Below are 54,879 nucleotides of genomic sequence, written 5' to 3'. Positions count from 1 at the left end.
CGCTGGTCAATGCCGGGCTGCTGCTGGTCGGCGCGCTGCTTGCCTCGGTCATCGGCACGACCGGCGCCTCGATGATCCTGATCCGACCGATCATCCGCGCCAACGACAACAGGCCGTTCAACGCCCATGTCGTCGTCTTCTTCATCTTCCTGGTTTCCAACATCGGCGGCTCGCTGACCCCGCTCGGTGACCCGCCGCTGTTCGTCGGCTTCCTGCGCGGCGTCGATTTCTTCTGGACGACCGCCAACCTCTATCGCGAGACGCTGTTCGTTGGCGGCCTGGTGCTGGCGGTGTTCCTGGCGATCGACATCATCCTGCACCGGCGCGAAAACGGCGCGCCGAAGATCAAGGACCCGACACCGGATTCGAAGATACGCATCCGCGGTCTGCCCAACATTCCGCTGCTGGCCGGCGTCATCGGCGCCATCCTGCTGTCGGCGACATGGAAGCCGGAGGTCAGCGTCTCTATCCAAGGCGTGACGCTGGAACTGGAGAACCTGGTGCGCGACGCCATCATCCTGGCGCTGGCCTTCGTTTCGCTGGCGGTTTCGCGCCGGGAATACCGTGAGGCGAACGGCTTCAACTGGGGACCGATCGCCGAAGTGGCAAAATTGTTTGCCGGCATCTTCATCTGCATCGTGCCGGTCATCGCCATCCTGAGGGCCGGTCATGAGGGCGCGCTGGCGCCGCTGGTCGCGCTCGTCACCTCGGCGCAAGGCACGCCCAACGACCTCGCCTATTTCTGGCTGACCGGGGCACTGTCGTCCTTCCTCGACAACGCGCCGACCTATCTGGTGTTCTTCGAGCTTGCCGGCGGCGATCCACACCACCTGATGACGGAGTTTGCCTCGACGCTTGCCGCGATTTCGGCCGGCGCCGTGTTCATGGGCGCCAACACCTATATCGGCAACGCGCCCAACTTCATGGTCTATGCCATCGCCAGGCAGCGCGGCGTCGAGATGCCCGGCTTCTTCGGCTACATGCTGTGGTCAGGGCTGGTGCTGATCCCGACCTTCTTGATCGCCGGTTTTTTGTTTTTCGGCTGATCAGCCGACGCCGACATAGCGGCGAACCGCCGACGGATCGGCGCGCAATTCCTCGACATCCACAGTCTCGCGGTTGCGGCCGTTCTCGATGAACGAGACGCGGTCGGCTACCGACAGCACCGCATCGACGCGTTGCTCTACCAAAATGGTCGAGACGCCCATGTCGCGCAGCTTCGCCACTGTCTCGCGGATTTTTGCGATCATCGACGGCATCAGCCCTTCGGTCGGCTCATCGAGCAAGAGCACCTGCGGCTCGAGGCAGAGCGCGCGCGCCATGGCCAGCATCTGCTGCTCGCCGCCCGACAATGTGCCCGAGCGCTGCCGCAGCCGTTGGCGCAGCAATGGAAAAAGGTCGAGGACGTTTTCCCGCACGGCCTTGCCCTTGCCGCGCGCCATCAGCCCGATCTCGATGTTTTCCGCCACCGTCATCTCGGCGAACAGCCGCCTTCCCTGCGGCACATAGGCGACGCCGGCCTTCGGCACTTCGTGCGCCGGCAGCCCGGTCAATTCCTGGCCGGCGAGTTTGATCGAGCCGGCACTTGAGGGAACCAGTCCCATGATCGCCTTCAGCGTCGTCGTCTTGCCGGCGCCGTTGCGGCCGAACAGGCACAGCACCTCGCCCTTGTTCAGCACGAGGTCGAGGCCGTAGAGCACCTGGACCTCGCCATAGAAGCAGTCCAGCCCCGAGATGGTGAGTGCTTGAGCCTTCGCCTCTGTCGTCTTTGTTTCAATCATGGGGCGGTCCCCAGATAGGCTTCCTGAACCGCCGCGTTCTCGCGGATGGCCTCGGGCGTGCCTTCCGCCAGGATCCTGCCGGCGTTGAAGACGGTGATGCGGTCGGCAAGCTGCATGACGACGGGCATGTTGTGTTCGATCAGGAGCACGGTGGCGTTTTTCGCGATCTCGCGCACCAGGGTGATGAAATTGTCGATCTCAGAGTCGGCCAGCCCTTGCGTCGGCTCGTCGAGGATCAAAAGGCGTGGCTTCAGCGCCAGGCCCATCGCCACTTCCAGCAGGCGCTGGTGGCCATAGGACAGTTGCCCGGCCGGCATATGGGCGCGGTCGGCCAGGCCTGTGCGTTCGAGCGCCGACATGACACCCGCGCGCACCGCACCTTTCGAGCGGCCATCGCTCAGCGTCCGCTGCACCGGCAGTGCCACATTGTCGTAGGCGCTGAGATTGGCGAAGACGCTGGTGATCTGGAAGGTGTAGGCGATGCCCTGGCGCACCCGGATATAGGCCGGCAGGCCGGTGATGTCGGCGCCATCGAAGACGATGGCGCCCGAAGAGGGCTGGATGCGGCCGCTGACCAGGCTGACGAAGGTGGTTTTCCCCGCCCCGTTGGGGCCGATCACGGCGCGGATCTCGCCCGGCATCAAGGTGAAGTCGACGCCGTCGACGGCGCGCAGGCCACCGAAATTGCGCGACAGGCCCTTGGTGGTCAAAAGCGGCGTCATGGCAGCCACCCGAACCAGCGCTGGCGGATGCTGCCCAGAATGCCTTTCGGGAAAAACAGCACCAGAAGGATGAGCGCCACGCCGACGATCAGCAGATAGGCCGATGTGTAGCCGCTGGTGACGTCGATGACATAGTACATGAACACCGTGCCGATCAGCGGCCCGAGCGTCGTGGCAGCACCGCCGAGCAAGACCCAGAGCAGCGGCAGGATCGAATATTGCACCGAGGCGAAGCTCGAGCCGACATAGCCGAACAGCAGCGCATAGGCCGCACCCGACGCCGCACAGATCGTGCCGGAGACGACGACGGCGATGAGCTTGTTGGAAAAGGTGTCGTAGCCCAGCATCTTCGTGCGCTCCTCGTTCTCACGGATGGCGACCAGCACGCGGCCATAGCGGGAGCGAACGATGGCCAGTGTGATCAGCAACACGAGCGAAAACAGCGCCAGCGCGCTCATGTAGCGCACGGTCGGATTGGTGAGGTCGAGCGAGGTCACGCCGAACGTGAGGACGCGCGTCGGCTGCGGCACGACCATGCCCTGATCGCCTCCGGTCCAGGTCGCGAAGTAGAGGATCAGGAGATAGAACACTTGCGCGAACATCATGGTGACGATCATGAAGGCGACACCCGTGGTGCGCAGCGCCAGGAGGCCAATGATTAGGGAAAGAACGGCGCCGCAGGCAATTCCAGCGGCGAATGCCGCCGGCACGTTCCAGCCGAGTTGGATGATGGCAAGGCCGGCGCCATAGAGCCCGGCGCCGAAGAACATGGCATGGCCGAGGCTGAGCAGGCCGACATAGCCGAACAGCATGTTGTAGCCCATGGCGAACACCGCCAGCACCATGATGCGGGCAAGCAGGCCGTGATAATACTCCGGCAGCAGGAAGCTCAGCATGAAAAGCAGGGCGATGACGCCGAGATGCAGCGCATAGGCCTTTGCCGGCGAAGCTTCGCTCATCGCGATGCCGTCCCGAACAGGCCTTGCGGCCGGAACACCAGCACCATGGCGACCAGCAGCGTGGCGATGATCTTGGCCAAGGTAGGTGAGAAGAACATCGAGATGATGCCGTCCGACATGCCGATCAGCACGGCGGCGACGACCGTGCCGCGCAGCGAGCCGAGACCGCCGATGATGACGACGATGAAGGAGAGCAGCAGCGGATCCTGCCCCATCAGATAATGCGCCTGGCTGATCGGCACGATCAGCACCGCGGCGATGGCCGCCAGCATGGCGCCAAGCGCGAAGACGCCGCCATAGACGCGGCCGACGGGGATGCCGAAGGCCTGCGCGGTCTCGCTGTCATATTGCGTGGCGCGCATGACGAGGCCGATCTTGGTGCGCGTCAGCACCAGCCATGTCGCGATCAAGAGAAGTGCGGAAGCCGCAATGATCGACAGCTTGTAGCCGGAATAGCCGAACCACGGCAAAAGGATGCGGTAGTTGAACGGCGGCTCGACGGGCCGCGCCTCGGGACCATAGAAGGTCAACGCCAATTGCTGGATGATGTAGAGCATGCCGATTGTGGCAACGATGGTGGCTTCCGGATTGTAGTTGAGCCGGCGCAGCACCAGCCGCTCGGCGACCAGCGCAATGGCGCCGACGATCAGCGGCGCAATCACCAGCGCCGCCAGGAAGCCAAGCGCCGGATGGCCGCCTATAGCTGATGTGATCGCCCAGGCGAATACGGCGCCCAGCATGAAGAACTCGCCATGCGCGACATTGACGACCCGCATGACGCCGAACACCAGCGAGAGGCCGAGCGCGGTGAGCGCCAGCACGGCTGATGTGACGAGGCCTTCAAGGGCGGCGAGGAGGAGGTGGGGTCCAAAGTGCATGGGCTAGACACCGAGGGATGCGCGAGGCACCCCCCTCTGCCCTGCCGGGCCCGGCCCTTTGCTGTCGTTACGTGCGTTCGTTGTTCGGAAAGCCAAGCAATTGGCTTTCCGTCCGCTTCGCGGACCACGCCTCACCCCCCGCAAGGCAGGGCAATCGCATGAGCTGTTGATCTCCCCCCTTGCGGGGGAGATGTCCGGCAGGACAGAGGGGGGTGCCTTGGCGCTCACGCTGCTGGAGCTAAGCTCACAGCGCCTGCGTCGTATAATCCCCCTCGGCCTCGTAAAGCCCATCCTCGATCTTGGTCTTGTGCACCACCTTCAGCTTGCCGCCTTCGACCTTGGAGATGTTTTGGATGCCAAAGCACTGGTGGATCTTGCCGTTGAAGGTTTTTGCGCCTTGCGGATGCTCCGGGCCCTCGGCGAAGGCGGTCAGCGCCTCGGTCGCCTCGACCAGCTTGGCGCGGTCTTCCGGTCCCTTGTAGCCGGCATCTTCCATCGCCTTCTTGACGACGTAGAGCGTCTCCCAGCAGCCGAACATGTGCGCGGCGGTGGAGACGTCCTTGGGGTCGCCGACGGCGGCGCCATTGTCGTCGATGCCGACGGCGGCGCGATAGGCCTTCTGCGCCTCGCTGTCGTCGGCCTGGGCATAGCGTGGCGAGCCTTCCCAGAAATGGCTGCCGTCCAAAAATTCCAGGCCGGGGCTGTTGATGTCGGTGGCTTCGAGCGAATCGATGAAGCCGAACAGCTGTGGCCGGTTGGAGCCGTAGAATTCACCGAGCTCCTTGACGAAGGTGAGCACCGCCGGGCCGACCATGACATGGTAGATAACTTCGGTCTCGGGCGGGATCTGCGGGAAATATTTGGTGAAGGACGATTCCGTCGGCGGGATGGCGATCTGCGCGATGACCTCGGCGCCTTGCGCCTTCAGCGCCGGCGGCAGGTAGTCGCGGTGGTCGTAGCCGAAGGCGAAATCGGGGAAGATCTGCGTCACCTTCTTGCCGGCATTGGCCGCGATCCACGGTGCCATCGACTGGATCTGGCTCTTCACGTCGGTGATGCCGGGCTGGAAGACGTAGCGGTTGAGCTTGGTCGAGGCGACATGGTGGCCTTCGCTGACGACGAAATAGGGCATCTTGTTTTCGCCGGCGGCGGGCGCCGAGCCGATGACGACATGCGAGAACAGCGTGCCGAAGACGATGTCGGTCTTGTGCTGGGTGGCGAATTTGCCGACCACTTCGGCGCCACGGCCGGGATCGGTGCCGTCATCCTCGATGATCACTTCGACCTGCCGGCCATTGATGCCGCCGGCGGCATTGATCGCCTTGACAGCGGCAGCGGTGGTCTTCTCGTACCAGCGGCCATAGGCAGCGCCGATGCCGGTGCGGTGCGACTGGAAGCCGATCTTGATCGGCGCCGAACTCTGCGCCTGGGAATAGCGGACGAAACCGGGCGCAACAGCGAGGCCGGCGCCTGCGGCCAGGCCTTTCAGTGCGGTGCGGCGGGTGAGGCCAGTCTTGGAGAGGTCGAAAAATCCGTTCTTGTCAGCCATGTTCGTTCCCCTGTTTTTCGGTTTTGACCAACGATAAGGCGGCTTCGGCATCCTCGCTCAGAGGAGGCAAAAAATTGCATGTGTACAAACTAAATCACCAAAGCCTTGATGTGGCAAGCGAGCTTTCCCCAACGACATCGGGGCCGCCCTTTTCTCATCCGGCGGTCGGCGTGGCAAGCAACCAGAGGCCGAACACCGTATAGGCGATCATCAGCAGCGTGAGTGGAAACTGGCTGAGCGCGGCGCGGGCAGGCTGCGGATGCAGGCGCCATGCAAAGCCGTGGGCAACGAGGACGGCAAGCACATGGCCCAGGATGATGGCGCCGGCCTGGATGTTCCACAGCCACCAGGCCGACTCCGCCCCGGCGACGATGCCGGCCTCGACCTGGATGTCGGCGGTACCGAACAGGTTCCAGCCCAGCGCGAACGGGTCGGACAGGGAGGCAAGCGCATATTGGCCGTCGACCAGCAGCGCCGTCAGATAGTGCGCGACATGATAGGCGAGCGCGATCGGCACGATCGACCAGACCAGCAGTCCGGCCGCTTGGCCGAATGGCTGAGTGCTGCCGGCAAGACGCTGGCCGAGCCAGACCGCAAGCATGAACACCGCCGCCAGCAGAAGGAACGTCAGCACGAGCCCGAAAGTGCCGCTGCCGATCACGGCGGTGCGGCCGGGAATTCGAGCGGATTGACGCCGAACAGGCCGAGCCAGAAGAAGGTTTTCGACAGGCCGTCGAAGGAGACCGAGGACAGGGCCAGCAGCAGGAACGCGATGCCGCTGCCCGAAAGGGGCTCAGCCGTCAACAGTTTGGCGCCTGGCCAGCACAATGCAAGTTGGCCATTTTCGTTTCGTTCGAAGATAGCGAAACGTGACACCATGGAAAAGAAGATCGTCAGGAACTCACCGCTGCGGCTCCACTGGGGATAACCGAACATCAGCATGGCGAGGAAGGTGAACAGCCAGTAGAGGCCGGCGGCCCATGCAAGGCGGCCCGGATCGTCAGGCGCCGGATCGATGAGCTCGAACCAGGCAAAGGCGAAAAACAGGATGACGGAAGGCCAGCAGCCGAGCCATCGGGGGAGCTGCCATGATCCCTCATCGCTTGCGCTAAACAGGCGAGAGACGAGGCGCCACGGCCCATACCACGGGTTCAGCCATGACCAGAGGTCGCCGAAGACGCCTTGCAGCAGTGTGAGGCCGGCCCACAACAAGGTCCAGATCACCAGCGGCAGCGGGTTGGAGAGCGGGTCGCGGCTACCGAAAAAGCCGGCGGCGATGAGAATTGCAAAGCCGGCAAAGGATGCCAGGCTGATGGCGGTGCGGGCGCTGTCGCCGAGGGCGAACAGCGGCATGCGGTGGCGCCAGAACCGATCAAGCCAATCCGCCGGCAGCAGCGCCAGCACGAGGAAGCTGACGGCCACGGCGAAAGCGCCGCCGATGAGATAGTAGCCGGTCGGGAGAAGGAGCACATGGCCACGGTCGGAGGCATGGGCGAAGGCGGGGGTGGGGAGAAGCGCCAACGAAGTGGCGATGCTTACAGGCAGAAATCCCGAAGGAAGCCGCTCTACGAGGCCCCCCTCTGTCCTGCCGGACATCTCCCCCTCACGGGGGGAGATCACGCTGTCATCTTTGCCTTCGCCAATCTCCAGTGCTGCAAGAGAAGCGCCGGCAGAGAAACGGCCAATCTCCCCCCTTGAGGGGGAGATGTCCGGCAGGACAGAGGGGGGCGACAAGGAACTCGACCTATCCAAGAACCCCGCCGATCCCGTCACACCTTGACCAATTGCTCCACGCGGTCTTTCTGGCCAAAAATCCTGATGTAGCGCTCGATTTCTTTCTCGTCCCCCGTCGCCTTGGCGGGATTGTCGGAAAGCTTCACCGCCGGCCGGCCATTGGCCTCGGTGACCTTGCAGACCAGCGATATGGCGTCCAGGCTGTTGGTCTCCGTCGGCGCGCAGCCTTCGAAATCATTGGTGAGGTTGGTGCCCCAGCCGAAGGACATGCGCACCTTGCCCTTGAAGTGGCGGTAGGTCTCCTCGATCGTTTCCACCTCGAGCCCGTCGGAGAAGATCAGCAGCTTCTGCTTGGGATCCTTGCCCTTCTCGCGCCACCAGGACAGGATTTTTTCGCCGCCCTCGATGGGCGGCGCGCTATCGGGGCGGAAGCCGGTCCAGTCGGCCACCCAGTCCGGCGCGTCGCGCAGGAAGGAAGCGGTGCCGAAAGCGTCGGGCAGCACGATCAGCAAATTGCCGCCATAGTAGCGCTGCCAGTCCTGCAGCACCTTGTAGGGCGACTGTTTCAGTTCCTTCTCCGAGTTGGCCAGTGCCGCGAACACCATCGGCAGTTCATGCGCGTTGGTGCCGAGCGCTTCGAGGTCGTTGTCCATGGCCAGCAGCACGTTGGAGGTGCCGGTGAAGGCTTCGCCAATGCCTTCCTTGAGCGCCTCGACGCACCAGCGCTGCCACAGGAACGAGTGGCGACGGCGCGTGCCGAAATCCGAGATGCGGATGCCGGGCAATGCCTTCAGCCGTTCGGTCTTGGCCCACATCTTGGCCTTGGCGCGGGCATAGAGCACATCGAGCGCGAACGGCCCGAAGGCTCGCATGGCCGCGCGCGAGCGGAGCTCGTTGATGATGGCGAGCGCCGGGATCTCCCACAGCGTGGTGTACATCCACGGGCCGCTAAAGGTCAGTTCATACTGGCCGTCGCGCTTCGACAGCTCGTAGTCGGGCAACCGGAAGCCTTCCAGCCAGGCGAGGAACTCCGGTTCGAAGATCTGTTTGCGGCCATAGAAATTGTTACCGCCGAGCCAGATCATCTCCTTCTTGGAGAAGCGCAAGGTGCGGGCATGGTCGAGCTGTTCGCGCAGCTCGCCCTCGTCGATCTCGTCGGCCAGGTGCACCGAGGTTGTGCGGTTGATCAGCGAGAAGGTGGTCTCGACTTTGGGGTACATGCCCCAGATCATCTGCAGCATCAGAAGCTTGTAGAAGTCCGTGTCGAGCAGGCTGCGCACGATCGGGTCGAGCTTCCAGGTGTGGTTATAGACGCGCCGCGCAATATCGGTCTTTGCCATGTCTGGTTACCGCCTTCGCTGCCTGCCACCCACAATCGCGACAGGCCTCATAGCATCGAATTGGCCAGAACGCTGCCCGCTTTCAAGCTGGCCCGACAAAAAGAACGGCCTGCATATGACCATGAGCATGCCGGTTTCAGCCCGCAGTCTTGGCGCCGATGACCTTGAGTTGCGGACGCTTGCGGCGGCTAAGGATACGGCCCGCCACGGGAGCGTCGGCGCGGCCGTCATCCCCGGCCTTCTCGGCGAACAGCCAGTCGATGAACACCTGCACGATCGGCGTGGTCCGCATTTCGTTGCGGCAGACGATGTAGAATTCATCGACCGCCGGCACCGACAGGCTGAACGGCGCGACCAGCATGCCCCTGGCCAGCAGCGCGCTTGCCGTCACGGAATCGCCCAGCGCCACGCCATGGCCGTGCACCGCGGCCTCGGTCGCCATGCGTGCGTCACCCAGATAATGGCGGCGGCCGCGCTCGAGATCCAGTGCATCGGCGGTTGCCAGCCAAGTGTGCCATTCGCGGCCGTCATCGCCATGCAGGAAGACGTGGTCGGCAAGGTCCCTGACGCTGCGAATCGGCCGGTTGTTGATCAAGGTCGGGCTGACCACGGGAAACAGTTCGAGGCCCGACCATTTGCGCATCCAGCAATCGGCCCAGCTGCCATTGCCATAGTGGACGCAGACATCGATATGCGGCGCGCGGATATCCCTGGGATCGTTGGAGGGGATGAGCGTCAGCTGGATGTCGGGATATTGCGCGGTGAAGCTGCCCAGCCTCGGCGTCATCCACAAAAGCAGCAATGCCGGCACGCAGGACACCGACAGCGCGCCGCTGCTCGCCGGCCGCGTCAGCCGCTGCGTGGCGGCGGCGATGCCGTCGAAGGCTGTCGAGACCGCCGGCAAGAGTTCGGCGCCATGCGGCGTCAGTTTGACCCGCTGGCCGACACGCTCGAACAGCTTGACACCGAGCGACTGCTCCAGCGCCTTGATCTGGTGGCTGATGGCGCCATGCGTGACATTCAGCTCACCCGCCGCCTTGGTCAGCGAGCCATGGCGCGCCGTTGCCTCGAAGGCGCGCAGCGGGTTCAGGGGTGGCAGGCGCTTGGCCATGATGCTCCACATCTTTGTGAGATTTTCTCACAGAAAACACCCTAACAATATCAATTGATTTTTCAATGCGGCTGCCGGACACTTCATCTCGGAACAAGCATCAAGACGTGAAATCTGCAGGCAGCCAGCGGGACAGCGACCCGGCCGGATGACGGTCGGTTCGCTCGAGGTCGCCGACGGTCGTACTGCATCAGCCAGGAGGGACGGATATGGGTTACGATCGCGGCAAGCTCGACGCGTTGCGTCGCAAGTATGGCGAGAGCCATGGCGGCGAGATGTTCGACCCGAAATTCCGCAAGGTCGCCGACAAGATCTTCTCCAAGAGCGGCACGCGGTTGGCGCCCTATTCCGGCATCCCGACCTTCCTCGCCGCGCCTTACCACGAAATCGCCGCGGAGAATCCGGATTTCGGCGATTTGCAGGTGGCCATCATCGGCGTGCCGATGGACCTTGGCGTCACCAACCGGCCGGGTTCGCGCTTCGGGCCGAGGGCGCTGCGCGCCATCGAGCGCATCGGCCCTTACAATCACGTGCTGGAATGCGCCCCGACGCACGAACTCAGGGTTGCCGACATCGGCGATACGCCGTTCCGCAGCCGCTACCGGCTGGAGATCAGCCATGAGGACATCGAGCGCCGCACCAACCAGATCGTCGATGCCGGCGTCATTCCATTATCAGTCGGGGGCGATCATTCGATCAGCCATCCGATCTTGAAGGCCGTCGGCAAGAAGGCGCCGGTCGGCCTCATCCATATCGACGCCCATTGCGACACCAGCGGCCTGTTCGACATGACCAAGTTCCACCACGGCGGACCGTTCCGCAACGCGGTGCTCGATGGCGTGCTCGACCCGACGCGCACCATCCAGATCGGCATCCGCGGCTCGGCCGAATATCTGTGGGAGTTCACCTACGAGTCCGGCATGACCGTAGTCCATGCCGAAGAGGTGACCGGTCTCGGCATACCCGCCATCATCGAGAAGGCGCGCAAGATCGTCGGCGACGGCCCGACCTACGTCTCCTTCGACATCGACAGCGTCGACCCGGCTTTCGCGCCGGGCACCGGCACGCCGGAAGTCGGCGGCCTGACGACGCGCGAAGTGCTTGAACTGCTGCGCGGCCTCAAAGGCCTCAACATCGTCGGCGGCGACGTCGTCGAGGTGGCGCCGCAATATGACGCCACCACCAACACCGCTCACGCCGGCGCCCAGGTGCTGTTCGAAATCCTGAGCCTGATGGTGTTCAGCCCGGCAATTGCGGGCAAAGGAGCCTAAGGATCAAAGTAAAAGCGGCCACCGCGCTGGAGCCGGCGGCCGCTTCAAGCAATCAAAAGCTTCCAGAAGGGGAATAACAATGACAATCCAAAAAACACTCAAATCATCCATCGCCGCCATCCTGGTGCTGGGCGCCGCCGGCCTCGGTATCGCCACCCAGGCCGCCAATGCCGACGCGCTGGCTGATATCACCAAGGCCGGCACCATCAATGTCGGCGTCTTTGCCGACTTCCCGCCCTTCTCCTCGGCCAGCGCCGATATGAGCCTCAAGGGCTACGACATGGACGTCGCGCAGTACATCGCCGACACGCTCAAGGTGAAGCTCAACCCGATCGCCGTCACCGGCCAGAACCGCATTCCCTATCTGAACGACCATCGCGTCGACATTCTGATGAGCGTTGGCTACTCGAAGGAGCGCGAGCAGGTCATCGACTTCGCCGCCGCTTACGCGCCCTACTACATCGCGGTGATCGGGCCGGCTGCAATGACGGTCAAAGGCAAGGAAGACCTTGCCGACAAGTCGATCGCCGTCAACCGCGGCACGCTCGAAGACACCTCGCTGACCGAGGCCGCACCCGCCTCGGCCGACATCAAGCGCTTCGACAACTACAATTCGGTCATCCAGGCCTTCATCTCCGGCCAGACCCAGCTGATGGTCGTCGGCAACGATGTCGGCGCCCAGGTGCTGGCCAAGCAGGACGCGCTGAAGCCGGAGCAGAAATTCCAGCTGCTGACTTCGCCCTCGCATATCGGCCTCAACAAGAATGAGGACGGACTGAAGAAGGCGGTCAATGATGCCATCGCCAAGATGCTGGCCGACGGCAAGCTGGACGAAAGCTCGAAAGCATGGCTGAAGACGCCGCTCAACCCCGACAACCTCAAGGATTGAGTTTCCGTGGCCTTTGCCTGGCTCCCGGGTGCTGTGGGCGATATCGCGCACGGCGCGGTGACGACGATCCTGCTGATCGCCGTCACCACGCTGGCCGGGACGCTGCTCAGCATCCTCGGCGCCGCGGGACGGCGAAACGGCCCCGCGCTGCTCAAGCGGGCCATCGCCTGGTATGTCGAGGTGATGCGCAACACGCCGTTCCTGGTGCAGTTGTTCTTCATCTTCTTCGGCCTGCCGAGCCTCGGCATCAGGCTCGACCCGATCCTGGCCGCCATGCTGGCGATGACGCTCAACATGGCGGCCTATACGATCGAGATCGTCGGCGCCGGCCTTGATGCCGTGCCGGGCGGGCAGACGGAAGCCGCCCTGGCGCTGGGCTTGAGGCCCCGCCAGGTGTTCATCAAGATCGTGCTGCCGCAGGCGCTCAAGATCATCTATCCGGCGCTGACCAGCCAGATCGTCATCATGATGCTGGAGTCGGCCGTGGTCTCGCAGATCGCGGTGCGCGAGCTGACCTATGAGGCCGACATGCTGCAGGCGCGCACCTTCCGTTCCTTCGAGACCTATTTCGTCGTGACGCTGGTCTACCTCGCTCTGTCGATGGCCTTGCGCCGGCTTCTGGTCACCGGCGGACGCCGCGCGCTCGGAGCTGGCGTGTCATGATCGAGTTCACCTTCTGGGACATCGTGCGCAACCTTCTGCTCGCCGCCCGCTGGACGGTGCTTTTGTCCCTGGCGGCCTTCGTTGGCGGCGGTATCGTTGGTATGGTCGTGCTGTTCTTCAGGATCTCCAAGAATAAATGGAGCCGGCGCATCGCCTCCGGCTACATCGCCCTGTTCCAGGGAACGCCGCTGCTGATGCAGCTCTTCCTGATGTTCTTCGGCCTGCCGATGCTCGGCCTGCGCATCGAACCGTGGACGGCGGCGGTGCTCGGCCTGACTTTCTTTGCCAGCGCCTATCTCGCCGAGATCTGGCGTTCCGGCGTCGCTGCGCTGCCATTGGGCCAATGGGACGCCGGCGCCAGCCTCGGCCTGCACTATCTCCAGGAGCTGCGGCTGATCATCCTGCCGCAGGCCTTCTCGATCACCCGTGCGCCGACCGTCGGCTTCCTAGTGCAGTTGATCAAGTCCACGGCGCTGACCTCGATCATCGGTTTCGAGGAGCTGGTGCGGACCTCCAACGCCATCAACAACGCGACCTTCGAACCGTTCAAGGTCTACGGGCTGGTGGCGCTGATCTTCTTCGTCATGTGCTTCCCGCTGACGCAATACGCCCGCTCGCTCGAACGGCGGGCGGCGGCTCGCTGAGCCGAGCATGGTGTGCTGACCGACATCGACGGCGGCTACAGACCAGCAAGCCATCCCTGCGATCAGCGCTCGAATGCCGCTTTTTTGTCATTTGATGACGGTAGGCCTCATCGGCTTTTGACCCCAAACGGACTCTGACAGCTAAAGGCGCGCATGACTGCTTTGCGCCTGATGCCGGACGTTGAAGTAAGGTTTCACACCACCCAAAAGCGGACGTTCTGGAACATCGATGTGATGCCCACTTATGATCCAGGCCGGTCGAAAGATAGGCGACGACCTGGATGGCTGCCTCTGGCGTGTTCACTCGTCCTGTACATCAGGCGGCGACATTGATGCGCAGCGAACTCTTTGGGCAGCCACGGAAGAAGCCTTGCGGAGATATTGCGAGCCTCGTTCATGACACGAGCCGCGGCCGCGAACGATGAAAGCAGGCGCCTGAGGCATTCAATTGAGATCAGACTCTCCGTCGATCAATCTTGTCATCGCGCTAAGAAGATCCTCGCGCAAATCAGCGGTGCCGAGTGTAACGGCTTGGCCGTAGGCGCCGTCCATCAGCAGCGCGAGTTGATCGCCCAGACGCACAGTGTTGCGAGCCCCCATCGCTGCGCTCAAATCCCGAAGCCGTTGGCGTACCATCTGTTTGTTGGCGCATGCCACCGTGGTGCCGGGATGCGTACGATCGGGAAATTCGATCGCCACGTTGATAAATGGACATCCCCGGAAAGTCGGACGCGAAACGAGCTCGATAATACCAATGAACAGCGCTTCGACGACCTTGCGGGGCGGACGCGCTTTCTCCTGCTCAATCTGGTCCCACCATTGCCAAAACCGCCGGTCCTGCTCGGCTGCGACGGCCGCGATCAATTCGTCCTTCGAGCTAAAGTTTCGATAGAGCGTAGACTTTGCCACCCCTGACTTGGCGAGCACGGCATCGATGCCGATCGCCCGTATGCCGTCGCGGTAGAACAGTTCGGTTGCGGTCGCGATCAAACGTTCGCGTGCAGAGGGCTCATCGCGTCGCGGTGCGCCCCGCCTTGCAGTCACAGTCATTCTTCCATCGCCGAGCATTGACATAGAGACAGAACTGTTCCTATAAAGGGACAGGTCTGTCCGATTATAGCATAACGGACCGATTGTGCAAATCGACGTCATTTTAAGGGGCAATTCCATGGCAACATCCGCCAGTGTTGAGGCGAACAAGGCTCTGGTGCTGCGTGCCATTACCGGCGTTTTCGTTGATCGGAATCCGGCCGTGATCGACGAACTGTTCAGCGCGGACTATCGGCAACACAATCCTCAGATTCCGAACGGAACCGACGCCATCAAGGGGCTCCTGAAGCAGCTGCCTGAGAATTTTGAATACATCCCCGGTCTAGCATTCGCCGAAGGCGACTATGTCGCGGTACATGGCCGGTATGTTGGATGGGGACCAAAGCCCATGGTGGCATTCGATGTCTTCCGTGTTGCGAACGGCAAGGTCGCCGAGCATTGGGACGTCATGCAGGAGGAAGTGCCGGCGAGCGAAGCCGTCAACGGCAATCCGATGTTTCCGATAGGTCGGCCGTAGAGATTGCGTGAACGCCTTCGCGCTGTCCGAGTTAGGTGATTTGTGAGGAGATCAGATGCCTGACCAACTTCCTGACGTGGGATCTTTGGAGTTCGCGACGATCAAGGGTCTTCGCGTCCGATATGCCCGATCCGGGCCGAAGCAGGGCGTCCCGGTCTTGCTCACCAGCCCTTGGCCCGAAAGCCTCTATGCGTTCCGCGACCTTCTCTCAACCGTCAACCATGAACATCCAACCATCGCGCTCGATCTTCCCGGCTTTGGTCACTCCGAATCCAGCGGCGACGTGTTGTCCCCGGAAAAGATGGCAGACTTTCTCCTCGGTCTGGCTGCACACTTTGGCATCACGCGCATGCATGCGGTGGGCCCCGATGTTGGAACATCAGCGCTGCTCTTCGCCGCGGCAAAGCAGCCAAACCTGTTTGAAAGCCTTGTCGTGGGCGCAGGCGCGGCGAGCGCAGATCTTGCCGCCGGCCAGCTGAAAGACATCATAGCCACGCCGGCTGGCGCTTTCGCTGACATCGATGGCGGCGCCGTTGGGCTTGGTTTCGTCACGCAAGCCTCGTTGCGACCTGTTTCCGCCGCCGTGTTGGAGGACTACAGGCTGGCATCGGCAGGGCGGCGTTTCGAGGAGGCCGCGAATTACGTCCGCTCTTATCCGCGAGATTTGTCGCGCCTCGAGCCATTGCTGGCCCAAATAGAGACCCCCGTCCTGATCATTGTTGGCAGGAATGACCCTATAGTCCCTCTCGAAAACGGGAAATTCATTGCTGCCCGCCTTCCCCGCAACCGCTATATCGAACTCGATGGCGGGCACCTGATCTGGGAGGACGCATCGGAGGACTACGCTGACGAGATCGTGCGATGGTTTGATGGGGAGTACCGTTCCGTCTGACCGGCACGCTGGCGAGACCACCGTCGCGCTCGACTTCAGCGTAACTTCGGCATTAGCCCGACACGGCCCAGTTCATTGTGAAGTGCCCGGATGGCCTCAACACCCTAGTCATTTGGGTGGCCCTCCGACAGTCGACTATGGATAACGTCATGGCCAATATGGAGTGATGAGAAACGGCACGCGAGAGATGATGATGGTGCGGTCCGCGTCGGTGTCCGTGAGCAAGAGCGAGCCGAGTGCCACTCTAACAGACGTGCCTACAACGGCGGACCGGTCGGGCAAAGCGATGCTGCCGCTCGGCATTGTTCTTTCGCCGGGTTTTCAGGTGATGTACTTTGCGGCGATCTCAGTTTTCGAGGTCGCCAATGTTGCCGCCGGGAGGCCCCTCTACGACATCACGCTCCTGTCGGAGGGCGGCGGGCCGACCCGCAGCTCTCTTGGGGTCGCTGTCGACTCCCAGCCGTTCGACGATCCGAGGGGGTTCGACACCATAATCGTTGGCGGATTGCCGGCGCCTCGCCCGTCATCCGCAGCGTTGATTCGCTTCATCCAGCAGGCGAAGCGCCATTGCCGCAGGGTCGCCTCGATCTGCACCGGGGCCTTCATGCTGGCGGAGGCGGGGTTGCTCGACGGTCGCCGAGCGACGACCCATTGGCTCTTCGCACGGGAGTTGCAGGCAAGTTATCCCAATTTGAAGATGGAGGAGGATCGTATTTTCATCATCGATGGACCCATCTGGACGTCGGCCGGAATGAGCTCGGGCGTCGATCTCGCCTTGGGCATGATTGAAAGGGATTTTGGACCCGAACTGGCGCGGCTCGTGGCGCAGAACCTGGTCGTCTACCATCGTCGCGCCGGCGGACAATCCCAGCACTCTAACCTGCTTATGCTTAGTCCCAAGTCCGATCGCATCCAGAATGCCCTGACCTTCGCCCAGCAGAACCTGAAGGCATCGCTCGGCGTTGAGGAACTGGCCGGCGTCGCCAATCTCAGTCCTCGCCAATTCACCCGGGCCTTCCGGGCCGAGACCGGCCAGACACCAGCCCGCGCTGTCGAGAACCTTCGCATCGAAGCCGCCCGCCTGATGCTCGAGCAAACGCGTCATTCACTTGACGTTATCGCCACCGAAACCGGCTTCGTTGACCGTGAGCGTATGCGCCGTGCTTTCATTCGATCCGGCGGTCAGCCACCACAGGTGGTCAGGCGCTCGGCGCGCGAGAGCAGCCTGAGCATCGTGGAATCGGCATCTCGATCCGCTGAAGAAATGCCGCCGCCAGTCCACCCCGAGCAAACTCCGGTACTCCCCTTATCTGATCTGCTCTAGCGCGCCGACCCAGTTCTCTATGTGGTAGGCCCGCGAAAGCTTGCCGTCCTTGATCGTGAACAGGTCGATCGACATTGTCTTGAAGCTCTTGCCGGTCGGCTGCACACCGTAGAGCTCGCCCTTCGGGGTGCCGCTGGCCTCGCCGCGGACGACAACCTGGTTTCCCGACACGACGACCTCTTCGATCGTCCATTTGAGGTCCGGAATGACCCCGCCCAGCCAGGTGAAGACCTTGGCCAGTTGGTCGCGCGACAGGCAGTCGGTATTGGTTGAGCACGACTGGTAGTCCGGATTGGCAGCCTCTGCGAGCAGTGCCGGCACGTCCTTCTTGGCCGGCTCATTCAATGCTTCGTAGAGCGGAGTGACGATCCTGGTCGCTTCTTCGACGGTGAGCGTAGCGCTCTGGGCGCTGGCGCTTGTGACGCCCAGGCTGGCGGCAAACGCGGCCGCTGTAAGCGACCGCAAAGCCGAGCTCAGAATGGTCGATAGGTCGGTCATTGGTTCTCTCCCGGTTGATGAAATTCAGTTGCGTGCGACCATTGGAGGTCCGCGAAATCCTCGTCTGCCAAGATGACTTCACTGACCGCAACGCCTTTCGCCTCGGCCGCCAGGCACCGCCCGCCAGCAGCATGGACACGACCGCTGGCTGGGCGATGGGGCAATTCTACCCACTAGATATTCCGCTCCCAGGTCTCCTGCTGATGGCTGCGCAGGAAGTCCTCGATGAACTTCGGAACCACGTTGCGGTACTTGCCCTCCTCCGAGGGGACGATGCGGATCATCGCGTCGATCATTTCCCTGGGATCGAGGCGACCGGAGTCGTTGCCCAACAGCAATTCGAGCTGAGCTGCAAGGTCGGCCTTCTTGGTGACGTTCGTGGAGTCATCGAGCCATCGATAGGCTGTCTCCCCGACGCGTTCGTTGAAGCCGGTAAAGTAGCCGCCCGGATTGATCGTCTGAACCTTGATACCGTGGGGCGCCAGTTCCTCGCGGAGGGCTTCGGCTACACCTTCAAGGGCAAATTTGGTCGTGCAGTAGGGTGCGAGCCCTACAGGGGCGACAAGCCCTCCCATCGACGAGGTGAAGACGATCTTGCCCTTCCTGTTTTCGCGGATCAACTTCGCGGCAAATTTCTGGGACAGCGCCAGCGGCGCAAAGACGTTGGTCTCGAAATTCTTGCGCAGCAACTCAACCGGGATTTCAAACACCGGCCCGGATTCGCCATAGCCAGCGTTATTGAACAGGACGTCCACGTCCCATTCGAGGGCGCGAGCGACGTCATAGTCATCGAGGATGTCGAGTTTTTCAACCCTCAGGGTTTTCGCGATGCCGAGTGGGTCGGCCTTGTTGCGCAGTGCCGTCACTTGCGGCGATATCTGTACTCCCGCGATAACTTGGTGCCCCGCCTGGGCCAAGCCGATCGCCGTTCCTTCGCCGAAACCGGAGCCGGCGCCAGTGATGAGGATGGTCTTCTTGTCAGCCATGATTGAACCCCGAGATTCTATTCGATCGTGCAGGCAGCCGATGCCACTGCAAAGTCCTTGTCGATAGGGCCACCGGACACGCCGATGTACCCGACGATGTCGTCGCCGCTTTTGATCGGTATGCCACCGGCAAATCCCATCAGGCCGTCACTCGAACCTTCCATTCCGAAAGCGCCCACTTCGGGCCGAAGGAACTCACCAACCCTTTCGGAATTCATACGGAATAGCATGGCGGTCTTTGCTTTCTTGATTGCGATGTCGATGGACCCGAGAAAGGCATCGTCCATCCGAACAAATGCCTTCAGGTGACCCGCCGTGTCGAGGATGGCGATGTCCATCGGGATCCCGATTTCCACGGCCTTCGCCTTCGCCTGGGCCAGAAGGGATTCCGACTGCGATAGAGTGATGTCCATAGCTTCTCCCCATTTCGCCGCTTGCAACCGCAAGGTCCACGCCCGCTGCAAGACCAGGCAAATCTAGGCGGGGGAAGGACGTCCTGAAACGACATAAACACCCGCAATTTCGGACATACTGACAGTCGCTTCGAGCGATGGGCGCGCGGGCGTCTCAAGGAAGGGTTCTCCATCGAAGCCGCCGCGGGCGCGCTTTCAACGAGTTCGCGGACATTGCAACGTCGTTGCGCCGAAATCCTTGGCAAGTCGCCTTTGGCGTACTTCCAGGATATGCGCGTCGAGTATGCTCAAGCGTTGCTTCGCGGCAGCGTCGGCGACGTCGACTGCGCGGCCATGATTAGCGCTTTGGCCCCATCGCGTGATTTCCGCCTTGTGCCGTCATGCAATTCCATAAGCCCGGCATAGCTAGTAATTGCGACATCCGCTTGGGTTAGCCGCAGAGGCAGTTTATCCGCGTTTGTGCTCCGCAAGCTGCCGGTTCCGCTCTCGGCCCTTATTGAGACGATCATTGCCTCGGTGCCAAGCGTCGGCTCATGGCGCTTAGCGGGCGTTTCGCGGCAGTTCTGAAGGCGACGTTTAACGAGCCATAGGACATAACGGCCACCTGTTAGCCGGCGGCGGTTCGGTTCAATGCCCAAATGCCAATGGCGGTGCGATCTGGTCGCGCCGCAGCCAGCGCGCCAGCAGCAGCGCCGCCACCACGGCCAGCCCTGTCGACAGGCCCATCCAGATGCCGACGCCGTGGAAGCCGAAATGGAAGGCGAGCAGCACGCCGAGCGGCAGGCCGACGCCCCAATAGCCGATCGCGGCATAGATCATCGGCACCTTGGTGTCGTGCAGGCCGCGCAGCATGCCGGCGGCAACCGCTTGCGCGCCGTCGAACACCTGGAAAAGTGCTGCAAACACCAGGAACGACACGGCGAGCGCGATCACCCTGGCATTGGCCGGGTTGGCGAGATCGATGAAGGCGCTGATCAAGAGATGCGGCCAGAGGACCATCACCAGCCCCATCAGTGCCATGAAAGAGACGCCGATGACAAAGGCCGTCCAGCCGGCGCGCGACACGCCTTCCGGATTGCCGGCGCCATGCGCAAGACCGACGCGCACCGTCACCGCCTGGTTGAGGCCGAGCGGCACCATGAAGGAGATCGAGGCGATCTGGATGGCGATCGCATGCGCGGCCAGCGAATCCGCGTCGATCAGGCCCATCAGCAAGGCGGCCGCGTTGAAGATCGTCACCTCGAAAGCCAGAATGCCGGCGATCGGCAGACCAAGCCGCAGCAGGCCCTTGAAGCGCGGCCAGTCGGATCGCCAGAAGCGGCCGAAGAGACGGTAGCGCCGGAACTTCTTCTCCAGCATCACCACGACAGCCATGCCGACGAACATCAGGGTGCTGGAAAGCGAGGTGGCAAGCCCCGATCCGGAGATACCCATGGCCGGGACACCGAGATTGCCGAACATGAACACCCAGTTGAAGAAGACGTTGCAGGCGACGGCGACGAAGACAATCACCAGTGCCCAGCCCGGCCGTTCCAGTGCCGAAATGAACGAGCGCAGCACGATATAGCCGTAGAAGGGCAGCACCGCCCATTCGAGCCAGCGCAGATAGATGCCGGCCTGATGCGCCAATGCCGGCTCCTGGCCCATCGCCAGCAGAATAGCCTCACCGTGCCAAAGCACGAGCCAGATCGGGATCGAGATCAGGATCGCCAGCCACAGACCCTGGCGCACGGTGCGGCGCAAATCGCGCACGGAATAGCGGCGGCGGCCAAGCTCGGTCGCGATCATCGGCGAGGTCGCAAGCATCAGCCCAAGGCCGAAGATCAGCGGCATGAAATAGAGATTGGCGCCAAGCGCGCCGCTGGCCAGCGTATCCGCTCCAAGGCGTCCCATCATCATGACGTCGGTGGCCGTCATCGCGGTCTGGCCGAGATTGGTCAGCACCATCGGCCAGGCCAGCGCCAGCGTCGCCCTGATTTCCTGACGCCAAAGATTTTCCGGCGCGCGAGCGCCGGCTTCGATCGCAGACATTGTTCCGCTCTTTCCAGATACGGCACGTCGGCAAAGCGCCGGAAGCCGCATGTCAAACGGCAAAACCTTCGGTTTCGCGGCGTTTGCGTCAGCTTTTGGACGAAACGCGACATGAAGGCAAGGGAGGAGGAACGGGCACCGATTGAGCCAGCGCCCTTCCGGGGGGCCGTTGCCGCGTTCCCTTGCCGGCAATGGGCTGCTACGGATTGCCTTGGAGATCGGCAGCCAGCGAACCCGTCGGGAGGAATGGATGGCGTTCAGACAGCGAAAAAACCCTGCCGCGATCCCACGCACGGCGCCGGCCTTCGAACATATCGTCACCGAGGCGAGCGACAGTTTCCTGTGGCGGCTCGACGACTATCCCTGGGAACGCAATGTCTGGAACTTCCATCCGGAATACGAAATCCACCTGCTCAGGAAATCCTCCGGCGTGGTCCTGGTCGGCGATCACATCGGCGAGTTCGGGCCGGGCTACCTGACCATCGTCGGCGGCGGGCTGCCGCATGACTGGGTGACGGCGGTGCAGCCGGGCGAGTTGATCGAAGGCCGCGACATCGTCCTGCAATTCGATGCGCAGAGGCTGCGCGGCTCGGCGGCCCTGCTGCCGGAACTGCGCGAACTCGAGCCGTTCCTCGAGCGGTCGCTGCGCGGCATCGTCTTTCATGGAAGCACCGCGCTGGAAGGCGCCGAACTGATGGAGCGGATGGGAACGGTGCATGGGCTCGCCCGCCTCTGCTTGTTCCTCGAACTGGTCGATCTCCTGGCCAGGACCGACGAATACCAGCTCTTGTCGTCGCCGGATTTCTCGCCGGCTCTCGACGCCGCCTCGCTCGACATCATCCAGCGCACGCTGACCTATCTGTTCCAGCATTTCGCCGAGGATCTGAAGCTGCCCGACGTGGCCGAACGCGCGGGAATGACGGAGAGCACATTCTCGCGCTTCTTCCAGAAGAACACCGGCAACGCCTTCAGCGACCACCTCGCCAAGCTCCGGCTCTGGCAGGCCTGCAAGCTGCTGGCCGACACCGATGTTGCGATCACGGACATCTGTTTCCAGGTCGGCTACATGAACATCTCCAACTTCAACCGCGCCTTCCTGCGCAAGCACAAGATGACGCCGTCCTCCTATCGCAAACTGTCGCGGCAGCGGTTGACGATGCGGGCTTAAGCACGCCCTAAATCAACGGCTTGGACATGATCGATACTCATGTGACGGAAGCCGTGGGTGGTTGCCGTATTTTGCGCTGCACAATGCATAAAAGTACAGGTTTGCTGCAACGGGGCTTCTAGCTTGGCCCATCGCAACTCCGCATTTTGGCGATGGGTGGCAGTTACTCGGGCGATGGTGAGGATCGCGTAACCCGACGACTTGCGCTTCCTGGGACATATTCTGGAGGAGAAAAGATCAATGAAACCAGTTAGGCTCGCTGCCAGCCTTGGCGCAGCTTTTATGCTTTCCACCGCCGTTTCAACCATCGCGCTGGCGCAGGCGCCGGTCTGCTCGGCCCCGGTCAAGGTGCTGGCACAGCCACGTGACGGCCTGACGCTTCTAGAGGACTCCAAGGCCGAGTTCCAGAAGCTCTCCGGCGCCAGCTTCCAGATCGATTATCTCAACGAGAACGACCGCCGGGCCAAGTCGCGCGCCGATGCGTCCACCGTCGGTAATTACAACGTCTACTATGTCGACGAGGCCAATGTCGCTCTGTTTGCGTCGTCGAAATGGATCGTGCCGCTGACCGATTATTATCCGGCTGACTATGATTATGCCGACTTCGATCCCGGCCGCCAGAAGGTCGCCACCTATGATGGCAAGGTCTGGTTCGCGCCGCTGACCGGTGGCGGCGACCTGATGGTCTACCGCAAGGACGTGCTCGAGGCCGCCGGCATCCAGCCGCCGAAGACGCTGGACGAGCTGATCGCCGACGTGCCGAAGCTGACCAATCCGGACAAGGGCATGTACGGCATCGCGCTGCGTGGCGCACGCGGTTCGGGCGCCAATGTCTGGCGCTGGATGCCGTTCTTCAAGGCCTATGGCGGCCAATGGTTCGACGGCGACAAGCCAGCCTTCAATTCGGAAGCGGCCGTCAAGGCGACCGAGACCTATCTGAAGCTGTTCAAGGATTCGGCCCCCGGCACGCAGACCGGCAGCTGGGATGAATCGACCGGCGCCTTCCTGTCGGGCCAGGTCGCCATCCTCGTCGAATCGACGCCACTGTCGGGCATGGCCGTCGACCCGAAGACCTCGCAGGTGGTCGGCAAGATCGGCTTCCTTCCCCCACCGTCACCGCTGACCGGCGGCGGCTACGGCCACGGCCTCGCCATCGCGGCGAAAGCCAATGCCGACGACGCCTCGAAGAAATGCGCCGGCCTGTTCATCGCCTGGGCGACATCGAAGGAAAACGAGAAGCGCCGGCTCGACGCCCATCAGTTCGGCGAGCTGAACCGCACCAGCATCCTGTCCAGCAAGGAATTCGCCGATATCTACGGCGCCGATCTCGGCCAGGCACTGGCCGAAACCGGCAAGGTCACGGCGGTCAACTTCTGGCAGGATCCGCGCTGGCCCGATCTCGGCGACCGTTGGGGCATCATCCTCGAGGAACTGGTCACCGGCACCCGCACCGACGTCAAGGGCGGCCTCAACGAACTCGAGGCCTATGCCAACGAGCTGGTGAAGAAGAAATAGAGCCATCCTCCCGCCCGTGGTGCGCGGTCCGCGGCATTGCCACCAATGCCGGGATCTGCGCGCCACGGGACCGTTTGCTCCCTAGAGCAATTCCAGGAAAAGTGTGATCGGTTTTCCGTCCGGAATTGCGTCAAAACAAAGAGTTAGAGCAGTTCACCGTTTTCGTTAAACGGTGAACTGCTCTAGGAGAAATCATGCCGACACGATCGAGACGCAAGCGAGGATAGCTGCCAATGGCCCGACGCACGTCGCTCCCTGTCACCTTCGTCGTTCCGACCATCGCCATCCTTCTGGTGCTGTCGATGGTGCCGACGCTCTACGCCATTGTCATCGCCTTGCAGAATCGCGAGTTGAGCACGCCTGATTATTCCTGGGTCTGGCTTTCGAATTTTTATGACCTGTTTCTCGACCGCCGCTTCCTTAACGCGGTCTGGGTGTCGGTGAAATGGGAGATCGTCACCGTTGTCGCGACCATGGTGGTGGCGATCGGCCTCGGCGTGCTGATGTTCGAGGTCGCCAGCCCACGCCTGCGCAATGTCTACTGCCTGCTGTTCATCATCCCGGTGCTGTTGCCACGCGTCTCGGCGGCTTTCGTCTGGAAGTTCGCCTATCACCCGCTCTACGGCATCGCCACCTACCCCTACCGGCTCATCACCGGCGGGCTGATCTTCGACCCGCTGTCCAAACCGGCGACGGCATTGTTCGCCGTCGCCTCGGTCGATGTCTGGCAATGGGGACTGTTTTTCGCCGTCATTGTGCTGAAGCTGCTCGAAACCCTGCCGCCGCAGCCTATCGAGGCGGCGCGGCTCGACCACGCCAAACGCTGGCAGATCCACGCCTATGTCACCTTGCCGATGCTGAAGGCACCGCTGATCAGCCTGATGTTCGTCAAGATGATCGAATCGCTGCGCTCCTTCGACCTCATCTATGTCATGACCCGCGGCGGACCGGGCGTGGCAACTGAAACGCTCGACATGTACGCCTTCTCGCAAGGCTTCATCGAATCCGGCAAGGTCTCCTACGCCTCGGCCATGGCCGTGCTGATGATGATCGCCACCGTCGTCACCTTCACCATGCTGTGGAAGCGGGTGCAGGCATGAGGCTATATGGCATGAGAGTGGGCCGCCTGATCGGCAGGATCGTGCTGGCATTTGCCGGCTTCATGGCCGTGTTTCCGCTGCTGTGGACCGCGCTCAATGCGCTGAAGAACAATGTCGACATCATCACCCGCGTGCCGCGCCTGGTGTTCACGCCGACGCTGGCCAACATCAGCTACATCATCGGCCGCGACAGCGTGCTTACCGGGCTGTACAACTCGGTCGTCGCTTGCGGCTCGGCCGTGCTGATCGGTGTCGTGCTAGGCCTGCCGGCGGCTTACGCGGTGGCGCGGTACCCCAACCGCTGGGCCGGCGACATCCAGTTCTTCGTGCTGTCGCTGCGCTTCCTGCCGCCGGTGGCGGTGGCCATCCCGCTGATGGTGATCTGGCTGCAGATCGGCCTCTACGACACTTTGCCGGCGCTGATCATCACCTATTCGCTGCTCACCATCTCGGTGATCATGTGGCTCGCCATCCCTGCTTTCCAAAGTGTGCCCAAGGAGATCGAGGAAGCCGCCTTCGTCGACGGCTACGGCGCCTATTCGGTGTTCTGGCGCGTCGCGCTGCCCGTCGCCGCCCGCTCCCTGGCAGGGGCGGTCGCCTTCAGCTTCGTATTGGTCTGGAACGAGTTCCTGATCGCGCTGATGCTGTCGAGCTCGAATGCCAAGACCTTGCCGATCGTCGCCTCGGAACTCTCCCAGCAAGGCATGAACGTGCCCTGGGGCATTCTCAACGCCTCGGTCGTGCTGCTGTCGCTGCCGCCGCTGCTTTTTCTCGGCGTGCTCAGCGGCTTCCTGAATTCCGTTTTCCGGCAAAAAAAGACTTGATGCGAGGATTACCCGATGCGGGCACTGGTGCTTGAGAAAAAAGGCGAACTGTCGCTGCGCGAGATCGCGTTGCCGCTCGATGTCGGGCCGGACGATGTCAAGATCGCCATCCACACGGTCGGCGTTTGCGGCAGCGATGTGCACTATTACACGCATGGCGCCATCGGCAGCTATGTCGTGCGCGCGCCCATGGTGCTCGGCCACGAAGCCGCGGGAACCGTGATCGAGACCGGCGCCAATGTCGGGACGTTCAAGGTCGGTGACCGCGTCTGCATGGAACCTGGCGTGCCGAACCTGTCGTCGCGCGCGACAAAGCTCGGTATCTACAATGTCGACCCTGACGTCAGTTTCTGGGCGACGCCGCCGGTGCATGGCGTGCTCGCGCCCTACGCCGTGCATCCCGCCGCCTTCACCTACAAACTGCCGGACAATGTCTCCTTCGCCGAGGGCGCGATGGTCGAGCCCTTTGCCATCGGCATGCAGGCGGCAAGCCGTGCCCGCATCGTTCCGGGCGATATCGCCGTCGTCGTCGGTTGCGGCCCGATCGGCATCATGATCGCGCTTGCGGCGCTGGCCGGCGGCTGTTCGAAAGTGCTGATTTCGGATTTTTCGGCGCCGAAGCTCAAGATCGCCGCGCAATATGCCGGCATCGTACCGGTCAATATCGGCGAGCAGTCGCTGGTCGATGCCGTCGCTGCCGCGACCGACAATTGGGGTGCCGATATCGTCTTCGAGGCCAGCGGCAGCCCGAAGGCCTTCACTGATTTGTTCGATGTCGTGCGGCCGGGCGGTGCTGTGGTGCTGGTCGGCCTGCCGGTGGAGCCGGTGGTCCTCAACGTGCCGGCGGCGATCTCGAAGGAAGTGCGCATCGAGACGGTGTTCCGCTACGCCAACATTTTCGACCGCGCCTTGCAGCTGATCGCTTCCGGCAAGGTCGACCTCAAGCCGCTGATCACCGGCACCTACGACTTTTCCGACAGCATCAAGGCATTCGAGCGGGCTGCCGAAGGCAAGCCGGAAGACGTCAAGCTGCAGATCCTGCTGACCGACGAAAAGGGCTGACCATGTCCGCGATCGTTTGCTCCCATGTCGACAAGGCCTATGGCGCCACCACGGTCATCCGCGACCTCAACCTCTCGATCGAGGAGCACGAATTCGTCGTGTTCCTCGGCCCGTCCGGCTGCGGCAAGTCGACCTTGCTGCGCATGCTGGCGGGGCTGGAGGATATCAGCGGCGGCGAGGTCTCGATCGGTGGCAAGGTGGTCAACGATCTCGATCCGGGCGATCGCGGCATCGCCATGGTGTTTCAGAACTACGCGCTCTATCCGCACATGACGATCTTCGACAACATCGCCTTCGGGCTGCGGCGCCAGAAGGTGCCGGCGGCCGAAATCCGCAAGCGGGTCGAAGCGGTGTCGGGGACGCTCGGGTTGGAGCCCTATCTCGGCCGCAAGCCGGCGGAGCTGTCCGGCGGCCAGCAGCAGCGCGTCGCGATCGCGCGGGCGATGATCAAGACGCCCAAAGTGTTCCTGTTCGACGAGCCGTTGTCCAATCTCGACGCCAAGCTGCGCAACCATATGCGCGTCGAGATAGCGCGCCTGCACCAGTCGCTGAAGACCACCACCGTCTACGTCACCCATGACCAGTTGGAGGCGATGACGCTTGCCGACCGCATCGTGCTGCTCAAGGACGGCGTCATCGAGCAGATCGGCTCGCCGGCGGAAATCTACCGTCGGCCCGGCAACATGTTCGTGGCTGGCTTCATCGGCACGCCGAACATGAATTTTGTCGAGGTCACGGTCGGGCGTTCGGGGGATGGCTGGACACTGACCGGTGCCGGAACGGTGCTTTCGATAGGCGGCTCGACCTTCCATCTCCAGCATGGCGACCGCGCCGTGTTGGGCATCCGGCCGCCGGACCTGAAGACGGCCGGCGCCGGGGTCGCCGGCATATTGCAAGGCACGGCCGATCTCATTGAATTCCACGGCAATGATGCGCTGGTGACATTCGGCTCCGGCGGTAAGGAGGTCAGCGCGCTGGTTCCGGCACGCGAATGCCCGCTGCTGCACTCCCCTGTCCGCTACACATTCGAGGAGGAAAGCATCCATCTGTTCGACGCGACGTCGGGCGCGTCGCTGCGCAAGCAATAGCGCAAAAAGCCTAGAGCGTTTCACCGTTTCATGGAAACGGCGAACCGCTCTAACTCTTTGTTTTGACGCAATTCCTGACGGAAAACCGCTCACACTTTTCCTGGAATTGCTCTACCGGATCGCGTCGACCGCCTGCCGCTGCCGGTGCATCTCGAGGAAGATCCGGTAGTCGCGGTCGAAGCGGGCGCCGGCGGCCGGATTGGCGGCGCGCGTCTTGCCGCCTTGTTGCATGGCAAGGCAGGCGGCGTTGAGGTCGGGAAACAGGCCGGCAGCGGTGGCGGCCACCATGCCGGTGCCAAGCAGCACCGCTTCGTCGGCCAGCGGCTCGACCACCGTGCAGCCGGTGGCGTCGGCGTAGAGCTCCATCAGCAGCGGGTTCTTGGTGTGGCCGCCGGTGACATGCAGCGTATCGATCAGATAGCCATTCTCGTTCAACGCCTCCAGCACATGGCGCACGCCGAGCGCGATGCCTACGGCGGTGCGCCAGTAGAGCTTGCACAGGCTGTCGAAGGAGGAATCCAGCGTCAGCCCGCTGACGACGCCAACGGCATGCGGATCGGCGAGCGGCGAGCGGTTGCCGTGAAAGTCAGGCAGTACATGCAGGCGTGCGGCGAGGTTCTCGCCCTCGGTGGCGCGCAGTTCGGCGACACGCCTGGCGATTTTTGCATGCATGGCCGCATCCGGCTCGCCGCCGGCGCCGTGCCAGCGGATAATGTGGTCGAGCAGGGCGCCGGTGGCCGACTGGCCGCCTTCCGACAACCACAGCTTCGGCAGCGCCGCGCCGTAATATGGTCCCCAGACGCCGGCGAAAGGTTGCGGGTCGGGCGACATCGCCATGACGCAGCTCGACGTTCCGGCGATCAGTGCAAGGTGGCGGCCGATATCCTGCTCGTCGCCGGCAAAGCCGCCGAGCACGCCAAGCGCGCCGGCATAGGCGTCGATGACGCCGGCGCCGACCCGGCAGTTTTCCGTCAGGCCGAGCTCCGCCGCCGCCTGCGCCGTCAGCGGACCAATGTCGGCGCCGACCGGACTGGCGCGCTCCGGCAAATTGCCGTGTTCAAAGAGATCGTCGAGGCCGACGATTTCGAAGAAATCGCGCTGCCATGCACTTTCCTCATGCGCCAGATAGGTCCACTTCGCCGTCAGCGTGCATTGCGAGCGGGCCAGCGAGCCGGTTGCTTGCCAGGTCAGGAAGTCGGTCAGGTCAAAAAGATAGCCGGCTTCATTCCAGGTCTTGGGCAAATTACGCTTCAGCCACATCAGCTTCGGCGTCGCCATCTCCGGCGACATGACGCCGCCTATGTAGTTGAGCACCTCGTGGCTGCTCGCCGTGCATTCGTCGGCTTCGGCAATGGCACGGTGGTCGAGCCAGACGATGGTGTCCCAGCGCTTGTCGCCGGTGGTCGAGACGCTGAGCTGATCGCCCTGCCGGTCGCGCACCACCAGAGAACAGGTGGCATCAAACGAGATGCCGACAATATCTTGCGCCGCAACGCCGGCTTTTTCACGGGCGGCACGTACGGCGATGCAGACCGCCGACCAGATATCGCGCGAATCATGCTCGGCATGATCGGGCTTTGGCTGGTTCATGGCGATTGGCCGATCGGCACGGCCGAGCAAGCTACCACTGGCGTCGAGAATGCCCGCGCGAGCGCTCCCGGTGCCGACATCGACCGCGCAAACAAACTGTTTCGTCAAGATGCTCTAACTCTCGCTCCCAGGCCTGCAATCAGATCGGGCAATTGCAGCATGTCAGCGAATATAAAGTCCGGTTCGGTCGACGCAAGCCGCGCTTTCAAGGCGGGGTTGCCGGCATGCGAGCCGCCGGTGAAGGCAAAGACGCGCATGCCTGCCGCACGCGCCGCCGCGACGCCGGCTGGACTGTCCTCGATGACGAGGCATTTGCGTGGATGCGCCCGCATGGTGGCGGCGGCGTGGAGGAAAAGGTCCGGCGCCGGTTTTCCCTTGGCCACCATGGCGGCGCTGAACAGATGCGGCTCCATCAGCCCGAGCAGGCCGGTGACGTCGAGCGCATAGCGGATGCGTTCCAGTGTGCCGGACGAGGCGACGCAGAACGGCAGGCCGAGTTTCGGCAACATCTCCTTGACGCCGGGAATAGGCTTCAGCTCCTCACGGAACTTGCGCATCAGTTCGACCCGCATGGCGGTCAGATGCTGATCGGTGATCTCCAGGCCGAAGTCGCGGCCAAGGATCTCGCGCACGCTTTTCATGCTCTTGCCGAGGAAATGCTCGTAGGCGGCGTCCTCGCCGATGCTGCCGCCGGCAAGTTCGATCATGCCGAGCAGCGCCGAGACGGAAAGCGCTTCGCTGTCGACCAGCACGCCATCGCAGTCGAAGATGACCAGTTCAGGCGTCATGATGGCTGATAGCTCTCAGAGCTTGCCGGCGATGTAGCGCGTCAGCGTGGCGCGCGCGCCATTCGCCCACAACACGTTGAGCGCATGGCCGAAGGCCACGACAAAGGCCGTGGCGCGGCCGACATCGCCATAGATGTCCTCCATGGCGAGCCACGCCGCCGGAGCGTCCTTTGCCGCTTTTGCCGTCGCTTGCAGCCGGTCCCAGCTCGGGTCGTTGGGTTCGATGACGGCGCCGCTGTCTGACGTGCCGAAGCAGTAACGGCACCAGAGTGCGGATTCCAGCGCCAGGCCGGCGACACTCTTTCCCGCCTTCAAGCGGTCGGCGATGGTCGGGATGATGAATTTCGGCTGGCGGTTGGAGCCGTCGAGGCAGAGCCGGCGGATGGTGTCGCCGATCTTGGGATTGGAGAAGCGCTTCTCGATGAGCTGGTAATAGTCCTCCAATATTGTGTCCGGCACCGGCGGCACGGTCGGGATGATCTCGTCATGCTCGAGCCTATCGAGAAAGCCGCGCACCAGCGGCTCCTGCATCGCTTCATGGACGAAATGGATATCCATCAACCCGGCCGGATAGGCGATTGTTGCGTGGCCGCCATTGAGGATGCGGATCTTCATCAACTCATAGGGCGCGACGTCCTTGACGAACTGCACGCCGACCTTTTCCAGCGGCGGGCGGCCATCGGTGAAACGGTCCTCCAGCACCCATTGCCGGAACGGCTCGCAGAACACCGGCCAGGCGTCCTCGACGCCAAAATCCTTGGCCAGGATGCCGCGTTCGCGATCGGTGGTGGCAGGCGTAATGCGATCGACCATGCCGTTCGGGAAGGCGACATGCTCGCTGACCCAGTTGGCCAGATCCTCGTCGATCAGCCGTGCCAGACCAATGACGCCGTCGGAGGTGACGTGACCATTGTGGGGGATGTTGTCGCAGGACATCACGGTGAACGGCACGGTGCCCTCGTCGCGGCGGCGCACCAGCCCGGCCAGGATGAGGCCGAACACCGTTTTCGGCGTGGCGCCCGGTTGGGCGTCGGCGACGATGTCGGGATGGGCCGGATTGAAGACGCCCGACGCCGGATCGATGAAATAGCCGCCTTCGGTGATGGTCAATGAGACGATCTTGATCGCCGGATCGGCAAGCCTTTCGATGATGCCGGCCGCATCGCCAGGCATCAGGAAGTCGATCATGGCGCCGGTGACACGGGCGCTCATATGGCCATCATCCTGCTCGACAACCGTGGTCAGCCAGTCCTGCTCCTCCAGCTTGCCGCGGCCGATCTTCTCGCCGTCGAACACGCCTGCGCCGACCAGTGCCCAGTCATGGCCGATGCCCGCATTGAACAGATCGTCGAGATAGACGGCCTGGTGCGAGCGATGGAAATTGCCGACACCGAAATGCACGATGCCGGCCTTCAGCCTGGCACGGTCGTATTTCGGACCCGCGACCTTGGCGGGGAGGTTGGCGAGAGTGGCGGAAGAGAGTTTCACGGTCATCTGTTTACCCTTTGGCCGGGCTTCGGCCTCGTTACTCCGCCTCTCCCCGTCCTCGCGGGAGAGGGTAAGGGACGGCACATGCCTTATGAGGCCGATGCGGCCTCTGATGTTGGCCTCTGCTCCTCGCGGAGGGACGAGAAGCAGAGGCCGGCCCCCCTCAACTCATCCACTGGCCGCCATCGACATTGTAGGTCTGGGCGACGATGTATTCGGCGTCGCTGCTGGCGAGGAAAACCGCCATGCCGGTAAGGTCCTGAGCCGTGCCCATCCGGCCGTAAGGCACTGCCTCGCCGACAAGTTTCTTTTTTTCGCCCTTTGGCCGGTTCTCGTATTTGGCGAACAGCGAATCGACGTGATCCCAGTGCTCGCCATCGACGACGCCAGGCGCGATGGCGTTGACGTTGATGCGGTGTCTGATCAGGTCGAGCCCCGCCGACTGGGTCAGCGATATGACGGCGGCCTTGGTGGCGCAGTAGACGCCGACCAGGGCTTCGCCGCGCCGTCCGGCCTGGCTGGCCATGTTGATGATCCTGCCGCCCTTGCCCCGCGCGATCATCGAATGGGCGGCAGCCTGCAGCATAAACAGCGTGCCGGCGACATTGACGGAGAACAGTTTTTCGTAACTTGCCCGGGATATCTCGACGATAGGCGCGAGGTCGAACAAGGCGGCGTTGTTGATCAAGATGTCGAGGCCGCCGGCCTTGCTCTCCACCGCCTTCACCGCGGCGTCGATGGAGGCCTGGTCCGTGACATCGAGTTTGACGGCATAGGCGTTGGCGCCGATCTCGGCGGCCGTCTTTTGCGCGGCCTCAAGATTGATGTCGGCAATCGCCACCGTGGCGCCTTCGCCGATATAGGCTTCGGCGAAGGCCCTGCCGATGCCACGGGCCGAACCCGTGATCAGCGCCGATTTGCCGGCCAGGCGCATGCTCACATTGCCTTTCCGTCGGCACCGAAGCGATGCAGCTTGGCCTTGTCGGGTGTGAGGTAGATGGTGTCGCCGTGATGGACGGCGAGCTCGCCATCGGCACGCACCGTCAGCGGCCCGACGCCGTCAGCTTGAACGTGCAGGAACGTGTCGGATCCGAGATGCTCGGCGACGCCGACAGTTGCCTTCCATTCGCCCGCCGTGGTCGAGATTTCCATGTGTTCGGGACGGATGCCGATGGTCTTGACGCCATATTTGGCGGCCGGCGCGCCTTCGATGAGGTTCATCTTCGGCGAGCCGATAAAGCCGGCGACGAAGAGGTTCTTTGGTGTCTTGTAGAGCTCCATCGGCGAGCCGACCTGCTCGATATTGCCGGCGTTCAGCACGACGATCTTGTCGGCCATGGTCATGGCTTCGACCTGGTCGTGGGTGACGTAGATCATGGTGGTCTTGAGCTGATGATGCAGTTCGCTGATCTCCAGCCGCATGGTGCCGCGCAGTGCGGCGTCGAGGTTGGACAGCGGCTCGTCGAACAGGAAGGCGGTCGGCTGGCGCACGATGGCGCGGCCGATCGCGACGCGCTGGCGCTGGCCGCCGGAAAGCTGGCCGGGGCGGCGCTCGAGGTAGTTGGTGAGGTTGAGCACCCGCGCCGCGTCTCCCACCTTCTTGTCGATGGTGGCCTTGTCTTCGCCGGCCATCTTCAGGGGAAAGCCGATGTTCTTGGCCACCGTCATGTGCGGATAGAGCGCGTAGGACTGGAACACCATGGCCAGCTTGCGCTTGGCCGGCGCTTCGCCGGTGACGTCACGGCCATCGATGTTGATGGTGCCGCCGCTGGTGTCCTCCAGCCCGGCGATCAGCCGCAGCAGCGTTGACTTGCCGCAACCCGACGGGCCGACGAAGACGACGAACTCGCCATTCTCGATCACCAGGTCGAGGCCGGGGATGATGGACGTCGATCCGAAGGATTTGGAGACGTTCTTGAGCGTGATGTTTCCCATGGTTTCCTCCCCGAGGGGTTATGTCCTGCCGATTGCTTCAGGCAATTCCGTTACTTCACGGCACCAAATGTCAGGCCGCGCACCAGCTGCTTCTGGCTGAACCAGCCCATGATCAGGATCGGCGCGATCGCCAGCGTCGAGGCCGCCGAAAGCTTGGCCCAGAACAGGCCTTGCGGGCTGGAGAACGAACTGATGAAGGCGGTGAGCGGTGCTGCTTCAGTCGTCGTCAGGCGGATTGTCCAGAACGCTTCGTTCCAGGCCAGGATGATGTTGAGCAGCATGGTCGAGGCGATGCCCGGCACCGCCATGGGTGTGAGCACATAGATGATCTCGTTCCACAGCGAAGCCCCGTCCATGCGGGCCGCTTCCAGGATCTCGCCCGGGATTTCGCGGAAATAAGTGTAGAGCATCCACACCACGATCGGCAGGTTGATCAGCATCAGCATGACCATCAGGCCAATGCGGCTGTCGAGCAGTCCGAGATTGCGGAAGATCAGGTAGATCGGGAACAGCACGGCGACCGCGGGCATCATCTTGGTGGACAGCATCCACATCAATATGTCCTTGGTCCGCTTGGTCGGCGAGAAGGCCATCGACCATGCCGCCGGAATGGCGACCAGCAAGGCCAGGATGGTCGAGCCGACCGAGAGCAGCACCGAGTTCAGGAAGAACTTGAAGTAGCCGCTCTGCGCCTGAACCTCGGTATAGCTCTCAAACGTCCCCGACGGGATCATGCTGAAGCCCTGGATGGCTTCCTGCTCCGACTTGAACGAGGTGATGATCGTATAGAGGATCGGGAAGAAGATCAGCAAAGCGACGATCCAAGCCGCAACGGTCGCGATTGTCTTGTGCTGGGTGGTGACTGAGCGTGCCATCGTATCCTCCCTTACTTGTCCAGGTTCTTGCCGACGGCGCGCATGGCGAAGAAGGCAACGATGTTGGCGAGAATGACAGCGATGATGCCGCCGGCGGATGCCTGGCCGATTTTGAACTCCAGCAAGGCCTTCTGGTAGACGAGGAAGGGCAGGTTGGTGGAGGCGTATCCCGGACCGCCATTGGTGGTGACGAGGATCTCGGCATAGACGGAGAGCAGGAAGATCGTCTGGATCAGGATGACGACGGTGATGGCGCGCGACATGTGCGGCAGCGTCAGATAGATGAAGCGGCTGACGAAGCCGGCGCCGTCCATCTCGGCGGCTTCCTTCTGCTCACCGTCGAGCGACTGCAGGGCGGTCAGCAGGATCAGTGTCGCGAAAGGCAGCCATTGCCAGGCGACGATGATGATGATGGCCGTCATCGGATGCTGCCCGAACCAGTCGATCGGCTGTGCCCCGAAGAAGCGCGCTATATCGGCGAAAACGCCATATTGCGGGTGCATGATCATGTTCTTCCAGACCAACGCGGCCACCGGCGGCATGACGAAGAACGGCGAGATGACGAGGATGCGAACGATGCCTTGTCCCCACATCGGCTGATCGATCAAAAGCGCCAGCAGGATGCCGCCGATCACCGTGATCAACAGGACGCTGATCACCAGGGTAAGCGTGTTGAGGATTGACTGCAGGAAGGCCGGGTTGGAATAGAACAGCGCGTAGTTGGAGAGGCCGACAAAGCCATCGCGAACCGGATTGAGCGGATTGTACTGCTGGAAGGAGAACCACAGCGTGAGCGCCAGTGGAACAACCATCCACACCAGCAGCAGGACGACAGAGGGCGCCATCATGAAACGGGCAAGCGAACGGGTCTGCTGAGTAGCCATGACGGTCACCCTTCAATGGTCAGACTGAATTTTCAGAGGCGTTAAAGGCGGCCGCCCGAACTGGGATTCGGGCGGCCGTTGCCGGTCAAGGAGGCGACCGGCATTCGGCACCGGGAGGAGCCTTACTTGATATAACCGCCTTCGGTCATGGTCGCGGTGGCCGCGTCCTGCGCCTGCTTCAGGGCATCGTCGACGCTCGACTGGCCGGCAAGAGCCGCCGAGAAGAGCTGGCCGACAGTGGTGCCAAGGCCCTGGAACTCAGGGATGGCGACGAACTGCACGCCGACATAGGGCACCGGCTTGACGGTCGGATGCGTCGGGTCGGCTGCGTTGATCGAGTCCAATGTCATCTTGGCGAACGGAGCCGCCTTCTGGTAGTCGGCATTGGCGTAGAGCGAGGAGCGCGTGCCGGGAGGAGCATTGGCCCAGCCTTCCTTGGATGCGACGAGCTCGGCATAGTGCTTGCTGGTCGCCCACGAAACGAACTTCTCGGCAGCATCTGCCTTCTGCGTGCCGGCAGGAATGGCCAGCGACCATGCCCACAGCCAGTTGCCGCGCTTGCCGAGCCCATTGTCGGGTGCCAAGGCGTAGCCAACCTTGTCGGCGACGGTCGAGTTCTTCGGGTCCGAAACGAAGGACGCGGCGACGGTGGCGTCGATCCACATGCCGCACTTGCCCTGCTGGAACAGCGCCAGGTTTTCGTTGAAGCCGTTGGAGGACGCACCCTCTGGGCCGTCGGCCTTCATCAGGTCGACATAGAATTGCAGCGTCTTCTTCCATTCGGGCTGGTCGAACTGCGGCTTCCATTTCTCGTCGAACCAGCGCGCGCCGAAGGAGTTCGACATCGCGGTCAGGAAGGCCATGTTCTCGCCCCAGCCGGCCTTGCCACGCAGGCACACGCCGTTCACGCCATTGGCGCGGTCGGTCATCTTGTCGGCGGCCTGGCGGATGAAGTCCCAGGTCGGCGCGTCGGGCATCTTCAACCCGGCCTTGTCCATCAAATCCTTGCGGTACATGACGAAGGAGCTTTCGCCGTAGAAGGGCGCGGCATAGAGTTTGCCGTCGACCGAAAGACCGCCGGCGATGGCCGGGATAATGTCCTTGGCGTCATAGTCGTCGCCGAGCTTGTCGAGCGGCAGAAGCCAGCTCTGCTTGGCCCAGATCGGAACTTCATACGTCCCGATGGTCATCACATCATACTGGCCACCCTTGGTGGCGATGTCGGTGGTGACGCGCTCGCGCAGCACGTTCTCTTCAAGTGTGACCCAGTTGAGCTTGATGTCCGGGTTAGCCTTGGAGAAGTCGTCGGTCAGCTTCTGCATGCGGACCATATCGCCATTGTTGACGGTGGCGATGGTGATGGATTCGGCATGTGCGGCGAACGCGATTGCGCTGGTCGAGCACAAGCCCAGGATGAGCGTGCGAAGTTTCATCAAATTCCTCCCATGAACCAAGATGAGCATTTGCCTTGGCTCTGAGCAATTACTCACTTGCCGTAAATTATGTCAAGCCGGATTCGATGCTGCAGCGCAGCACTCGGCCTTGCCGGCGCACGACGGAGCCATGGAAATTTGGGGCGGCAGGCCGCGCCTGTGCCGGATATCAGGCGAGGGGACAGGAAGGCCTGGAGGCCTGGATCGGGTGAAAAGGGCCTGTCAGCAGGCGATCTCGGCCAGCAACCAGTCGCGAAAGGCGCGGATCTTCGGCACGTTGCGGCGCGCTTCGGGATAGACCAGCCAATAGGCATGGCCGTCGTCGCCGACCAGGTCGAAGGGTTGGATCAGGCGACCTTCGGCGAGTTCGGCCTTGAACAGCGCCCGGGTCAGGATCGCCACGCCATGGCCGGCGATGGCAGCATTGGCCTCATAGGCCTGCGCGCCCATGCTGCTGCCGGGTCGTTTGGCAAGGTCGTGCGCGTGCACGCCGGCGGCGGAAAACCACTCCGTCCACCAGATGTCGCCGGGATCGAGGATCGGCAGCCGCAACAGGTCGGCCGGCTCGTTGACGCCGCCAATGCTCGCCGCGAGCGTGGGGCTCAGCATCGGCGTGAAATCGGCATCGAGCAGTTTGTGCGCCTCCAGGCCCGGCCATTTGCCGCCGCCCGAGCGGATGGCGATATCGGTATCCTCACGCGCGAAATCCGTCAGCCGGCTCGATGTCTCCAGCCGCACGGCAAGCGCCGGATGCGCGAGCTGGAAGGAGCCCAGCCGGTGGGCCAGCCAGTTCGAGGCAAAGGTCAGCACCGTGGTGACGCACAACAGCCCGTCCGCGCCGCCGCGCGCCGCGGCATAGGCCTGGCCAAGAATGGCAAAGGCCTCGCTGACCGCCGGCGCCAGCCGTTGGCCGGCTTCGGTCAACTCGATCTGCCGCGGCCGGCGCAGGAACAGCGGTGAGCCGACACGCTCTTCCAGCACCTTGATCTGATAGCTGACGGCAGCCTGTGTCATGCCGAGTTCCACGGCGGCCTTGGTGAAGGAAAGGTGGCGCGCCACCGCGTCGAAGACCCTGATCGCCTGTAGCGGCGGGAGTTGGGAAACCTGTCGCGAGCTCAGATCGGGCATAAGGCCTCCTTATGGGTCCTTATCGACGTTCGATTGGCAAACCTGGCCGGCGAGACCGACATTCAGTGTCAACCCGTCATTCGGGTTCAGGATAGCGAAGGTTCACGATCATGACCATGGCGCAGCAAAAATGTACTCCCGCTCCGGATCACCGCTGGATTTCGTGGCTAACGGACGGATTCGGCTGGTTCGCGATCAGGAAAAGGGCGCATCTCGACATTAGGGACCTGTCGCCGCATCTGCAGCGCGACGTCGGTTTCCTCGATGGCAACGACCCCTTTGGCAGGCACAGATAGACTTGTTGGCTTTGTCGCAAAGCAGCGGTCGCGGCCGCATTCGGCAAGCGACGACGATTCCCGGTCACATGCTGGCCAGCAGGGCGGTGGCCGTCCGCTCATCGGTGATGAGGCCATTGACCAGCCGGCGATTCACGGCCGCCAGGATCCCCGGCAGCTTGCGCTCGCCCATGGCCAGCGCAATGACCAGTGACTTTTCGCGCGACGGCAGCGACGCCGACGACACCCGGTCATTGGTGATGCCCTCGATCATGCGGCCTTCCCTGTCGAACACCCAGCCGACGATCTCGGCGATGCCGCCTGCCTTCTGCAAGGCTTTCAGCTCGCTTTCCGAAATGAAGCCGTCCTCATAGAGAGGCGCCTTGGGACCGAGGTCGCCGATGCCGATGAAGGTGACGTCGGCTTCCGCCGCCAGCGCCAGCGTCGGCTGGATCATCGGCTGGTTGAGCAGCATCTCGCGCTCCTGCGGCGAGGAGGCGATGACTGGCAGTGGCATCGGGAAGGAGCGCGCCTTGACCCGGTCGGCCATGGTGAAGATGACGTTGTAGAAGGCAGCCGAACCGTCCGGCGAAATGTTGCCGGTCAACGACACCACCTTGTGCTGCGGACATTCCATCGGCGGCAATTGCTCGATCGCCGCCTTCAGCGTGCGCCCGGTGCCAATGCCCATGACGATCGGCGTCGGCGAGCGCAGCCGCCGCTCGATCTCGGCGGCCGCCGCCTCGGCGATGCCGATGGTGGTGGAGGATGAATTGGGATCGCTCGGCACCACCTCGACCAGGTCGAGCGCGAAACGCGATTTCAGCCGGGCCGCGAGATCAAGGCAGTTGGCGATCGGATGGTCGACACGAACCTTGATCAAGCCTTCCGACACAGCCAGCGACACCAGCCGCTGCGCGGTCTGCCGCGAAATGCCGAGCGTGGCGGCGATCTGGTCCTGTGTGTTGCCGGCAACGTAATAAAGCCAGCCGGCGCGCGCCGCGTCGTCCAGCCTGTTGCTGCCGCCATCCTGCCGGGTATTCACGTCCTGCCTCCCAAGGCCGCCGGTCATCAAGGCGGTCCGCTCTTAGTTTCGCAGGGAACAGCAGTCTGCGCAATTGTCAATATCAAGGGCAATTGATCGCAACTGCGAGATTGAGATTGCCGCGCCGATAATCTCTGATCGCTGAAAGCAAAGCGGCTTTGGTTCCGGTCGCAGCCATCTTCTGTGATCCCGACGGTTTATCTCCCGGCGCAAACCCTTTAAGGGGATCGCAAAAGGAGCGCTGCATGACACCGAAGGCGGTTTTCTGGGACATGGACGGAACGCTGGTCGACAGCGAGCCGCTGCACGAAGCGGCCCTGGTGGCGGCGATGCGCAATGTCGGTCTCAAGCCGCCCGCCGACCTGCATGAGCGCGTGCTCGGCGTCGCCGCCTGGCCGGTCTACGAGATGATGCGCAACGAATTCGGCCTCGATCTTCCCTTCGACGATTGGATCATGCGCAAATACGAGCATTATCTGCCGCTGGTCGAAGGCCTGAAGCCGCGCCCCGGCGCCATCGAGGTCTTCAACGAATTACGAGCGCTTGGCGTGCAGCAGGCGGTGGTCTCCAATTCGGACCGGATGATCGTCGACGCCAATCTGCGCATGGTCGGCCTCTTCTATCCCGGCATGAAGACGATCAGCCGCAACGATGTGCGCGAAGGCAAGCCGCACGCCGAGCCCTTCCTGCGCGCCGCCTATCTGGCCGATGTCGATCCCGCGCACGCGGTGGCGGTCGACGACAGCTGGCCGGGCGCCATGGCGGGGCTGGCGGCGGGCATGAAGACGATCTTCTGGCCGGAAAAGCCGATGGAAGGACCGCCCGGCGCCATCGTCATCAACAGCGCCGAGGAATTGCGGGCTCAACTCGGTCTTTAATTCCGGTAGACGGGTTCCTGCTCGTCGAGGATCGCCTTGAGCTCGGCGAGATGACGCTCGGCCTGGCCGGGGTAATCATCCATTTCGCTCGCCGCCTTCTCGGCGATCGCGTCGGACAGCGTGCGCAGCGGGCGGCCGGTCCACAGCGCCTTGATGTAGGTCTCGGCGGCGCGCTCGAAATAGAACATGCGGTTGAAGGCATCGGCGACCGTGTCGCCGATGACCATCACACCGTGATTGCCCATCACCATCACCTTGACCTTGGGATCGGTGAGAAGCTGCGAGCAGCGCTCGCCCTCTTCCTCGAAGGCCAGCCCGCCATAATGGGCGTCGACGACATGACGGTTGAAGAACATCGCCGAATTCTGGTCGATCGGCGGCAGTGTCGAGTCGGCGAGCGACGCCAGCACCGTGGCATGGATCGAATGCACATGCATGACGCAGCGCGCATGCGGCACGTTGCGGTGAATGGCGCCGTGCAGGCCCCAGGCGGTCGGATCGGGCGCGTTGGGGCCGGTCAGCGTTTCGGGACCGTTGGCGTCAATCAGCAGCAGGTCGCTCGCCTTGATGCGCGAGAAATGCACCTGGTTGGGGTTCATCAGGAACTGCGTGCCGTCCTCGTTGACCGCCAGCGAGAAATGATTGGCCACCGCCTCATGCATGTTGAGCCGTGCCGTCCAGCGGAAGGCCGCGGCGAGATCGACGCGCTCTTCATAGTAGGGCAGGTTGGTCAGCGTTTCTTTCTGCAGGCGGGCAATGCTCATCGAAAATCCTCCGGTTTTGGCCAGAATGCCGTGACCTGCGGCCGCCGGCAACGGGTTTCGGTTGGTGCAGGGAGAGCTTCTTGTCTGTCAGGCGGCCGTGCTGGCGGCAGTGACGGCCCTGAGCCCACCATGCTCGACGATGAAGTCGATGACCTCCTGCAGCCCCTTGCTACGTGAAAGATCGGTGAAGCCGAACGGCCGCCTGCCGCGCATGCGGCCGGCGTCGCTCTCCATGACGTCGAGGTTGACGTTCACATAGGGCGCCAGGTCGCTCTTGTTGATGATCAGGAAATCGGAGCGGGTGATCGCCGGACCGCCCTTGCGCGGGATTTCCTCGCCCTGGCAGACCGAGATGACATAGAGCGTCAGGTCGGCGAGATCAGGCGAGAAGGTGGCGGCAAGGTTGTCGCCGCCGGATTCGATGAAGATGATATCGAGATCGGGGAATTTCCGGTTGAGTTCGGCGATCGCCTGCAAATTGATCGAGGCGTCCTCGCGAATGGCGGTATGCGGGCAGCCGCCGGTCTCGACGCCGACGATGCGGTCCTCCGGCAGCGCCTGCAGCCGGGCCAGCATCATGGCGTCTTCCCTGGTGTAGATATCGTTGGTGACGACCGCGATCGAGAATTCGTCGCGCAGCGCCTTGCAGAGTTTTTCGGTGAGCGTCGTCTTGCCGGAACCGACAGGGCCACCAATGCCGATGCGAAGAGGGCCGTTAGCTTGAGTCATGTCGGGAACTCCATGATGGCGAGGATGGCGAAGCCGAGCCCGACCAACAGGCAGAGCGGCGAATAATAACTGGTATCGAGCCGGGCGAAAGGCTGCTCGGGCGCTAGCCGCCGCCACCACGGCGTGAAGCCGGCAATGCCGCGCCCCAGGAACACCAGCCCGATCAGCAGCGCGGTGGCGGCAAGGCCCTCCCTGGGGAAGGGCGAGGCAAAGAAGCCGATGAGCGCCAGCGGCCAGAGCGTTGCCAGGCCAAGACAGGCGGCAACGGCGAAACTGGCGAACGGCGTCGGCATTTCATCAACGCCGCGAAAGCCGACGACCGCGCGGGCGCAAGACGCGCCATCCGTACCAGGCCAGATGCCGCCAATACCCCAGATAGACATGCAGGGCGGTGATCAGCAGCATGACAATGGACAGCGCGAAGGCGAGGAGGATCATGAGCGGAACAGCCGCGAGTACTGGGTTTCGTGCTTCATCGCCATGACGTCGGAGACGAAAGCACAGCCGCCGAGATCGTCCAATGTCGAATGGGACGCGCGGGCGGCGGTCGCCAAAGCCAGCGGCTCGAAGCCGGCCAGAAGTGTGGTGGCCTCGCTCTGTCCGAGGACACTGAGCCTGATCGCCGCCTGGACGAGATTGGAGAAGAAGGCTTGCAGGAAGGCGGCCAGCGCGTCCTGCAACGCAATACCGTTGCCGCCGGCAAAGGCGCCGACGGCGACGCAATAGGCGCATTCGGCCGGCAAGCGCTCCAGCACCGGATTGGGCCAGGCGGCGGCAGCCTTGAGGAAGGCGGCGCCTTGCAGCATGGTCTCGGTGTGGCGTTCCCGCGAGCCTGCGAGCGCCTCGGCCAGTGCGGCGACGTCGTTGAGATCGCCGACGTGGCGTGCACTGCGCCAGCTCTCGGCAAACAGCACCGCATCGTTCCAGCCCGAACCCATTTCAACCAGCGTTTCCAACCAACCGGCGAGGCTGGCAGCATCGGTCACCAAGCCGTCATGCACCGCGCGTTCGAGACCATGGCTATAGGCAAAGCCGCCGACTGGGAAGGCCGGCGACAGCCACGCCATTAGCCGCAGCAGGGCGGTGTTCGAAGGCTGGTCAGTCATGATCGTGGTGGTGGCCGGCGTGCGAATGGGAATGCGATTCGCTTTGGGAGTGTGCCTCACCGTGGCTATGCGCATGCGCCTCGGCATGGCTGTGACCGTGATCGTGACCATGTCCGCCGCCATGGCCGGAATAGGCGCCGCGTACCGGCTTGAACGGTTCGGAAACCTCGCGCACCGTGGCGCCAAGCCCCTCCAGCATCGCCTTGATGACGTGGTCGCGCAGGATGACGATGCGATCCGCCTCGATGCCCGCGGCGAGATGGCGGTTGCCGATATGCCAGGCAAGTTCGGTCAGATGCACGCCGTTGCGGGCGCGGATGTCATAGACCTCTTCCGGCGCGGCAACGATCTCGACATGACGGCCATCCTCGAGCACCAGACGGTCGCCATCGTTCAAGGCAACGGGTTCGGGCAGGTCGACCAGCACCTTGCTGCCGTCGGACAATTCGATGGCGCGGCGGCGCAGATGCCGCTCGTCATGAGGGAGCACCGCTTGGCCGGAGGGCGCTGTGGATCCCACAATGCCAGCCGGCAGCACGGAGACGGCGCGCGGGAATTTGGTGAAGTCGGTGTTGAGGTTGAGTTTCATTTCAGGGAGCCTCCGTTGGCTTGCGCCCTCGCACGGGCGGGCCGCGCCAGAACGCGGTCGAAATAGGCGTTGACGCGCTCGGACTCGATCGGGAATTTTCCGGCCCGGGCCCAACTGCCCATGTCGCCGAGCAGTACGTCGACGGCGGAAAACCGCTCACCAAGCGCAAACGTTTTGTCGCCAAGCCGGCGGTCCAGCGCCTTGGCTTCCGAGGCGAAATCATAGGCCGCAGCGGGACCGACATCGACCCGCACTTCCCTGGGCAGCAGGAAACGGTGGCGCAATTTGTTCCACAGCGGCGCCTCGAACTCGCTCTGGGCAAAATGCATCCAGGAATCCATCTCGGCACGGCCGGCGACACCCGGATTGGCGCCCATGCCTTTGTCGGCGTGCTTGTCGGCGAGATAGACGCAGATCGCCGCCGAATCCGTCACCGTCAGCTCGCCGTCGATCAGGATCGGCACCTTGCCCGACGGGTTGAGCGCATAGGCTTCCGGCGAGCGCAGTTTCACTTCGACGAATTCATAGGGCTGCCCGAGTTCCTCGAGCATCCAGAGAACGCGGCTGACCCGGGATCCGCGCGATCCGATGGCCTTATACATGGTTGAAACCTGCCTTTCGCTGGACTCTAGACCATCCGCTATAGTCATACGATCGTGTCGAAGAGCCGCAGGATGAACGATATCTGATAGATCAGCGTGCCGGCGACGAAGGCGATGTGAAACCGGCGGTCGCGCACCAGGATGGCGGCAATGCACAGCGCGACGAAGACCGGGGTGCGAAACAGATATTCGTTGCCATAGCGGGCAAAGTGCTCGGGCCCCTTCAGCAGCGTGTCGACCACGTCGAGCAGATAGGTCGTCGCCAGCAGGCCGAAAAACCAGGCGCGGCGCGAATAGAAGAAATCCTCGTAGCTGGTGTAGTCGAGCATCGAATCCGGAAACAGCAGCGCACAGAGCAGGAACAGCGTGATCGCGTAGAAGATGAGGAACAAATACTTGCCGAAGGTCCACGTCTCGATGGCGTAGAGGCCGGCGACGCCAAGCCCGATCACCATGCCCATGACGATGCGGATATGCGGGAAAATGTCGTGAGGAGAGGCGATTTCGCTGGCCATGCCCTAGTCGCGAATGAGTTGATCCGGCAACCAAGGCGCGCCAGGGAAAAATTCCTGATTGAGCACGTCGGCAATTTGATAAGGACAATCGACGGGGAAATTCCTTTCGGGCATACCCGTTTCGTCAATCGCTTTCAGTCGGGCAAACTCGAATTCGCCAGAAAGCTGCGTTCCCAGATAGGTCTTGAGGCTTGGACTTTCGTCGATCAGCTTCTTGATCTGATACCGCTGCTCTCGAATGGTGAGCAACCAACCTGCCTTGCGTCGTTCCGCCTGGAACTGCCACTTCAGCAGATGCAAAAGCAGCGTGCCAAGTCTGTTCGCAATCTCCCTCTTGTCACTCCGCCCCAAACTCTCGATCTCCTCGGCAAGATTCTCGCGATCGAGGTCGGAAAGACGACCTTCGCGCAGTAGCGCGCCCTGTTCGGCGCACCACTGAGCATAGTCTGTCTCGATGGGTGTAGACTTATGCCGCCGCTGTATCTGAATCTTGTTCATGGTCGCATAATGCGCCGTTTTCGATCCCAAGCCAATCGCTACCCGCCAATCACCATTCGCATCAAAACAGAAAATACCGCTGCGCCATCGGCAATACCGTAGCCGGCTCGCAGGTGAGCAATTCACCGTCAGCACGGACTTCGTATGTTTCGGGATCGACCTCGACATGCGGCGTGGCGTCGTTGAGCACCATTGAATGCTTGCCAATGCCGCCGCGAGTGTTTTCGACGGCGACGAACTGCTTGTCGACGCCAAGCCTGCCATGCAGGCCCGCTTCCAGTGCGGCCTTGGAAACAAACGTCACCGACGAGTTGGTCCTGGCCTTGCCATAGGCGCCGAACATCGGCCGGTAATGCATGGGCTGCGGCGTCGGGATCGAGGCGTTGGGGTCGCCCATCGGGGCGGCGGCGATCATGCCGCCGATCAGCACCATGTCCGGTTTCACACCGAAAAAGGCCGGGTTCCACAACACCAGGTCTGCGCGTTTGCCGACCGCGATCGAGCCGATGTCTTTCGACAGCCCATGCGCGATGGCCGGATTGATGGTGTATTTGGCGATGTAGCGGCGGACGCGGAAATTGTCGTTGTTGCCGGTTTCCTGCGGCAGCGAGCCGCGCTGGCGCTTCATCTTGTCGGCGGTCTGCCAGGTGCGGATCGCCACCTCGCCGACACGGCCCATGGCCTGACTGTCCGACGAGATGATCGAGAAGGCGCCGATGTCGTGCAGGATGTCCTCGGCAGCGATCGTCTCCTTGCGGATGCGGCTTTCGGCAAAGGCGATGTCCTCGGGGATCGACGGCGACAGATGGTGGCAGACCATCAGCATGTCGAGATGCTCGGCCAGCGTGTTGACGGTGTAGGGTCGCGTCGGATTGGTCGACGACGGGATGACGTTGGGCAGGCCGCAGACCTTGATGATATCGGGTGCATGGCCGCCGCCGGCGCCTTCGGTGTGGAAGGCATGGATGGTGCGGCCCTTGATCGCCGCCACCGTGTTCTCGACGAAGCCGGATTCATTCAGCGTATCGGTGTGGATCATCACCTGCACATCGTACTCGTCGGCGACCGACAGGCAGCAGTCGATGGCCGCCGGCGTCGTGCCCCAATCCTCATGCAGCTTCAGCGAGCAGGCGCCACCCAGCACCATTTCCTCCAATGCGGCAGGCAGAGAAGCATTGCCCTTGCCCGACAGGCCGATGTTCATCGGGAAGGCATCGAAGGACTGGATCATCCGGGCCATGTGCCATGGCCCCGGCGTGCAGGTGGTGGCCAGCGTGCCATGCGCCGGGCCGGTGCCGCCACCGAGCATGGTGGTGATGCCGCTCATCAGCGCCTCTTCGATCTGCTGCGGGCAGATGAAGTGGATATGCGCGTCGAAGCCGCCAGCGGTGAGGATCTTGCCTTCGCCGGCGATGATTTCGGTGCCTGGGCCGATGATGATGGTGACGCCATCTTGCATGTCCGGATTGCCGGCCTTGCCAATCGCGGCGATGCGGCCATCCCTGAGGCCGATATCGGCCTTGAAGATACCGGCGCTGGCGTCGACCACCAGGGCGTTGGTGATGACGGTATCGACCGCGCCCTGGGCGCGGGACACCTGGCTTTGGCCCATGCCGTCTCTGATCACCTTGCCGCCGCCGAATTTTACCTCTTCACCGTGAATGGTGAGGTCCTTTTCAACCTCGATGAAGAGTTCGGTGTCGGCCAACCGGACCTTATCGCCGACGGTCGGGCCGTACATCTGGGCGTAGGCGGCGCGGGTGATTCTGGCCATCAGCGATTGCTCCCGAAATGCGATGTGGTTGAGCTGCACATTGCCGCCATCCAATGGTCACGCAATGACCCGCTGGGTGACACCTTCTGATCCCATTTGGCGGTTGAGGTTGACAGGTCACCCCGAAACGACCGTTTGCCAAATCGATGGAAGGAAAATCCATGCGCAAAACGATAATTCTTGCAGCCGCTGCCAGCCTGATGCTGGCCGGTGCCGCCAGTGCCCAGCAGCAACCTGCTCCGGCCACGCCTGCCCCCGCTCCAACCACGCCCGCCCCCGGCGCTCAGCAGGCCGCGCCGGCGATCCAGAGTGTCAACATTGTCGACATCACCGAGCTGCCAAAGGACACCCAGACGCAGGTCAATCAGGTCATCGCCCAGCGTGGCGATGAAGGCCTGCAGAAGCTGCGCAGTTCGATCGACGCCACCCCCAAGGTGAAGTCCGCCCTCAAGGCCAAGGGAATGACCTCGGCGCAAGTGGTCGCGGCCAGCATGGAGCCCAACGGCGCGCTGACCCTGATCACCAAGAAGGCCAGCTGACAAAACGGTGCGGCGGGCCGCTATCCGGTCCGCCGGCCGTATCGCGAAGGGAACCGTGGCAGGGCTGGAGTCGTTTCGCTTCCTGATTGTTGAAACAGGCTGTGAAAGCGAACGATGACTCTCACCACTTTGCCCGATGCCCGATGGCTGCATGCCATTGCGGCGGCTGCATTCCTGGCCGCGAGCTTGCCCCAGGCCGCGCTGAATGCGCAGGGCCTTGAAAGTCCGGAGACCGTCGACCGCATCGTCGGCTCGCAAATCAACGAGGAACAGGCCAAGACAACAGCCGAAATCGGAAAAGTCAGTTCGGCGATCGACCGTACGCGTGACAACATCAGCACGGTGCGCAAGACGTCCAAGCTCGACAAGGTCGATATCGTGTTCCTGACCGACTCGGCGCGCAGCGAAGGCGGTCCGCCGGCAATCATCCAGAACAAGGTCCGGCAGCATCGGGACGATGTCGCCGAATTGCGCAAGGAGATCGAGGCCAACGCCCTTCTCTTCAACGCCATCGATTCGCGGCGCGTGGCTGCGCAGGACATTCTCGCCGTCGAGTTCGACGACCCCGGAAAGATCATCATCTATGCGGCCGCCAAGCCGTCGAACTAGAGCAATTCCAGGAAAAGTGTGAAGCGGTTTTCCCGGGAAAAGCGCATGGCGCTTTCCCTTGGGAATTGCGTCAAAGCAAAGAGATAGAGCACCGCCTGCTTTCATGCTTGCTGTCTTTGCACGCCAGGCATGAGACGCCACCGGTCTCACAGCTTGCCCATCACCTTCTGCTGGAAGCCATAGACTTCGCGCTTGCCGCCAAGCGGCACCAGCGTGACGTCGCGTTCCTGTCCCGGTTCGAAGCGCATGGCGGTGCCGGCGGCGATGTCGAGGCGCATGCCGCGCGCCTGTTCGCGGTCGAATCTCAGCCCCTCATTGGTTTCGAAGAAATGGTAATGGCTGCCGACCTGGATCGGCCGGTCGCCACTGTTGGCGACTTTCAGGGTGACGGTCGGCAGGCCCTTGTTGAGCTCGATGTCGCCTTGAACGGGGATGATTTCACCGGGGATCATCTGAGATCACACGACGCCGAAGGCGAGGCCGACGCCGATCGCCGCGCAGGCCGCGCCCGCGACACGCGCCAGACCACGGAACCTGAGACCGAGGCTCAGGCCGGCGGCGATGCCCGTGGCATGAAGCAGCGCGGTGGTGACGGCAAAGCCGGCCATGTACTCAAGGCCGCCGGCATTTTCCGGCACTTCGGTGCCATGGGCGTGACCGTGGAACAGCGCGAACAGGCCGATAATGGCGACACCGGCCGAGACGGGCAGATCGATGGCCAGCGCCACCAGCAGGCCAAGCGCCACGACGGAGGCCAGTATGCCAGGCTCGACGAAGGGCACCGGCACATGCGCCATGCCAAGGGCCGCGCCGCCCAGCATGACGCCGACAAAAGCCGCCGGCCACGCCCAGATCGCCCTGCCGCCCTTGAGCGCCGCCCACAGGCCAACGGCGATCATCACGGTCATATGATCAAGGCCAGACAAGGGGTGCATGAAGCCGGCGGTGAAGGACGACGTCGTACCGATGCCGACATGGGCGTAGGCGGGCATGGCCGCGGCCAGAAACAGGATCGCCGAGAGAGACAGTCGTTTGGCAGGGATCATTTCTATTTGCCTTCCGTTTCCAGTGTCACGGTATTCACGCGGCTTTGCGCGGGCCGCAGCCCTCGGCCTTGAGGACGCGCTTGATCGAAGCCGGATATTTTTTCAGCATCGCGGCGGGACAGATCGGCCGTGCCGAAAAATTGCCACCGCAATTGGGGCAGACGCCATCCAGCACGTGTTCCACGCAATCGGCGCAGAAGGTGCACTCGAAGGTGCAGATCAGCGCATCCGCCGCCTCGGGCGGCAGGTCCTTGTCGCAGCATTCGCAGTTGGGGCGCAGGTCAAGCATCCCGGTCTCCTCACCTGACGGGCTCGTGCACGGTCACCAGTTTGGTGCCGTCGGGGAAGGTCGCTTCCACCTGCACGTCATGGATCATTTCGGCGATGCCCTCCATCACCTGCGCGCGGGTGACGACATGGGCGCCGGCCTCCATCAATTCGGCCACCGGGCGGCCGTCGCGGGCGCCTTCGACGACAAAGTCGGTGATCAGCGCGATCGCTTCCGGATGGTTGAGCTTGACGCCGCGCTCCAGCCGCTTGCGTGCCACGATCGCCGCCATGGCGATCAGCAGCTTGTCCTTTTCCCTCGGCGTCAGGTTCATGCGGTTTCCAAAGATGAGGCAGACAGAATCACAGTGACCATAATTTGGGCAGTCCCGCCCTTCCGTTGAGCAATCCGACGAGCGGAACCAGCCGCTGGCGCAGTTGGTAGCCGTCCCCGGCGTAAAGCCTCGCAAGAAGCTTGCCAGATGCCTTCACGCTCCAGGCGCTGGCGCCGCCCTGGTCGCCGACGATCTCCCGGACCGGGTCGAGCAAAGCCTCGGCTCGTGGCGACACCAGCAGCAACGTTGCCACCGCGATTGCACCGCCGGCGGTGGCCGCGCGTGCCAGGGCACCAGTGATGTCGGGTCCGATGCGGAAATCCTCGGCATGGATGAGGAAACCATCCTGGCGAACACGCCAGCGGTCGTGAAAAGTGCCTTGCGCGGCGCGTTCGCCCATGGCCAGGCGACCGAAGACCGTGGCCTCCAGCACCAGCGCCTCGGCCCCCGCGGCAAGCTCGACATCCAATGTGCGGGCAAAGGCCGCCCGGTCGAAGACGATGGTTTCCTGCGGCAGCCAGGCGATGCGGCCATTTTCGCCGACGCTCAGCCTGACCCGCACCTGGGCATGGTCGGATGCGGCGCGGTAGACCTTCTCGCAGGCCTGGGTCGTTATCGACGCCGAGGCTTCTATGCCGACATCCACATCCCAGCCGATGCGGTCGCCGCCGGTCAATCCACCGGCGGTGTTGATCAGCACCGCCTCCAGCGGATCGGCCGAAACCGCCGGCAGCCTTATCTTGGCGGAGCCGTCCTGGTAGAGGCGCCGCAGCCGCGTGCGGCCGTCCGCGCTGGCGCAGCCCAGTTGCGCCAGACCCGCGGCGCGCTGGGCCAAAGGGGCCGAAAACTTGGTATATTCGGTCGTATCCACGTCGTCAGGTTAAGCACTGCGGCGGTTTTGTCGATATATAGCTTGTTGCTTGATGGCGTTTCCGTTTCTATAGAGGGAGCCACCTCGGTACGGTCAGGCGATGCTTGGCGGGGGTAGAAGGCGACGATCGCGGCCTGATATCGAGGACAAGAAGGCGCTGTTCAGTTGGCGTCGGGAAACGACAAAAGTGGGGAAGAGACCGAATGGCTGACCAACTGGCAACGGATATCATCGAAAAGATCAAGGCCCATGCCGAGCCGGGCGGTGAAGAAATCACCACCACCACCGAATTGACGTCGCTTGGCATCCATTCGCTCGAGCTGACGGAGATCATCTTCGACCTCGAGGAGCAATATGGCATCGAGATCGAGATGAACACGGTTGATGCCTGGAGCAATCTGAAGAATGTCGGCGACATGGTCGAGGCCGTTCGCGCGCTGATCGCGAAAAAAGCCTGACCGAATGCTGAAACGCGTCGTCATCACCGGCCTTGGCGGGCTATGCGGGCTCGGCACCAATGTACCGGCAATCTGGGTGAGATGCGCGCTGGCCGTTCGGCCATAGGCCCGATCGAAAATCATTCCTTGCACGATCTGAAGGTCAGGACCGGCTGCGAGATCAAGGTGCTGCCCGATCACGGCATAGAGCGCAAGCAGCTGGTGTCGATGGACCGCTTCAGCCTGCTGGCGGTGATCGCGGCGCGCGAAGCCTTGCAGCAGTCCGGATTGGCCGCGCATGCAGACAACACCTATCGCATGGGAACCATTGTCGGCGTCGGCGTCTGCGGCTTCGAGACGGTCGAAGAGAATTATCGCGCCATACTGGTAGAGGGCAAGAATCGCGCCGGCATCTTCACCGTGCCCCGGGTCATGCCGGGCGCCGCCGCCGGCCAGGTCAGCATGCACCTTGGCCTGCGTGGGCCGGTGTTCGGCGTTACTTCGGCCTGCTCGTCGGCCAACCACGCCATCGCCTCGGCTGTCGACCAGATCAGGCTCGGCCGCGCCGATGTCATGGTGGCCGGCGGCACCGATGCGCCGCTGGTCTGGGGTGTGCTCAAGGGCTGGGAGGCATTGCGCGTGCTGTCGCCCGACACCTGCCGGCCTTTCTCGGCCGACCGCCAGGGCCTGGTGCTCGGCGAAGGCGCCGGCATGGCGGTTCTGGAAAGCTACGATCACGCCATGGCGCGTGGCGCCACCATCCTCGCCGAAATCGCCGGTGCCGGCCTCTCGGCCGATGCCTCCGACATCGTCGCCCCGACCATTGAGGGACCGGAAGCCGCCATGCGCTTCTGCCTCGCCGATGCCGGCCTCAATCCCGAGGACATCGACTATCTCAACGCCCACGGCACCGGCACCAAGGCCAACGACCAGATCGAGACCACCGCGATCAAGCGCGTCTTTGGCGAGCATGCGCGCGCGCTGTCGATCTCCTCGACCAAGTCGATGCATGCCCATTGCCTGGGCGCGTCGGGCGGACTGGAGATGATCGCCTGCGTCATGGCGATCCGCGAAGGCCTCGTGCCGCCGACAGCGAATTACCGCGAACCCGATCCCGATTGCGATCTCGACGTGACGCCCAATGTCGCGCGCGAGCGCAAGGTGCGCGCCGCGATCAGCAACGGTTTCGCCTTCGGCGGCACCAACGCTGTGCTGGCGTTCAAGGCCATCTAATCCCGGGCGGTCATCACTGCCCCGGGCGGTTGCCACCTGTCCGGCGAACGGTCGCACCATCCCGCCGCGTTCGAGTTGATTGACGGTCCGTGCATGGCGAAACTGGCGCCGCCATATTGATCCTGCCTGGCCGAGCGCCTAATTCTTGGCCGACCCGCCAACACCGCGCCGCTCGGCGCAAATCCCCGCTCAGGAGTTTCTCGATGGCCGACCTGTCCGCATTTCCGATCACCGCCCGTTGGCCGGCCAAACATCCCGACCAGATCCAGCTCTATTCGGCAACGACGCCGAACGGCGTGAAGGTATCGATCGCCCTGGAAGAGATCGGCCTGCCCTACGAGCCGCATCTGATCAACATCGGCAAGGATGAAAGCTGGACGCCGGAATTCCTGTCGCTCAATCCCAATGGCAAGATCCCGGCGATCATCGATCCGAACGGTCCGGACGGCAAGCCGATCGGCCTGTTCGAGTCCGGCGCCATCCTGCTCTATCTCGCCGAAAAGACCGGCCTGCTCATCCCGGCGGACGCGGCGCGGCGTTACGAGACGATCCAGTGGGTGTTCTTCCAGATGGCGTCGGTCGGGCCGATGTTCGGCCAGGTCGGCTTCTTCCACAAATTCGCCGGCCGCGAGATCGCCGATAAACGACCGCTGGAGCGCTATCGCGACGAATCGCGGCGGCTGCTCGGTGTGCTTGACCGCAGGCTCAAGGGCCGCAAATGGATCATGGACAATGACTACACCATCGCCGACATCTCGCTGCTCGGCTGGGTGCGCAATTTGATCGGCTTCTATGAAGCGCGCGACCTTGTCGGTTTCGATGATTTCGCCAATGTCGCCGCGTGGCTAGAGCGCGGCCTGACCCGGCCGGCGGTGCAGAAGGGCTTGACCATTCCTGCAAAGGGCTGAAACAGGCCCTTTGCTACTTTGCCTTGGCCTTTGAACCGCCCCTGCCGATCACGGAAGCGGCCAACGAGGCGGCACCGCGCGCGGTTGCGACTACCGCGCCGGCGGCGATATTCGCCGCCGTGCGAACAGCACCGGGCTTGGCCGGCGCCGGTTTGCGCGGGCTGGCGGTCTTGGCGGCCGGCACGACCTTTCTGGGGGCGGCCTTGCCGAAAGCGCCCTTGGCGTCTTTCGAGCGTTCGGCAATCGCCGGGCCAGCACCGGCCTTCGCCTGAGTTGCCTTCGCAGGCCTCGTCTTCGCGGGTTTTTTTGCCTTGGTTGCCATCGGAAAATCCCTTACGCCGAACAAACGGTTTCTCAGGCATAACGGCGTGAAACTCTTAAGGTTCCCGTCAAAAAATACCGAAAATTAAGCGTGTTAACCAATGACCAGGTCGGCGACCCGGCGCCGGGCCAGCACGCGTTCGATATTGGGCATGTCGTTGGAGGCGATCCAGGCGCGCGCATCCTCGTCGGAACGGCCATGGCCGTGCCAGCGCTCCATCAGCCGGCGCTCGAGCTCATTGCGCGGCACCTCGACGAAGATCGAGAAATCGAACAGCGGCGCCAGCCGCGACCACGGCTCCTCGTCGAGCAGCAGGTAATTGCCTTCGACCAGGATGAACTTGGTCTCGGTGCCGACGATGGCGGCGGCGGCGCGCGACAGTTCCATGCTGCGGTCGAAGACGGGAATGGCGATGTCGGGGTCGCCGGCCCGGATGCGTTTCATCACGGTTTCGAAACCGGCAAAGTCGAAGGTCTCCGGCGCGCCCTTGCGCGCCCGCAGGCCGCGCGCGTTGAGCACGATATCGTCATAGTGGAAGCCGTCCATCGGCACGACTTCCACCGCCCCTTCCGGCAAAAGGTCATGCAGGCCGGCCGACAATGTCGACTTTCCCGCCCCCGGCGGCCCGGCAATGGCGACGATGAAGCGCTTTGCCTTGCCGGCGCGCTTGAAGATGGTGGCGGCGAGGTGGGCGATTTCGGACATGGGAGCCTCACTTGCCCTGATGATCGGCATGATGTTCCGCCGCATCTTGGCGGCAGTCGGTGGAAATTTCAAACCCCGCGCTGGCGCATTCCCCGCTCAGGCGGCAACAGGCTGGCCAATGCGCAGGAACGCGCTGTCGAACGGCACGTCCCTGGTGGAGCCGCCGGCCGAGAGCCGCATCTGGCCGTCGGCCGTGGTGATCTCCTGCGGCGGTTGGCCGCCGGACACAGGCATGGCGCCAATGACATGGCGGAACGAAAAGCTGTGGCCTTCGCCGAGCGCAAAGGCAGTCGCCACGCCTTCGCGTTTCAGCCAGTTATCGCCGATCGAGGCGGCATGGCCGACGGCGGCGCGTCCGTCCTCGATGCCGAGCACGCCCAGATGGCGGCCGCTCCACGGCGCATAGTCGCGCCCGCCATTGCTGAACCACAGCATGGTGATCGGCAGCTCGGCCGGGTTTTTCAGCACCAGCACCAGATCGTCTTCGGCCTGGCGCGACAGCGCCGTCCAGCCCGGTCCGCCATGGTCAGCCTCGACCAGGGTGATGAAATCCTCGCGCCGGTCGTCCATGCGGTATTGCGTCAGGTCGAGCGTACCGCCGCCGGCGGCGGGAAAATCCCCGAGGTCCGTCGACCGCGCCGGATAGGCCAGCATGAAGCGGCCGCGCGCGGGATCCGGCTCCAACGGCTCGCCCAGCGTCGC

General features: G+C 62.9%; 58 protein-coding genes and 3 pseudogenes (2 of these 61 running past the window's edge). 21 read left to right on the top strand and 40 right to left on the bottom strand.

Annotated elements, in window-relative coordinates; all coding sequences use genetic code 11:
- A protein-coding gene (locus AC0V7N_RS03760) for a sodium:proton antiporter (protein ID WP_475454832.1) crosses the window boundary here: on the top strand, window positions 1-1,046 show its 3' portion. Its footprint begins 349 nt before the window's first position; the window shows 1,046 of its 1,395 coding nt (coding positions 350-1,395); its start codon lies beyond the left edge, outside the window; it ends in the stop codon at window positions 1,044-1,046.
- Here the strand turns inward: AC0V7N_RS03760 and AC0V7N_RS03755 are convergent, their stop codons facing one another.
- From AC0V7N_RS03755 to gcvA (AC0V7N_RS03720), 8 genes and pseudogenes are all read right to left on the bottom strand, one after another.
- Window positions 1,047-1,781 (bottom strand): ATP-binding cassette domain-containing protein, encoded by a 735-nt coding sequence (locus tag AC0V7N_RS03755; protein ID WP_496627715.1) that lies wholly within the window; start codon window positions 1,779-1,781, stop codon window positions 1,047-1,049.
- Entirely contained in the window at window positions 1,778-2,503 is a 726-nt protein-coding gene (locus AC0V7N_RS03750; protein ID WP_475454830.1) for an ABC transporter ATP-binding protein, read from the bottom strand. Before AC0V7N_RS03750 ends, AC0V7N_RS03755 begins: the two co-directional genes overlap by 4 nt.
- The gene (locus AC0V7N_RS03745; protein ID WP_496627714.1) at window positions 2,500-3,462 is read right to left on the bottom strand and encodes an ABC transporter permease subunit; all 963 of its coding nucleotides are present in this window, start codon (window positions 3,460-3,462) and stop codon (window positions 2,500-2,502) included. The genes AC0V7N_RS03750 and AC0V7N_RS03745 overlap by 4 nt, the downstream gene beginning before the upstream one ends.
- On the bottom strand, window positions 3,459-4,340 hold the full coding sequence (locus AC0V7N_RS03740) for a branched-chain amino acid ABC transporter permease (protein WP_475454826.1): 882 nt from the start codon (window positions 4,338-4,340) through the stop codon (window positions 3,459-3,461). The genes AC0V7N_RS03745 and AC0V7N_RS03740 overlap by 4 nt, the downstream gene beginning before the upstream one ends.
- A gap of 244 nt (window positions 4,341-4,584) precedes the next feature.
- Complete coding sequence (locus AC0V7N_RS03735; protein WP_475454824.1) at window positions 4,585-5,889, bottom strand: ABC transporter substrate-binding protein; 1,305 nt, start codon at window positions 5,887-5,889, stop codon at window positions 4,585-4,587.
- Window positions 5,890-6,043: 154 nt separating this feature from the next.
- Window positions 6,044-7,485 (bottom strand): annotated as a pseudogene (locus AC0V7N_RS03730) (hypothetical protein).
- A gap of 173 nt (window positions 7,486-7,658) precedes the next feature.
- Window positions 7,659-8,963: a nicotinate phosphoribosyltransferase gene (gene pncB / locus AC0V7N_RS03725; RefSeq protein ID WP_496627713.1), complete on the bottom strand. Its 1,305-nt coding sequence runs from the start codon at window positions 8,961-8,963 to the stop codon at window positions 7,659-7,661.
- Window positions 8,964-9,099: 136 nt separating this feature from the next.
- Window positions 9,100-10,074: a transcriptional regulator GcvA gene (gene gcvA / locus AC0V7N_RS03720; protein WP_475454820.1), complete on the bottom strand. Its 975-nt coding sequence runs from the start codon at window positions 10,072-10,074 to the stop codon at window positions 9,100-9,102.
- A 209-nt stretch (window positions 10,075-10,283) separates the two neighbouring features.
- Here gcvA (AC0V7N_RS03720) and speB point away from each other — a divergent pair, with 209 nt between their 5' ends.
- The 4 genes from speB (at window position 10,284) to AC0V7N_RS03700 (ending at window position 13,541) form a co-directional block, all read left to right on the top strand.
- Window positions 10,284-11,345 (top strand): agmatinase, encoded by a 1,062-nt coding sequence (gene speB, locus AC0V7N_RS03715; protein WP_475454818.1) that lies wholly within the window; start codon window positions 10,284-10,286, stop codon window positions 11,343-11,345.
- 79 nt (window positions 11,346-11,424) lie between these two features.
- Window positions 11,425-12,234 carry a transporter substrate-binding domain-containing protein gene (locus AC0V7N_RS03710; protein ID WP_475454816.1) on the top strand — a complete coding sequence of 270 codons (810 nt, stop codon included), beginning with the start codon at window positions 11,425-11,427 and terminating at the stop codon, window positions 12,232-12,234.
- A 6-nt stretch (window positions 12,235-12,240) separates the two neighbouring features.
- Entirely contained in the window at window positions 12,241-12,897 is a 657-nt protein-coding gene (locus AC0V7N_RS03705) for an amino acid ABC transporter permease (RefSeq protein ID WP_475454814.1), read from the top strand.
- Window positions 12,894-13,541: an amino acid ABC transporter permease gene (locus tag AC0V7N_RS03700; protein WP_475454812.1), complete on the top strand. Its 648-nt coding sequence runs from the start codon at window positions 12,894-12,896 to the stop codon at window positions 13,539-13,541. The genes AC0V7N_RS03705 and AC0V7N_RS03700 overlap by 4 nt, the downstream gene beginning before the upstream one ends.
- Before the next feature lie 444 nt (window positions 13,542-13,985).
- On the opposite strand, the gene AC0V7N_RS03695 is transcribed toward AC0V7N_RS03700, so the two are convergent.
- A complete protein-coding gene (locus AC0V7N_RS03695) occupies window positions 13,986-14,591 on the bottom strand; it encodes a TetR/AcrR family transcriptional regulator (RefSeq protein ID WP_475454810.1) in 606 nt (201 codons plus the stop codon).
- 118 nt (window positions 14,592-14,709) lie between these two features.
- Here AC0V7N_RS03695 and AC0V7N_RS03690 point away from each other — a divergent pair, with 118 nt between their 5' ends.
- The 3 genes from AC0V7N_RS03690 (at window position 14,710) to AC0V7N_RS03680 (ending at window position 17,324) form a co-directional block, all read left to right on the top strand.
- Window positions 14,710-15,108: a nuclear transport factor 2 family protein gene (locus AC0V7N_RS03690; RefSeq protein WP_475454808.1), complete on the top strand. Its 399-nt coding sequence runs from the start codon at window positions 14,710-14,712 to the stop codon at window positions 15,106-15,108.
- A gap of 55 nt (window positions 15,109-15,163) precedes the next feature.
- Window positions 15,164-16,000 (top strand): alpha/beta fold hydrolase, encoded by an 837-nt coding sequence (locus tag AC0V7N_RS03685; RefSeq protein ID WP_496627712.1) that lies wholly within the window; start codon window positions 15,164-15,166, stop codon window positions 15,998-16,000.
- Between the two features lie 286 nt (window positions 16,001-16,286).
- Window positions 16,287-17,324, top strand: a complete 1,038-nt coding sequence (locus tag AC0V7N_RS03680) for a GlxA family transcriptional regulator (protein ID WP_475454802.1) — start codon at window positions 16,287-16,289, stop codon at window positions 17,322-17,324.
- Here AC0V7N_RS03680 and AC0V7N_RS03675 read toward each other — a convergent pair.
- The 4 genes from AC0V7N_RS03675 to AC0V7N_RS03660 form a co-directional block, all read right to left on the bottom strand.
- On the bottom strand, window positions 17,307-17,822 hold the full coding sequence (locus AC0V7N_RS03675) for an ester cyclase (RefSeq protein ID WP_475454800.1): 516 nt from the start codon (window positions 17,820-17,822) through the stop codon (window positions 17,307-17,309). The two genes, AC0V7N_RS03680 and AC0V7N_RS03675, sit on opposite strands and share 18 nt — an antisense overlap.
- A gap of 173 nt (window positions 17,823-17,995) precedes the next feature.
- On the bottom strand, window positions 17,996-18,808 hold the full coding sequence (locus tag AC0V7N_RS03670) for an SDR family oxidoreductase (RefSeq protein ID WP_496627711.1): 813 nt from the start codon (window positions 18,806-18,808) through the stop codon (window positions 17,996-17,998).
- Window positions 18,809-18,825: 17 nt separating this feature from the next.
- Window positions 18,826-19,221: a GlcG/HbpS family heme-binding protein gene (locus AC0V7N_RS03665; protein WP_475454796.1), complete on the bottom strand. Its 396-nt coding sequence runs from the start codon at window positions 19,219-19,221 to the stop codon at window positions 18,826-18,828.
- A gap of 627 nt (window positions 19,222-19,848) precedes the next feature.
- On the bottom strand, window positions 19,849-21,252 hold the full coding sequence (locus tag AC0V7N_RS03660) for an MATE family efflux transporter (protein ID WP_475454794.1): 1,404 nt from the start codon (window positions 21,250-21,252) through the stop codon (window positions 19,849-19,851).
- A 250-nt stretch (window positions 21,253-21,502) separates the two neighbouring features.
- Between AC0V7N_RS03660 and AC0V7N_RS03655 the strand changes: the two genes are divergently transcribed.
- The 6 genes from AC0V7N_RS03655 to AC0V7N_RS03630 all read left to right on the top strand — a co-directional run bounded on the left by AC0V7N_RS03655 (window position 21,503) and on the right by AC0V7N_RS03630 (window position 28,009).
- Entirely contained in the window at window positions 21,503-22,420 is a 918-nt protein-coding gene (locus AC0V7N_RS03655) for an AraC family transcriptional regulator (protein ID WP_475454792.1), read from the top strand.
- A 240-nt stretch (window positions 22,421-22,660) separates the two neighbouring features.
- On the top strand, window positions 22,661-23,935 hold the full coding sequence (locus AC0V7N_RS03650) for an ABC transporter substrate-binding protein (protein WP_475454790.1): 1,275 nt from the start codon (window positions 22,661-22,663) through the stop codon (window positions 23,933-23,935).
- Between the two features lie 233 nt (window positions 23,936-24,168).
- Window positions 24,169-25,035: a carbohydrate ABC transporter permease gene (locus AC0V7N_RS03645; protein ID WP_475454788.1), complete on the top strand. Its 867-nt coding sequence runs from the start codon at window positions 24,169-24,171 to the stop codon at window positions 25,033-25,035.
- 11 nt (window positions 25,036-25,046) lie between these two features.
- Window positions 25,047-25,859, top strand: coding sequence for a carbohydrate ABC transporter permease (locus tag AC0V7N_RS03640; protein WP_475454786.1), 813 nt, complete (start codon window positions 25,047-25,049; stop codon window positions 25,857-25,859).
- Window positions 25,860-25,874: 15 nt separating this feature from the next.
- Entirely contained in the window at window positions 25,875-26,921 is a 1,047-nt protein-coding gene (locus AC0V7N_RS03635; RefSeq protein ID WP_475454784.1) for an NAD(P)-dependent alcohol dehydrogenase, read from the top strand.
- 2 nt (window positions 26,922-26,923) lie between these two features.
- Window positions 26,924-28,009, top strand: a complete 1,086-nt coding sequence (locus tag AC0V7N_RS03630) for an ABC transporter ATP-binding protein (protein ID WP_475454782.1) — start codon at window positions 26,924-26,926, stop codon at window positions 28,007-28,009.
- 111 nt (window positions 28,010-28,120) lie between these two features.
- On the opposite strand, the gene AC0V7N_RS03625 is transcribed toward AC0V7N_RS03630, so the two are convergent.
- From AC0V7N_RS03625 to gcvA (AC0V7N_RS03585), 9 genes are all read right to left on the bottom strand, one after another.
- A complete protein-coding gene (locus AC0V7N_RS03625; RefSeq protein WP_496627710.1) occupies window positions 28,121-29,707 on the bottom strand; it encodes an FGGY family pentulose kinase in 1,587 nt (528 codons plus the stop codon).
- Entirely contained in the window at window positions 29,704-30,387 is a 684-nt protein-coding gene (locus AC0V7N_RS03620; RefSeq protein WP_475454778.1) for an HAD-IA family hydrolase, read from the bottom strand. Before AC0V7N_RS03620 ends, AC0V7N_RS03625 begins: the two co-directional genes overlap by 4 nt.
- A 15-nt stretch (window positions 30,388-30,402) precedes the next feature.
- Entirely contained in the window at window positions 30,403-31,881 is a 1,479-nt protein-coding gene (locus AC0V7N_RS03615) for a mannitol dehydrogenase family protein (protein WP_496627709.1), read from the bottom strand.
- Window positions 31,882-32,038: 157 nt separating this feature from the next.
- Window positions 32,039-32,809, bottom strand: a complete 771-nt coding sequence (locus AC0V7N_RS03610) for an L-iditol 2-dehydrogenase (RefSeq protein ID WP_475460191.1) — start codon at window positions 32,807-32,809, stop codon at window positions 32,039-32,041.
- A 2-nt stretch (window positions 32,810-32,811) separates the two neighbouring features.
- Entirely contained in the window at window positions 32,812-33,810 is a 999-nt protein-coding gene (locus AC0V7N_RS03605; RefSeq protein ID WP_475454776.1) for an ABC transporter ATP-binding protein, read from the bottom strand.
- A gap of 50 nt (window positions 33,811-33,860) precedes the next feature.
- Window positions 33,861-34,685, bottom strand: coding sequence for a carbohydrate ABC transporter permease (locus AC0V7N_RS03600; protein ID WP_475454774.1), 825 nt, complete (start codon window positions 34,683-34,685; stop codon window positions 33,861-33,863).
- 11 nt (window positions 34,686-34,696) lie between these two features.
- Complete coding sequence (locus tag AC0V7N_RS03595; RefSeq protein WP_475454772.1) at window positions 34,697-35,569, bottom strand: carbohydrate ABC transporter permease; 873 nt, start codon at window positions 35,567-35,569, stop codon at window positions 34,697-34,699.
- Window positions 35,570-35,691: 122 nt separating this feature from the next.
- The gene (locus AC0V7N_RS03590; RefSeq protein ID WP_475454770.1) at window positions 35,692-37,002 is read right to left on the bottom strand and encodes an ABC transporter substrate-binding protein; all 1,311 of its coding nucleotides are present in this window, start codon (window positions 37,000-37,002) and stop codon (window positions 35,692-35,694) included.
- A 222-nt stretch (window positions 37,003-37,224) separates the two neighbouring features.
- Complete coding sequence (gcvA, locus tag AC0V7N_RS03585) at window positions 37,225-38,130, bottom strand: transcriptional regulator GcvA (protein WP_475454768.1); 906 nt, start codon at window positions 38,128-38,130, stop codon at window positions 37,225-37,227.
- Between the two features lie 110 nt (window positions 38,131-38,240).
- Between gcvA (AC0V7N_RS03585) and AC0V7N_RS03580 the strand changes: the two genes are divergently transcribed.
- The gene (locus AC0V7N_RS03580) at window positions 38,241-38,426 is read left to right on the top strand and encodes a hypothetical protein (RefSeq protein ID WP_095203037.1); all 186 of its coding nucleotides are present in this window, start codon (window positions 38,241-38,243) and stop codon (window positions 38,424-38,426) included.
- 64 nt (window positions 38,427-38,490) lie between these two features.
- Here AC0V7N_RS03580 and AC0V7N_RS03575 read toward each other — a convergent pair whose 3' ends face one another.
- Window positions 38,491-39,450: a sugar-binding transcriptional regulator gene (locus tag AC0V7N_RS03575; RefSeq protein ID WP_475454766.1), complete on the bottom strand. Its 960-nt coding sequence runs from the start codon at window positions 39,448-39,450 to the stop codon at window positions 38,491-38,493.
- Between the two features lie 245 nt (window positions 39,451-39,695).
- Between AC0V7N_RS03575 and AC0V7N_RS03570 the strand changes: the two genes are divergently transcribed.
- The gene (locus AC0V7N_RS03570) at window positions 39,696-40,328 is read left to right on the top strand and encodes an HAD family hydrolase (protein WP_475454764.1); all 633 of its coding nucleotides are present in this window, start codon (window positions 39,696-39,698) and stop codon (window positions 40,326-40,328) included.
- On the opposite strand, the gene AC0V7N_RS03565 is transcribed toward AC0V7N_RS03570, so the two are convergent.
- The 9 genes and pseudogenes from AC0V7N_RS03565 to ureC all read right to left on the bottom strand — a co-directional run bounded on the left by AC0V7N_RS03565 (window position 40,325) and on the right by ureC (window position 46,905).
- Window positions 40,325-41,092 carry a class II aldolase/adducin family protein gene (locus tag AC0V7N_RS03565; protein WP_496627708.1) on the bottom strand — a complete coding sequence of 256 codons (768 nt, stop codon included), beginning with the start codon at window positions 41,090-41,092 and terminating at the stop codon, window positions 40,325-40,327. The genes AC0V7N_RS03570 and AC0V7N_RS03565 overlap by 4 nt on opposite strands.
- 87 nt (window positions 41,093-41,179) lie before the next feature.
- Window positions 41,180-41,821 carry an urease accessory protein UreG gene (ureG, locus tag AC0V7N_RS03560; protein WP_475454760.1) on the bottom strand — a complete coding sequence of 214 codons (642 nt, stop codon included), beginning with the start codon at window positions 41,819-41,821 and terminating at the stop codon, window positions 41,180-41,182.
- Window positions 41,818-42,259: pseudogene (locus AC0V7N_RS03555) on the bottom strand (DUF3995 domain-containing protein). The gene ureG and the pseudogene AC0V7N_RS03555 overlap by 4 nt, the downstream one beginning before the upstream one ends.
- Window positions 42,256-42,927, bottom strand: coding sequence for an urease accessory protein UreF (locus AC0V7N_RS03550; RefSeq protein WP_475454756.1), 672 nt, complete (start codon window positions 42,925-42,927; stop codon window positions 42,256-42,258). The pseudogene AC0V7N_RS03555 and the gene AC0V7N_RS03550 overlap by 4 nt, the downstream one beginning before the upstream one ends.
- A complete protein-coding gene (locus AC0V7N_RS03545) occupies window positions 42,920-43,516 on the bottom strand; it encodes an urease accessory protein UreE (protein WP_475454754.1) in 597 nt (198 codons plus the stop codon). The genes AC0V7N_RS03550 and AC0V7N_RS03545 overlap by 8 nt, the downstream gene beginning before the upstream one ends.
- Window positions 43,513-44,118 (bottom strand): glutathione S-transferase family protein, encoded by a 606-nt coding sequence (locus AC0V7N_RS03540; RefSeq protein WP_475454752.1) that lies wholly within the window; start codon window positions 44,116-44,118, stop codon window positions 43,513-43,515. The genes AC0V7N_RS03545 and AC0V7N_RS03540 overlap by 4 nt, the downstream gene beginning before the upstream one ends.
- A 44-nt stretch (window positions 44,119-44,162) precedes the next feature.
- Window positions 44,163-44,633, bottom strand: a complete 471-nt coding sequence (locus tag AC0V7N_RS03535) for a hypothetical protein (RefSeq protein ID WP_475454750.1) — start codon at window positions 44,631-44,633, stop codon at window positions 44,163-44,165.
- Between the two features lie 3 nt (window positions 44,634-44,636).
- Complete coding sequence (locus AC0V7N_RS03530) at window positions 44,637-45,131, bottom strand: DUF29 family protein (protein ID WP_496627707.1); 495 nt, start codon at window positions 45,129-45,131, stop codon at window positions 44,637-44,639.
- Window positions 45,132-45,192: 61 nt separating this feature from the next.
- Window positions 45,193-46,905: an urease subunit alpha gene (gene ureC, locus AC0V7N_RS03525; RefSeq protein WP_475454748.1), complete on the bottom strand. Its 1,713-nt coding sequence runs from the start codon at window positions 46,903-46,905 to the stop codon at window positions 45,193-45,195.
- A gap of 161 nt (window positions 46,906-47,066) precedes the next feature.
- Here ureC and AC0V7N_RS03520 point away from each other — a divergent pair, with 161 nt between their 5' ends.
- Together AC0V7N_RS03520 and AC0V7N_RS03515 are read left to right on the top strand one after the other, a co-directional pair.
- Window positions 47,067-47,444 (top strand): hypothetical protein, encoded by a 378-nt coding sequence (locus AC0V7N_RS03520; RefSeq protein ID WP_475454746.1) that lies wholly within the window; start codon window positions 47,067-47,069, stop codon window positions 47,442-47,444.
- Window positions 47,445-47,558: 114 nt separating this feature from the next.
- Window positions 47,559-48,053 (top strand): hypothetical protein, encoded by a 495-nt coding sequence (locus AC0V7N_RS03515; RefSeq protein WP_475454744.1) that lies wholly within the window; start codon window positions 47,559-47,561, stop codon window positions 48,051-48,053.
- 146 nt (window positions 48,054-48,199) lie between these two features.
- Here the strand turns inward: AC0V7N_RS03515 and AC0V7N_RS03510 are convergent, their stop codons facing one another.
- The 5 genes from AC0V7N_RS03510 to AC0V7N_RS03490 are packed head-to-tail and all read right to left on the bottom strand — an operon-like array spanning window position 48,200 to window position 50,572.
- The gene (locus AC0V7N_RS03510) at window positions 48,200-48,505 is read right to left on the bottom strand and encodes an urease subunit beta (RefSeq protein ID WP_475454740.1); all 306 of its coding nucleotides are present in this window, start codon (window positions 48,503-48,505) and stop codon (window positions 48,200-48,202) included.
- 6 nt (window positions 48,506-48,511) lie between these two features.
- Window positions 48,512-49,099, bottom strand: a complete 588-nt coding sequence (locus AC0V7N_RS03505) for a HupE/UreJ family protein (protein WP_475454738.1) — start codon at window positions 49,097-49,099, stop codon at window positions 48,512-48,514.
- A gap of 34 nt (window positions 49,100-49,133) precedes the next feature.
- Window positions 49,134-49,388, bottom strand: coding sequence for a DUF1272 domain-containing protein (locus AC0V7N_RS03500; RefSeq protein WP_475454736.1), 255 nt, complete (start codon window positions 49,386-49,388; stop codon window positions 49,134-49,136).
- Window positions 49,389-49,398: 10 nt separating this feature from the next.
- Window positions 49,399-49,701 carry an urease subunit gamma gene (locus AC0V7N_RS03495; protein WP_475454734.1) on the bottom strand — a complete coding sequence of 101 codons (303 nt, stop codon included), beginning with the start codon at window positions 49,699-49,701 and terminating at the stop codon, window positions 49,399-49,401.
- Between the two features lie 28 nt (window positions 49,702-49,729).
- A complete protein-coding gene (locus tag AC0V7N_RS03490; RefSeq protein ID WP_475454732.1) occupies window positions 49,730-50,572 on the bottom strand; it encodes an urease accessory protein UreD in 843 nt (280 codons plus the stop codon).
- Between the two features lie 203 nt (window positions 50,573-50,775).
- Between AC0V7N_RS03490 and AC0V7N_RS03485 the strand changes: the two genes are divergently transcribed.
- From AC0V7N_RS03485 to AC0V7N_RS03475, 3 genes and pseudogenes are all read left to right on the top strand, one after another.
- Window positions 50,776-51,030 (top strand): acyl carrier protein, encoded by a 255-nt coding sequence (locus tag AC0V7N_RS03485; RefSeq protein ID WP_095484608.1) that lies wholly within the window; start codon window positions 50,776-50,778, stop codon window positions 51,028-51,030.
- Window positions 51,031-51,034: 4 nt separating this feature from the next.
- A pseudogene (locus AC0V7N_RS03480) lies at window positions 51,035-52,242 on the top strand (beta-ketoacyl-[acyl-carrier-protein] synthase family protein).
- A gap of 203 nt (window positions 52,243-52,445) precedes the next feature.
- Complete coding sequence (locus AC0V7N_RS03475) at window positions 52,446-53,150, top strand: glutathione S-transferase family protein (RefSeq protein WP_475454729.1); 705 nt, start codon at window positions 52,446-52,448, stop codon at window positions 53,148-53,150.
- 13 nt (window positions 53,151-53,163) lie between these two features.
- On the opposite strand, the gene AC0V7N_RS03470 is transcribed toward AC0V7N_RS03475, so the two are convergent.
- From AC0V7N_RS03470 to AC0V7N_RS03460, 3 genes are all read right to left on the bottom strand, one after another.
- Window positions 53,164-53,472: a hypothetical protein gene (locus AC0V7N_RS03470; protein ID WP_475454727.1), complete on the bottom strand. Its 309-nt coding sequence runs from the start codon at window positions 53,470-53,472 to the stop codon at window positions 53,164-53,166.
- Between the two features lie 93 nt (window positions 53,473-53,565).
- Window positions 53,566-54,177: a nucleoside triphosphate hydrolase gene (locus tag AC0V7N_RS03465; RefSeq protein WP_475454725.1), complete on the bottom strand. Its 612-nt coding sequence runs from the start codon at window positions 54,175-54,177 to the stop codon at window positions 53,566-53,568.
- 96 nt (window positions 54,178-54,273) lie between these two features.
- Window positions 54,274-54,879, bottom strand: the 3' portion of a protein-coding gene (locus tag AC0V7N_RS03460) for a hypothetical protein (RefSeq protein WP_475454723.1). It continues 495 nt past the right edge of the window; only the last 606 of its 1,101 coding nucleotides appear in the window; its start codon lies off the right edge, out of view — the gene reads right to left on this strand; it ends in the stop codon at window positions 54,274-54,276.

The organism is Mesorhizobium kamtschaticum, assembly GCF_056174585.1.
The sequence above is the reverse complement of the archived record's forward strand: the minus strand, read 5'-3'. Positions and strand labels throughout refer to the sequence as shown.

Coding starts and splice junctions, on each gene's coding strand:
- AC0V7N_RS03500 (WP_475454736.1), bottom strand. CDS start 49,388: ATGCTTGACCTGCGCCCCAACTGCGAATGCTGCGACAAGGACCTGCCG.
- AC0V7N_RS03470 (WP_475454727.1), bottom strand. CDS start 53,472: ATGGCAACCAAGGCAAAAAAACCCGCGAAGACGAGGCCTGCGAAGGCA.
- AC0V7N_RS03670 (WP_496627711.1), bottom strand. CDS start 18,808: ATGGCTGACAAGAAGACCATCCTCATCACTGGCGCCGGCTCCGGTTTC.
- AC0V7N_RS03605 (WP_475454776.1), bottom strand. CDS start 33,810: ATGGGAAACATCACGCTCAAGAACGTCTCCAAATCCTTCGGATCGACG.
- AC0V7N_RS03755 (WP_496627715.1), bottom strand. CDS start 1,781: ATGATTGAAACAAAGACGACAGAGGCGAAGGCTCAAGCACTCACCATC.
- AC0V7N_RS03635 (WP_475454784.1), top strand. CDS start 25,875: ATGCGGGCACTGGTGCTTGAGAAAAAAGGCGAACTGTCGCTGCGCGAG.
- AC0V7N_RS03675 (WP_475454800.1), bottom strand. CDS start 17,822: ATGACCGACCTATCGACCATTCTGAGCTCGGCTTTGCGGTCGCTTACA.
- AC0V7N_RS03735 (WP_475454824.1), bottom strand. CDS start 5,889: ATGGCTGACAAGAACGGATTTTTCGACCTCTCCAAGACTGGCCTCACC.
- AC0V7N_RS03685 (WP_496627712.1), top strand. CDS start 15,164: ATGCCTGACCAACTTCCTGACGTGGGATCTTTGGAGTTCGCGACGATC.
- AC0V7N_RS03590 (WP_475454770.1), bottom strand. CDS start 37,002: ATGAAACTTCGCACGCTCATCCTGGGCTTGTGCTCGACCAGCGCAATC.
- AC0V7N_RS03630 (WP_475454782.1), top strand. CDS start 26,924: ATGTCCGCGATCGTTTGCTCCCATGTCGACAAGGCCTATGGCGCCACC.
- pncB (WP_496627713.1), bottom strand. CDS start 8,963: ATGGCAAAGACCGATATTGCGCGGCGCGTCTATAACCACACCTGGAAG.
- AC0V7N_RS03710 (WP_475454816.1), top strand. CDS start 11,425: ATGACAATCCAAAAAACACTCAAATCATCCATCGCCGCCATCCTGGTG.
- AC0V7N_RS03600 (WP_475454774.1), bottom strand. CDS start 34,685: ATGGCACGCTCAGTCACCACCCAGCACAAGACAATCGCGACCGTTGCG.
- ureC (WP_475454748.1), bottom strand. CDS start 46,905: ATGGCCAGAATCACCCGCGCCGCCTACGCCCAGATGTACGGCCCGACC.
- AC0V7N_RS03550 (WP_475454756.1), bottom strand. CDS start 42,927: ATGACTGACCAGCCTTCGAACACCGCCCTGCTGCGGCTAATGGCGTGG.
- AC0V7N_RS03655 (WP_475454792.1), top strand. CDS start 21,503: ATGGCGTTCAGACAGCGAAAAAACCCTGCCGCGATCCCACGCACGGCG.
- AC0V7N_RS03615 (WP_496627709.1), bottom strand. CDS start 31,881: ATGACCGTGAAACTCTCTTCCGCCACTCTCGCCAACCTCCCCGCCAAG.
- AC0V7N_RS03505 (WP_475454738.1), bottom strand. CDS start 49,099: ATGATCCCTGCCAAACGACTGTCTCTCTCGGCGATCCTGTTTCTGGCC.
- AC0V7N_RS03650 (WP_475454790.1), top strand. CDS start 22,661: ATGAAACCAGTTAGGCTCGCTGCCAGCCTTGGCGCAGCTTTTATGCTT.
- AC0V7N_RS03695 (WP_475454810.1), bottom strand. CDS start 14,591: ATGACTGTGACTGCAAGGCGGGGCGCACCGCGACGCGATGAGCCCTCT.
- AC0V7N_RS03515 (WP_475454744.1), top strand. CDS start 47,559: ATGACTCTCACCACTTTGCCCGATGCCCGATGGCTGCATGCCATTGCG.
- AC0V7N_RS03745 (WP_496627714.1), bottom strand. CDS start 3,462: ATGAGCGAAGCTTCGCCGGCAAAGGCCTATGCGCTGCATCTCGGCGTC.
- AC0V7N_RS03580 (WP_095203037.1), top strand. CDS start 38,241: ATGACCATGGCGCAGCAAAAATGTACTCCCGCTCCGGATCACCGCTGG.
- AC0V7N_RS03570 (WP_475454764.1), top strand. CDS start 39,696: ATGACACCGAAGGCGGTTTTCTGGGACATGGACGGAACGCTGGTCGAC.
- AC0V7N_RS03645 (WP_475454788.1), top strand. CDS start 24,169: ATGGCCCGACGCACGTCGCTCCCTGTCACCTTCGTCGTTCCGACCATC.
- AC0V7N_RS03530 (WP_496627707.1), bottom strand. CDS start 45,131: ATGAACAAGATTCAGATACAGCGGCGGCATAAGTCTACACCCATCGAG.
- AC0V7N_RS03540 (WP_475454752.1), bottom strand. CDS start 44,118: ATGTATAAGGCCATCGGATCGCGCGGATCCCGGGTCAGCCGCGTTCTC.
- AC0V7N_RS03690 (WP_475454808.1), top strand. CDS start 14,710: ATGGCAACATCCGCCAGTGTTGAGGCGAACAAGGCTCTGGTGCTGCGT.
- AC0V7N_RS03610 (WP_475460191.1), bottom strand. CDS start 32,809: ATGCGCCTGGCCGGCAAATCGGCGCTGATCACGGGTTCGGCCCGTGGC.
- AC0V7N_RS03595 (WP_475454772.1), bottom strand. CDS start 35,569: ATGGCTACTCAGCAGACCCGTTCGCTTGCCCGTTTCATGATGGCGCCC.
- ureG (WP_475454760.1), bottom strand. CDS start 41,821: ATGACTCAAGCTAACGGCCCTCTTCGCATCGGCATTGGTGGCCCTGTC.
- AC0V7N_RS03665 (WP_475454796.1), bottom strand. CDS start 19,221: ATGGACATCACTCTATCGCAGTCGGAATCCCTTCTGGCCCAGGCGAAG.
- AC0V7N_RS03750 (WP_475454830.1), bottom strand. CDS start 2,503: ATGACGCCGCTTTTGACCACCAAGGGCCTGTCGCGCAATTTCGGTGGC.
- AC0V7N_RS03475 (WP_475454729.1), top strand. CDS start 52,446: ATGGCCGACCTGTCCGCATTTCCGATCACCGCCCGTTGGCCGGCCAAA.
- AC0V7N_RS03535 (WP_475454750.1), bottom strand. CDS start 44,633: ATGGCCAGCGAAATCGCCTCTCCTCACGACATTTTCCCGCATATCCGC.
- AC0V7N_RS03465 (WP_475454725.1), bottom strand. CDS start 54,177: ATGTCCGAAATCGCCCACCTCGCCGCCACCATCTTCAAGCGCGCCGGC.
- AC0V7N_RS03565 (WP_496627708.1), bottom strand. CDS start 41,092: ATGAGCATTGCCCGCCTGCAGAAAGAAACGCTGACCAACCTGCCCTAC.
- AC0V7N_RS03520 (WP_475454746.1), top strand. CDS start 47,067: ATGCGCAAAACGATAATTCTTGCAGCCGCTGCCAGCCTGATGCTGGCC.
- AC0V7N_RS03545 (WP_475454754.1), bottom strand. CDS start 43,516: ATGAAACTCAACCTCAACACCGACTTCACCAAATTCCCGCGCGCCGTC.
- gcvA (WP_475454768.1), bottom strand. CDS start 38,130: ATGCCCGATCTGAGCTCGCGACAGGTTTCCCAACTCCCGCCGCTACAG.
- AC0V7N_RS03510 (WP_475454740.1), bottom strand. CDS start 48,505: ATGATCCCCGGTGAAATCATCCCCGTTCAAGGCGACATCGAGCTCAAC.
- AC0V7N_RS03660 (WP_475454794.1), bottom strand. CDS start 21,252: ATGTCTGCGATCGAAGCCGGCGCTCGCGCGCCGGAAAATCTTTGGCGT.
- AC0V7N_RS03680 (WP_475454802.1), top strand. CDS start 16,287: ATGCTGCCGCTCGGCATTGTTCTTTCGCCGGGTTTTCAGGTGATGTAC.
- AC0V7N_RS03485 (WP_095484608.1), top strand. CDS start 50,776: ATGGCTGACCAACTGGCAACGGATATCATCGAAAAGATCAAGGCCCAT.
- AC0V7N_RS03700 (WP_475454812.1), top strand. CDS start 12,894: ATGATCGAGTTCACCTTCTGGGACATCGTGCGCAACCTTCTGCTCGCC.
- gcvA (WP_475454820.1), bottom strand. CDS start 10,074: ATGGCCAAGCGCCTGCCACCCCTGAACCCGCTGCGCGCCTTCGAGGCA.
- AC0V7N_RS03640 (WP_475454786.1), top strand. CDS start 25,047: ATGAGAGTGGGCCGCCTGATCGGCAGGATCGTGCTGGCATTTGCCGGC.
- AC0V7N_RS03620 (WP_475454778.1), bottom strand. CDS start 30,387: ATGACGCCTGAACTGGTCATCTTCGACTGCGATGGCGTGCTGGTCGAC.
- speB (WP_475454818.1), top strand. CDS start 10,284: ATGGGTTACGATCGCGGCAAGCTCGACGCGTTGCGTCGCAAGTATGGC.
- AC0V7N_RS03495 (WP_475454734.1), bottom strand. CDS start 49,701: ATGAACCTGACGCCGAGGGAAAAGGACAAGCTGCTGATCGCCATGGCG.
- AC0V7N_RS03740 (WP_475454826.1), bottom strand. CDS start 4,340: ATGCACTTTGGACCCCACCTCCTCCTCGCCGCCCTTGAAGGCCTCGTC.